At 32.6% G+C, this 57671-nt stretch carries 53 protein-coding genes and 1 tRNA gene (2 of these 54 cut by a window edge); 32 read left to right on the top strand and 22 right to left on the bottom strand.

Annotation, left to right across the window (positions count from 1 at the left end; translation table 11 throughout):
- On the top strand, positions 1–72 hold the 3' portion of the coding sequence (prmA, locus tag ABD935_RS16175; protein ID WP_345193872.1) for a 50S ribosomal protein L11 methyltransferase. The gene continues 765 nt to the left of window position 1, outside the view; the window shows 72 of its 837 coding nt (coding positions 766–837); the start codon falls outside the window, past its left edge; its stop codon occupies positions 70–72.
- Between the two features lie 64 nt (positions 73–136).
- Positions 137–412: an ATP-dependent Clp protease adaptor ClpS gene (locus tag ABD935_RS16170; RefSeq protein WP_345193869.1), complete on the top strand. Its 276-nt coding sequence runs from the start codon at positions 137–139 to the stop codon at positions 410–412.
- 307 nt (positions 413–719) lie between these two features.
- Here the strand turns inward: ABD935_RS16170 and ABD935_RS16165 are convergent, their stop codons facing one another.
- The gene (locus ABD935_RS16165; RefSeq protein WP_345193867.1) at positions 720–1787 is read right to left on the bottom strand and encodes a DUF3810 domain-containing protein; all 1068 of its coding nucleotides are present in this window, start codon (positions 1785–1787) and stop codon (positions 720–722) included.
- Between the two features lie 332 nt (positions 1788–2119).
- Here ABD935_RS16165 and ABD935_RS16160 point away from each other — a divergent pair, with 332 nt between their 5' ends.
- Entirely contained in the window at positions 2120–3580 is a 1461-nt protein-coding gene (locus tag ABD935_RS16160; RefSeq protein ID WP_345193865.1) for an aminoacyl-histidine dipeptidase, read from the top strand.
- A 191-nt stretch (positions 3581–3771) separates the two neighbouring features.
- On the opposite strand, the gene yidD is transcribed toward ABD935_RS16160, so the two are convergent.
- The 6 genes from yidD to ABD935_RS16130 all read right to left on the bottom strand — a co-directional run bounded on the left by yidD (position 3772) and on the right by ABD935_RS16130 (position 9740).
- Entirely contained in the window at positions 3772–3993 is a 222-nt protein-coding gene (gene yidD, locus ABD935_RS16155; protein WP_345193863.1) for a membrane protein insertion efficiency factor YidD, read from the bottom strand.
- 185 nt (positions 3994–4178) lie between these two features.
- Positions 4179–5660 carry a cysteine--tRNA ligase gene (gene cysS, locus ABD935_RS16150; RefSeq protein ID WP_345193861.1) on the bottom strand — a complete coding sequence of 494 codons (1482 nt, stop codon included), beginning with the start codon at positions 5658–5660 and terminating at the stop codon, positions 4179–4181.
- Between the two features lie 42 nt (positions 5661–5702).
- A complete protein-coding gene (locus ABD935_RS16145) occupies positions 5703–6065 on the bottom strand; it encodes a four helix bundle protein (protein ID WP_345193859.1) in 363 nt (120 codons plus the stop codon).
- Between the two features lie 87 nt (positions 6066–6152).
- The gene (gene folE / locus ABD935_RS16140; RefSeq protein WP_345193857.1) at positions 6153–6830 is read right to left on the bottom strand and encodes a GTP cyclohydrolase I FolE; all 678 of its coding nucleotides are present in this window, start codon (positions 6828–6830) and stop codon (positions 6153–6155) included.
- Between the two features lie 183 nt (positions 6831–7013).
- Complete coding sequence (locus ABD935_RS16135; protein ID WP_345193855.1) at positions 7014–8564, bottom strand: OmpP1/FadL family transporter; 1551 nt, start codon at positions 8562–8564, stop codon at positions 7014–7016.
- Positions 8565–8597: 33 nt separating this feature from the next.
- Entirely contained in the window at positions 8598–9740 is a 1143-nt protein-coding gene (locus ABD935_RS16130; protein WP_345193853.1) for a hypothetical protein, read from the bottom strand.
- A gap of 99 nt (positions 9741–9839) precedes the next feature.
- Between ABD935_RS16130 and proS the strand changes: the two genes are divergently transcribed.
- The 4 genes from proS to ABD935_RS16110 all read left to right on the top strand — a co-directional run bounded on the left by proS (position 9840) and on the right by ABD935_RS16110 (position 12365).
- Complete coding sequence (gene proS, locus ABD935_RS16125; protein ID WP_345193851.1) at positions 9840–11318, top strand: proline--tRNA ligase; 1479 nt, start codon at positions 9840–9842, stop codon at positions 11316–11318.
- Positions 11319–11465: 147 nt separating this feature from the next.
- A tRNA-Glu gene (locus ABD935_RS16120) sits at positions 11466–11537 on the top strand.
- A 28-nt stretch (positions 11538–11565) separates the two neighbouring features.
- Positions 11566–11817, top strand: coding sequence for a 30S ribosomal protein S20 (rpsT, locus tag ABD935_RS16115; protein ID WP_345193849.1), 252 nt, complete (start codon positions 11566–11568; stop codon positions 11815–11817).
- Positions 11818–12002: 185 nt separating this feature from the next.
- Complete coding sequence (locus ABD935_RS16110; protein ID WP_345193847.1) at positions 12003–12365, top strand: hypothetical protein; 363 nt, start codon at positions 12003–12005, stop codon at positions 12363–12365.
- A gap of 218 nt (positions 12366–12583) precedes the next feature.
- Here ABD935_RS16110 and ABD935_RS16105 read toward each other — a convergent pair whose 3' ends face one another.
- Positions 12584–12775 (bottom strand): methyltransferase domain-containing protein, encoded by a 192-nt coding sequence (locus tag ABD935_RS16105; RefSeq protein ID WP_345193845.1) that lies wholly within the window; start codon positions 12773–12775, stop codon positions 12584–12586.
- 101 nt (positions 12776–12876) lie between these two features.
- Complete coding sequence (locus ABD935_RS16100) at positions 12877–13113, bottom strand: hypothetical protein (RefSeq protein ID WP_345193843.1); 237 nt, start codon at positions 13111–13113, stop codon at positions 12877–12879.
- Positions 13114–13272: 159 nt separating this feature from the next.
- Here ABD935_RS16100 and ABD935_RS16095 point away from each other — a divergent pair, with 159 nt between their 5' ends.
- From ABD935_RS16095 to ABD935_RS16075, 5 genes are all read left to right on the top strand, one after another.
- On the top strand, positions 13273–15228 hold the full coding sequence (locus ABD935_RS16095) for a peptidylprolyl isomerase (RefSeq protein WP_345193841.1): 1956 nt from the start codon (positions 13273–13275) through the stop codon (positions 15226–15228).
- Positions 15229–16083: a peptidyl-prolyl cis-trans isomerase gene (locus tag ABD935_RS16090; RefSeq protein WP_345193839.1), complete on the top strand. Its 855-nt coding sequence runs from the start codon at positions 15229–15231 to the stop codon at positions 16081–16083.
- On the top strand, positions 16046–17509 hold the full coding sequence (locus ABD935_RS16085; RefSeq protein WP_425550228.1) for a peptidylprolyl isomerase: 1464 nt from the start codon (positions 16046–16048) through the stop codon (positions 17507–17509). The genes ABD935_RS16090 and ABD935_RS16085 overlap by 38 nt, the downstream gene beginning before the upstream one ends.
- Before the next feature lie 4 nt (positions 17510–17513).
- A complete protein-coding gene (locus tag ABD935_RS16080; protein WP_345193835.1) occupies positions 17514–18467 on the top strand; it encodes an AAA family ATPase in 954 nt (317 codons plus the stop codon).
- Between the two features lie 277 nt (positions 18468–18744).
- A complete protein-coding gene (locus ABD935_RS16075) occupies positions 18745–19533 on the top strand; it encodes an endonuclease/exonuclease/phosphatase family protein (protein WP_345193833.1) in 789 nt (262 codons plus the stop codon).
- Positions 19534–19550: 17 nt separating this feature from the next.
- Here the strand turns inward: ABD935_RS16075 and ABD935_RS16070 are convergent, their stop codons facing one another.
- From ABD935_RS16070 to ABD935_RS16060, 3 genes are all read right to left on the bottom strand, one after another.
- A complete protein-coding gene (locus ABD935_RS16070) occupies positions 19551–19892 on the bottom strand; it encodes a P-II family nitrogen regulator (protein ID WP_345193832.1) in 342 nt (113 codons plus the stop codon).
- Between the two features lie 35 nt (positions 19893–19927).
- Complete coding sequence (locus ABD935_RS16065) at positions 19928–21181, bottom strand: ammonium transporter (protein WP_345193830.1); 1254 nt, start codon at positions 21179–21181, stop codon at positions 19928–19930.
- A gap of 279 nt (positions 21182–21460) precedes the next feature.
- On the bottom strand, positions 21461–22723 hold the full coding sequence (locus tag ABD935_RS16060; RefSeq protein WP_345193828.1) for a carboxypeptidase-like regulatory domain-containing protein: 1263 nt from the start codon (positions 22721–22723) through the stop codon (positions 21461–21463).
- 495 nt (positions 22724–23218) lie between these two features.
- On the opposite strand from ABD935_RS16060, the gene ABD935_RS16055 reads away from it, so the two are divergent.
- From ABD935_RS16055 to ABD935_RS16010, 10 genes are all read left to right on the top strand, one after another.
- A complete protein-coding gene (locus ABD935_RS16055; RefSeq protein WP_345193826.1) occupies positions 23219–23863 on the top strand; it encodes an outer membrane beta-barrel protein in 645 nt (214 codons plus the stop codon).
- A 144-nt stretch (positions 23864–24007) separates the two neighbouring features.
- Positions 24008–24541 (top strand): T9SS type A sorting domain-containing protein, encoded by a 534-nt coding sequence (locus ABD935_RS16050; RefSeq protein WP_345193823.1) that lies wholly within the window; start codon positions 24008–24010, stop codon positions 24539–24541.
- 51 nt (positions 24542–24592) lie between these two features.
- A complete protein-coding gene (locus tag ABD935_RS16045; protein WP_345193821.1) occupies positions 24593–26794 on the top strand; it encodes a hypothetical protein in 2202 nt (733 codons plus the stop codon).
- A gap of 27 nt (positions 26795–26821) precedes the next feature.
- Positions 26822–32554, top strand: a complete 5733-nt coding sequence (locus tag ABD935_RS16040; RefSeq protein ID WP_345193819.1) for a T9SS type A sorting domain-containing protein — start codon at positions 26822–26824, stop codon at positions 32552–32554.
- The gene (locus ABD935_RS16035) at positions 32551–33258 is read left to right on the top strand and encodes a hypothetical protein (RefSeq protein WP_345193817.1); all 708 of its coding nucleotides are present in this window, start codon (positions 32551–32553) and stop codon (positions 33256–33258) included. Before ABD935_RS16040 ends, ABD935_RS16035 begins: the two co-directional genes overlap by 4 nt.
- Before the next feature lie 89 nt (positions 33259–33347).
- Positions 33348–34949 (top strand): bacillithiol biosynthesis cysteine-adding enzyme BshC, encoded by a 1602-nt coding sequence (bshC, locus tag ABD935_RS16030; RefSeq protein ID WP_345193815.1) that lies wholly within the window; start codon positions 33348–33350, stop codon positions 34947–34949.
- A gap of 327 nt (positions 34950–35276) precedes the next feature.
- Positions 35277–36812 carry a glutamine-hydrolyzing GMP synthase gene (gene guaA, locus ABD935_RS16025; protein WP_345193813.1) on the top strand — a complete coding sequence of 512 codons (1536 nt, stop codon included), beginning with the start codon at positions 35277–35279 and terminating at the stop codon, positions 36810–36812.
- Between the two features lie 353 nt (positions 36813–37165).
- A complete protein-coding gene (locus tag ABD935_RS16020; protein WP_345193811.1) occupies positions 37166–39103 on the top strand; it encodes a PBP1 and LysM peptidoglycan-binding domain-containing protein in 1938 nt (645 codons plus the stop codon).
- Positions 39104–39212: 109 nt separating this feature from the next.
- Positions 39213–39755, top strand: a complete 543-nt coding sequence (locus ABD935_RS16015) for a DUF922 domain-containing protein (protein ID WP_345193808.1) — start codon at positions 39213–39215, stop codon at positions 39753–39755.
- Positions 39756–39758: 3 nt separating this feature from the next.
- Entirely contained in the window at positions 39759–39989 is a 231-nt protein-coding gene (locus ABD935_RS16010; RefSeq protein ID WP_298556188.1) for a DUF3820 family protein, read from the top strand.
- Between the two features lie 490 nt (positions 39990–40479).
- Here the strand turns inward: ABD935_RS16010 and ABD935_RS16005 are convergent, their stop codons facing one another.
- The 3 genes from ABD935_RS16005 to ABD935_RS15995 are packed head-to-tail and all read right to left on the bottom strand — an operon-like array spanning position 40480 to position 43092.
- Positions 40480–41355 carry a sterol desaturase family protein gene (locus tag ABD935_RS16005; RefSeq protein WP_345193803.1) on the bottom strand — a complete coding sequence of 292 codons (876 nt, stop codon included), beginning with the start codon at positions 41353–41355 and terminating at the stop codon, positions 40480–40482.
- Between the two features lie 39 nt (positions 41356–41394).
- Positions 41395–41871 carry a monoheme cytochrome C gene (locus ABD935_RS16000; RefSeq protein WP_345193801.1) on the bottom strand — a complete coding sequence of 159 codons (477 nt, stop codon included), beginning with the start codon at positions 41869–41871 and terminating at the stop codon, positions 41395–41397.
- Positions 41872–43092 (bottom strand): sulfite oxidase, encoded by a 1221-nt coding sequence (locus ABD935_RS15995; RefSeq protein ID WP_345193800.1) that lies wholly within the window; start codon positions 43090–43092, stop codon positions 41872–41874.
- A gap of 128 nt (positions 43093–43220) precedes the next feature.
- On the opposite strand from ABD935_RS15995, the gene ABD935_RS15990 reads away from it, so the two are divergent.
- Positions 43221–43913, top strand: coding sequence for a hypothetical protein (locus ABD935_RS15990; protein WP_345193798.1), 693 nt, complete (start codon positions 43221–43223; stop codon positions 43911–43913).
- Between the two features lie 190 nt (positions 43914–44103).
- On the opposite strand, the gene ABD935_RS15985 is transcribed toward ABD935_RS15990, so the two are convergent.
- Both ABD935_RS15985 and ABD935_RS15980 read right to left on the bottom strand, forming a co-directional pair.
- A complete protein-coding gene (locus tag ABD935_RS15985) occupies positions 44104–45705 on the bottom strand; it encodes a phospholipase D-like domain-containing protein (RefSeq protein WP_345193795.1) in 1602 nt (533 codons plus the stop codon).
- Positions 45706–45984: 279 nt separating this feature from the next.
- Positions 45985–46425, bottom strand: a complete 441-nt coding sequence (locus tag ABD935_RS15980; protein WP_345193793.1) for a hypothetical protein — start codon at positions 46423–46425, stop codon at positions 45985–45987.
- 100 nt (positions 46426–46525) lie between these two features.
- Here ABD935_RS15980 and ABD935_RS15975 point away from each other — a divergent pair, with 100 nt between their 5' ends.
- The 4 genes from ABD935_RS15975 to ABD935_RS15960 all read left to right on the top strand — a co-directional run bounded on the left by ABD935_RS15975 (position 46526) and on the right by ABD935_RS15960 (position 49071).
- The gene (locus tag ABD935_RS15975; protein WP_345193915.1) at positions 46526–47458 is read left to right on the top strand and encodes a peptidylprolyl isomerase; all 933 of its coding nucleotides are present in this window, start codon (positions 46526–46528) and stop codon (positions 47456–47458) included.
- 138 nt (positions 47459–47596) lie between these two features.
- Complete coding sequence (locus ABD935_RS15970) at positions 47597–48019, top strand: hypothetical protein (protein WP_345193791.1); 423 nt, start codon at positions 47597–47599, stop codon at positions 48017–48019.
- 20 nt (positions 48020–48039) lie between these two features.
- Positions 48040–48585, top strand: a complete 546-nt coding sequence (locus ABD935_RS15965; protein WP_345193788.1) for a YfiT family bacillithiol transferase — start codon at positions 48040–48042, stop codon at positions 48583–48585.
- Positions 48586–49071: a GNAT family N-acetyltransferase gene (locus tag ABD935_RS15960; RefSeq protein WP_345193786.1), complete on the top strand. Its 486-nt coding sequence runs from the start codon at positions 48586–48588 to the stop codon at positions 49069–49071.
- On the opposite strand, the gene ABD935_RS15955 is transcribed toward ABD935_RS15960, so the two are convergent.
- Positions 49068–49625 carry a thioredoxin family protein gene (locus tag ABD935_RS15955; RefSeq protein WP_345193784.1) on the bottom strand — a complete coding sequence of 186 codons (558 nt, stop codon included), beginning with the start codon at positions 49623–49625 and terminating at the stop codon, positions 49068–49070. The genes ABD935_RS15960 and ABD935_RS15955 overlap by 4 nt on opposite strands.
- A gap of 47 nt (positions 49626–49672) precedes the next feature.
- Here ABD935_RS15955 and ABD935_RS15950 point away from each other — a divergent pair, with 47 nt between their 5' ends.
- Positions 49673–50008 (top strand): tRNA-binding protein, encoded by a 336-nt coding sequence (locus tag ABD935_RS15950; RefSeq protein ID WP_345193782.1) that lies wholly within the window; start codon positions 49673–49675, stop codon positions 50006–50008.
- Between the two features lie 78 nt (positions 50009–50086).
- Here the strand turns inward: ABD935_RS15950 and ABD935_RS15945 are convergent, their stop codons facing one another.
- Together ABD935_RS15945 and ABD935_RS15940 are read right to left on the bottom strand one after the other, a co-directional pair.
- Positions 50087–50470 carry a PUR family DNA/RNA-binding protein gene (locus ABD935_RS15945; protein WP_345193780.1) on the bottom strand — a complete coding sequence of 128 codons (384 nt, stop codon included), beginning with the start codon at positions 50468–50470 and terminating at the stop codon, positions 50087–50089.
- A gap of 156 nt (positions 50471–50626) precedes the next feature.
- Positions 50627–52384: an ABC transporter ATP-binding protein gene (locus ABD935_RS15940; RefSeq protein ID WP_345193778.1), complete on the bottom strand. Its 1758-nt coding sequence runs from the start codon at positions 52382–52384 to the stop codon at positions 50627–50629.
- Between the two features lie 207 nt (positions 52385–52591).
- Between ABD935_RS15940 and nusB the strand changes: the two genes are divergently transcribed.
- The 3 genes from nusB (at position 52592) to yajC (ending at position 54433) form a co-directional block, all read left to right on the top strand.
- Positions 52592–53536, top strand: a complete 945-nt coding sequence (gene nusB, locus ABD935_RS15935; protein ID WP_345193776.1) for a transcription antitermination factor NusB — start codon at positions 52592–52594, stop codon at positions 53534–53536.
- Between the two features lie 102 nt (positions 53537–53638).
- Positions 53639–54127, top strand: a complete 489-nt coding sequence (locus ABD935_RS15930; protein ID WP_345193774.1) for a DUF1573 domain-containing protein — start codon at positions 53639–53641, stop codon at positions 54125–54127.
- 12 nt (positions 54128–54139) lie between these two features.
- Positions 54140–54433, top strand: a complete 294-nt coding sequence (yajC, locus tag ABD935_RS15925; RefSeq protein WP_345193772.1) for a preprotein translocase subunit YajC — start codon at positions 54140–54142, stop codon at positions 54431–54433.
- A 434-nt stretch (positions 54434–54867) separates the two neighbouring features.
- On the opposite strand, the gene pepT is transcribed toward yajC, so the two are convergent.
- Positions 54868–56106, bottom strand: a complete 1239-nt coding sequence (gene pepT, locus ABD935_RS15920; protein WP_345193770.1) for a peptidase T — start codon at positions 56104–56106, stop codon at positions 54868–54870.
- A gap of 230 nt (positions 56107–56336) precedes the next feature.
- Between pepT and ABD935_RS15915 the strand changes: the two genes are divergently transcribed.
- A complete protein-coding gene (locus ABD935_RS15915; protein WP_345193768.1) occupies positions 56337–57368 on the top strand; it encodes a quinone-dependent dihydroorotate dehydrogenase in 1032 nt (343 codons plus the stop codon).
- 192 nt (positions 57369–57560) lie between these two features.
- Here the strand turns inward: ABD935_RS15915 and ABD935_RS15910 are convergent, their stop codons facing one another.
- Positions 57561–57671, bottom strand: partial view of a T9SS-dependent choice-of-anchor J family protein gene (locus tag ABD935_RS15910; RefSeq protein WP_345193765.1) — the 3' end only. 1752 nt of this gene lie beyond the right edge of the window; only the last 111 of its 1863 coding nucleotides appear in the window; the start codon falls outside the window, past its right edge; the stop codon is at positions 57561–57563.

Raw genomic sequence — 57671 nt, 5'->3', positions numbered from 1 at the left:
GAAAAACATATGTTAAAATTTGAAGAAAAATTAGAAAGAAACAATTGGGTGTCGTTAAAATTTTTAAATTAGTACATTAATTAATTTATTAAACAACAACTTTCCCTTAAGGGAAATGTCTGTAAGACAATAATATATGAGTACAAGAGAAAAAACATCCGAAGAATTATTACTTCAAGAAGAAGTTTCAACTCAAAACGAAATTGTTTTGCACAACGATGATGTCAACACCTTCGACCACGTTATAGAAACACTCATTTATGCTTGCGACCATACAGCAGAACAAGCAGAGCAATGTGCTATGCTAGTACATTATAAAGGAAAGTGTACCGTAAAAACAGGTCTTTATGACGATTTAAAGCCACGTTGTTCTATGCTTCTCGAAGCGGGGTTAAGTGCAGAAATTGTTTAGTAACAGTCTCAGTGGAGGTCTCGTCACAGATTAATTTTGTTTAGCAAGAGTAAGCTTTGCGCCTTTGCGTCTTTGCGCGACAAAAAAGTTAACAGTCGCAGTCTCAGTATTCAGTTGTTCACGTTGAAGATTAAGATGTTTAGTTTCATATGAAAACACGCTGCGTATTTTAGCGAAATAAACATTAACTTTTCAGTATTCGCTTTGCGTGAAAATCTACGTAAACTTCCGTTCAGAAATACCAATTAACAATTAGTAATTATTCGGTAAATTCGTGTCAACTTTTTAAGAGGTAATTTTAGTATAATCAAAAACCCTCAGCTTCAAAATAATTAACCAATAACGCTACCACATAGTTATAGCTTTGCATCCCCTTATCTTGTTTGTTCGCCTTTAAAAAGTTATTGTAAAAACCTTTAAATAAAGGTTCGGTTGGATTTTGGTGAACATCCCAAAAATCCCGAACTTCTCTGTAGTTTTTTAAAATCCCTTTATTTACCGTTTCAACCATAGTATCATATAGTGCCTCATCACGTCTGTAAATTTCATTTAAACAAAAACGCAATCCAAAGGTGTAGCCAGAGTATTTAAAATAAATATTATCATGGTTCGTCGTAGCCAAAAAACCAATAAAATTAGCTTCATTTTCAGCAGCATACCCTAATTGATGCGCAATTTCATGGCAGGTTGTAGTAGGGAATTTATAGACGGGAATCAAACCATTAACTTGTCCTTCATTTGTTAAAGGATTCAAATAGCCACTATATCCCATATACGTGAGCGGGTAACTTAATAACGATTTTTTTATACTTTTCGGATGATAATCTAAATGCTTAAAAATCAATTTTAAATTCTCGTAACCCATAGGAGCCATATCAAGAATTTCAGATTTGCTGAATGGTAAATCCACTTTAACAGTATCATTTTTTGATAATTCAGCATGTAATTTATTCGATTTTTTAATCAACTTTTCTGTTACTTTTACCAATTGCTCAGTGGTGTATTCATTCTTAATATTTAAACTTTTATGCAACGGTAATCTATGATAGTTCATGCCCCACAAGAAATGAAATGCAAAATAAAAAATCGCAAAAGTAGCTAGTACATCAATCCCCCAATTTTTGGTATCCTTTCGTAAGCGTTTTCTATTTAGGTAAAACCATCTCACCACATAAATAATAGCTAATACATATACCAAATCACCAAATGAAAACGGTAACCATCCTAATATAAACCTAGAGATTTTCGAAATATATTGGTATAGACCATTGCTATAATATTGCTCTACAAATTCGGGGAAATTCGAAAGCAACTTAACTACAAAATATTGTGGAATTAAGCTTAAAGCTATGAGTAGTTTTTTGTTTTTCAGCATAAACCAAAAGTAATAAAAATTTGTACCCTATGGTAGTTGCATTTTTAATAAGGTTTCTTCCTGCTTTCCGTTATATCTTTTTAAAAGGTCATTGCGAGGAGTGAGCGACGTGGCAATCTGTCAATATTTTGTTCTTACCTAAATCTAAGTTAGTCTTTTTTAAAAAGGATGCCACTTCAATCAGGAGTAGCTGCCAAAGTCTGTATCAATTTGCTCAAAAAAAATCATTAAGACGATTGTCTTGAGGTATCATTTTAAATTGTCATTCCCGTGAAGACGGGAATCTAAAACACAAATTCTTTATTATCTTAGCATCTGTAAAAAACGCTAATATGAACTCAGAAATAAGACAACTACAACCGCAAGCCCTTTGGAATAAGTTTGCCGATTTAAATGCCGTACCTCGTCCATCAAAAAAAGAAGAACGTGTTATTGCTTTTATGAAAGATTTTGGTAATAAACTAGGCTTAGAGACTATTGAGGATGAAGTAGGAAACGTCATTATTAAAAAGCCAGCAACTCCGGGAATGGAAAACAGAACCACCGTAGTTATGCAATCGCATTTAGATATGGTACATCAAAAAAATGGCGATACAGATTTCGATTTCGACACCCAAGGTATTGAGATGTATGTTAAAGGCGATTGGGTAAAAGCTAAAGGAACAACCCTTGGAGCAGATAATGGTTTGGGCGTTGCAACAATTATGGCCATTTTAGAAAGTACAGATATTCCACATCCAGCAATTGAAGCCTTATTTACCATAGATGAAGAAACAGGAATGACAGGCGCCATGGGCTTAAAAGGCGGATTGCTTTCTGGTGGTATTTTGTTGAATTTAGATACTGAAGAAGACGATGAAATAGGAGTAGGCTGCGCAGGGGGTGTTGATGTTACCGCAACAAGAACTTACACTGAGGAAGAAACACCAGAATTTAAAATAGGGTATAAAATTTCGGTAAAAGGATTGCAAGGCGGACACTCAGGCATGCAAATTCACGAAGGTTTGGGTAATGCCAATAAAATTTTGAACCGTGTGTTGTTTGATGGTTTTGAAAACTTCGGATTGCGAATTTCTGAAATAGATGGTGGCAGTTTGCGCAATGCTATTCCAAGAGAAAGTAATGCTATTGTGGCTATTGATGCTGTTCATGAAGATGCTTTTTTATTAGAAATGGCATTAATGTCTAATGCAATAAAAAAGGAACTTAAAACCATGGAGCCCGATTTAGAAATTAGTGTTTCTAAAATAGATACACCTAATAAAATTATGGATTTAGGAGTTCAAGAAGGGTTAACAAGAGCAATTTATGCAGCTTGGAACGGTGTGTACCGAATGAGCGCCGATATTCCAGATTTGGTAGAAACCTCAAACAATATTGCTAGAGTTATTATAAAAGATGGCAATATCAAAATAGCTTGTTTAACGCGTTCTTCAGTAGAGAGTGCAAAAATGGATTTGGCTAATACGTTGCGTGCCGCCTTTGAATTAACTGGTTGTGAGGTTGAATGTTCAGGAGATTATCCTGGATGGACACCCAATATGAATTCAGCCATTTTAAAAGTCATGACCAAACTTTACGAAGATTTAAACGGCGAAAAACCACATGTAGCTGCTTGTCATGCTGGATTAGAATGTGGTATTCTTGGACAAAATTACCCAGACATGGATATGATTAGTTTTGGTCCAAACATTAAAGGTGCGCACTCTCCGGATGAACGTGCTCAAATTTCTTCTGTTCAAAAATATTGGACCTTTGTATTGGAGATTTTGAAGGCGATACCTAATAAATAATGTATTTTGTCGATATTATTTGCATTTCGTAGATATTTTTATATATATTTGTTAACAACCAAAAATAAAATGTTAAAAGCATTTTTTGAGTGAAACATAAAGTAAGCACCCAAATCAGCCTCTAAAAAGAAACATTCAAAAAATTGCTTTTTTTTAAGTTTTTAGTTGTAATAAAGGTTGTATAATAAACTTTAGGGCACAGGATCATAACCAGAACCACCCCAGGGATGACAACTAAAAATCCGCTTTATAGCAAACCATCCACCTTTAAATAATCCGTGCTTTTGTAATGCTTCTTTAGAGTAGTGTGAACAAGTAGGCTGAAATCTACAAGTTGCAGGTGTTAGTGGTGATATAAGTGTTTGGTACACTTTTATCAAAAACAAAAACGGTGCTATGAGTAGTTTTTTCATGTGTCATTCCTGCGCAGGCAGGAATCTGTTTTAAGTTACGTTGTCAGATTGAGCAGAGTCGAAATCTAGGTATGCAATAGGGATAAAATAGTTCTCGACTGCGCTCGAACCGACAAAGGTATTTATTAGTCGAAATATACCAATCAGCTTTACAACAAGCGACTTAACGACGAACAGCAATCCAACTAATTTACAGAAAACGTAGTTCTGTCCTTACCGTCTTTCAGTTGAATGCCAACTGCTGCCAATTCATCTCGAATTTTATCAGATAATGCAAAATCTTTATTTGTTCTGGCGTCTTGTCTTAGTCTAATTAAAATATCAACAGCTCCTGAAAGTTTATCGGCTCCAGATTCACTTTTGGTTGTGTTTTTAAGACCTAAAACATCATAAACAAAATTGCTAATGGTATCTTTTAGTAAGTTTAGATCTTCAGAAGTCAAGGTTTCAGAACCTTCTTTAACTTGATTGATATATTTTGCTGCTTCAAATAAATGGGCAATCAAAATTGGTGAATTAAAATCGTCGTTCATCGCATCATAACATTTCTGTTTCCATGCCGCAATATCTATTGAAGACTTTGAAGACGCTTTTAAATCATCTAATAGATTCACAGCATCCATTAATCTATGGAAGCCTTTTTCGCTAGCTAATAAACCGTCATCTGTTAAATCTAATACACTTCGGTAAGACGACATGGCATTAAAAAATCGAATAACACTTGGACTATAGGCTTTACTAAAGAATTTATTGTTTCCAGATAATAATTCATCAGGATTAATCGTGTTCCCTGTTGTTTTAGACATACGTTGTCCGTTTAGCTCTAACATGTTAGCGTGCATCCAATAATTAACAGGGCTTTTCCCTTTGGCAGCTTCATTTTGAGCAATTTCACATTCGTGATGCGGAAATTTTAAATCCATACCACCACCATGAATATCAAACTGTTCTCCTAAATACTTGGTGCTCATTGCTGTACATTCTAAATGCCAGCCAGGAAACCCATCGCTCCAAGGTGAAGGCCAACGCATAATGTGTTGTGGTTCAGCTTTTTTCCAAAGGGCGAAATCTTGCGGATTCTTTTTGTCGCTTTGTCCATCTAATTCACGCGTATTATGAATTAAATCTTCGAGCTTACGTTTGCTTAATTTACCGTACTCATGAGTTTCATTGAATTTATGAACATCAAAATATACAGAGCCATTAACTTCATACCCGAAACCGTTATCAATAATAGTATTTATCAATTCAATTTGCTCAATAATATGACCTGTTGCGGTCGGCTCAATACTTGGTGGTAAAAAGTTTAACGTGTTTAGTATATTATGAAAATCTACGGTGTAACGTTGAACAACTTCCATAGGTTCAATTTGCTCTAAACGCGCTTTTTTAGTGATTTTATCTTCACCAGTATCCGCATCATTTTCTAAATGACCAGCATCCGTAATATTTCTAACATATCTTACTTTGTAGCCTAAATGCTTTAAATACCTAAAAATAACATCAAAAGACATAAAGGTTCTCACATTGCCTAAATGCACATTGCTATAAACTGTTGGTCCACAAACATACATGCCTATATGACCTTCGTTTATAGGTTTAAATGTTTCTTTTTTGCCAGTAAGTGAGTTGTATAGTTTTATCTGTTGTTCTTTGTAAAGCGGCATTACTACTAGTTGTTAAGTCGTTAGTTGTTGAGTCGATTAAGCTTACGTTTTAAGAAAATGATTTCTTAAAGCATTGATCTTATTAGTGATTGATTCAACTTCAAATCTAATGTTTTTATAGTTTTCTTCGGAAATAAATTCTAGTTCTTTTGAAATTATAGTTTGATTTAATAATTCTAAAGCAGAACTATAAGCCATAGTCATAAAATTTGCTTTGTCTTTGTTTGTCAATCTTGCTGTACCTTCAGCTATATTTGAAGATAAAGAAACTGAACATCGTCTCATTTGTGAAATTAATCCGAATTTTTCTTCTTTAGGAAATAAGCTTGTTGTTTTGTAAGTTTTAACTGCCAATTGAATAGCTTCTTTCCAAACCTCTAACTTTTCAAACGAATATACATGCATATTTTTTATCGTTTAGTTGTTTGTCGTTTTAGTAGTAAAGCTGATTATTTGAAACAACTTTACAGCTTCACAACTTAACAACAAACATTAGAATTTAGTATCTAATTTTATGTAATCTAAAAATTCTCTTCGAGTTGCTTCTTCTTTAAATTTCCCACCAAATTCTGAAGTTACCGTACTGCTTTCAATATCTCTAATACCCCTAGAATTAACACATAAATGTTTAGCATCAATAACGCAAGCCACATCTTTAGTGTTTAAAACGTCTTGAAGTTCCTTAACCACTTGGATAGTTAAACGCTCTTGTACTTGTGGTCGTTTAGCAAAATAATCAACAATACGATTCATTTTGGATAAACCAACAACTGTTCCGTTAGAAATATAAGCAATATGTGCTTTCCCAACTATTGGTAATAAATGATGCTCGCAAGTTGAATAGACGGTAATGTTTTTTTCAACTAGCATTTCACCATACTTATATTTGTTTTCAAAAGTAGAAGCGTTTGGCTTTTTCTTAGGGTCTAAACCACCAAAAATCTCTTTAACAAACATTTTTGCTACACGATTGGGTGTGCCATTTAAACTATCGTCAGTTAAATCTAAACCTAGGGTTTCCATGATATGACGTACATCATCTTTAATGATGTCTATTTTTTCTTCACTAGAAAGTCTAAATGCGTCGTTTCTTAATGGCGTGTTAGACGATGTTCCTATGTGATCATCACCCAAGGATTCGAATTCTTCTATGTTTTTCTCAATTTTCATTATAAAAAGAAATCTTATTTTTAGTTTGCAAAGATAAGTAAAACACATTTGTTATGTTTTATCTTAACAAACAATTAATGGTAGTATGTCTGTCTTTGTTTTGTAGGTATAATTACAATTAAATAAAAAAAAGCCTGAACTAAAATAGAAGTCCAGGCTTTTCAGATATATTCTTATTTATTTTTAAATATTAAAACTTAAAGATAATGTGATGTTAGAATTTGTTCTGTCTATTGTTGCAGTATCAGTTAGTCCTACGTTATATAACGGTGTTGCGAATGAACGTTCGGATTGGTCATAAGTAAGATCTAGTTTTGTGTTTCCAAAGTTAAAGCCAAGACCTAATGAGTAGCCATTTAAATCGCCAACTGTAACGCCATCGGTATAAGGGCTTTCTTCAAAACGGTAACCGCCTCTAAAGCTAAATTGTTTGTGTTTGTATTCGCCACCAATTCGGTATGTTGATGCATCGGTTAATACATCGCCAATGCTATTGTTCAAACCTGTAAAGTCCGATTCTGGTTTAAGTTTGGTATTGCCATAATTTTTTTTTGAGTAATCAAAACTAATTAAACCTTGTTTAGCAAATACATAGGCTAAGCTCCCTGTTATTTTTGCTGGTGTTTGGAGTTTGTATTGTGGATAAATATTAACTATATCTGCTATAAAACCAATATCAGAATCTGCTTCATTAGAATTAATATATTGGGTGGTTTCTTCTTCTATGGTGTACCAAGTTGGCGAATCGTAAGTTAAACCTACTCTAAATTCCGGGCTTAATTTCATGATACCTCCTAATTGAAAAGAAAATCCGGTACCTGTTGTAGATAAGGTGTTATCAAAATCAATTTCAGTTATCAAACCACCGTTTGAATTATCTTCAAGTAAAGATGTAGAACGCTGGTAGTCTATAAAATGTGAGTTTAGATTCAATCCTAAATATAGGTTGTCTTCATATTGTGTGGCAACATTAAATGTGATTTTTCCATTGTATCCTGTTGAAGCATATAGATAGTCATGATTGAAGTTTCCACCTACCACATTGTTAGTAGCGTTATAAGCTGTATTGTTGTCATCATCTAAATTTGGGTCAAGAATGAATGCTTGATAGCCTAAAAAAGCTTGCTGATGCCTAAAACCAAAATCGTTTCCAATATCTGCATACGCATCTTCAATAAACTCGTCACCAAATAAAGAAATATCACCTAGGCGAACACCGTCTGCATATTGATAGAAATAATTAGCAATAGAATTTATAGGAACTAATTCATTATCATTATTATCAACAATTACGAAATCATTATTGTTTACTCCCACAGCATTCCAATTACCATTATAATTGTTAGTTCTATCATATGCAATAGCTAAAGTGAATTTTTTCCAAGGCGAATTAGAATTGCGATTTGCAAACACAAAAGCGGCACCACCTTGATTGATATCAAAAGTAGATTCATTAGAATTATTGGCGTTACCAAAATAGATTGCTGTATGATCTACATCTACATTTGACCCCGTGAAAGAGGCGTGGCTTCTACTAAAAACAGCAGAACCTGCTGGGTTTGCACTAACGGCACTCATATCGCCCCCTAGTGCTCCAAAAGCACCACTTAGCGCTCTAAAACGAGCCGTTCCTTGAATTTCACTTTGTGAATACCTTAGTGCATCACTAATGTCTTGTGCGTAAACGGTAGACATAGATAGTAAACCTATGAATAGTATCTTTAACTTTTTCATATTGAATGTTTTTCTCTTTAATAAATAATTAGATTAACGTCTTCTTCCTCCACTTGAAGAACCTGAACTGCTTCTACTACTGCTACTTGATGATCTTGATGTCGAGCTAGAACTTGAGCCAGAACTAGAACTTCTGCTTGGTGAGTAGCTTGGGCTACTTGAAGAAGAAGATCTTCTGTAAGTTGTATTCCCAGAACTTGAACTGCTTCTTGTTGGTTGTCTGTAAACCGTACTTGAGCTTCTTCTAGCTGTAGAAGAGGAAGCCCGAGATGTAGAATTTGTAGATGGGGTTCTTGTTACGCCGCTTGTTGCTCGCCTAACTGTGCTTGTATTACGTGTTCCGTTTGTATTGTAACTACTTCTATTTGTTGTAGCAGTAGTTGCAGGGTTTGTGCTTACACTACTTCTTCTAGAGGTATTATATTTAGATGTTGTTGTTCTGTTTTGTGTACTTACAGAACTACGTCTGCTTGTGTTACTGTTAAGACTTCTAGAATTACTGGCTAAATAGCTACCTCTTCTGCTTGCGCTGTATGACGCATTTCTTCCACCGTAATATCTGCTGTTTCCATAAAACCCTCTGTTGTTGTAGTAGCCTCTATTGTAAAATCGATTGTAACCCCAGCCCGTGTTAAAAGCCCAGCCGGCATAAAAACCACCGCCATAAAAAGGAGGCGCCCAAAATGGGTCATAAAATCCGCCATAACCCCAACGATTCCATCTGTTACCATAAAATCCATTATAACCCCAGTTGTTCCACCCAAAACCAAATCCAGTATTCCATCCCCAATTGTTCCATCCGTTGTCAATATAGTTTATAGTTACGCTATTGCTATTTTGACCCCAGCCAGCATAACCTTGGTAGTTGTTAGCTAAGGTGTCATTTTCAACATAATTAGGGCCTTCATAAGTATCTATATCTGTAAAAATAGCATCATCAGCATTATAGCTCTCAGATTCTATAGATTTTGTTTTAAAATAGTTTTTGTAGTAATTGCTATTTGATTCGTTTGGCACTTCAACAACTGCTTCTTGGTTCTGTATTACGGTGTTACCGTAAATACCGTCACTGTCCACACCAACGTATTGATAAGAACCACACGAAACTAAGCCAAATAGTAACCCAAGTAAGGCTATAAATGGAACTTTTCCTTTTAAGTAGTTGTTAAATTGCATATCTCTATAATTTTATTGTTGAACATCACAAAAATAGTTAGTTTTGCGGAACTATTTTTCTATTTAATATAGGTACAATATTTATGCCAAAACAAACATATGAGCAAAAAACTTACTAGTAGAGCAGAGGATTATTCAAAATGGTATAACGAATTGGTTGTCAAAGCAGACCTAGCTGAGAATTCGGCGGTTAGGGGTTGTATGGTAATCAAGCCTTATGGTTACGCTATTTGGGAGAAAATGCAGGCAGAATTAGATAAAATGTTTAAAGAAACTGGGCATCAAAACGCCTATTTTCCATTATTCGTACCTAAAAGTTTGTTTGAGGCTGAAGAAAAAAATGCTGAAGGTTTTGCCAAAGAATGTGCTATTGTAACACATTATAGATTACAAAATGACCCTGATAAACCAGGGAAGTTAAGAGTAGACCCTGAAGCTAAGTTAGAGGAAGAACTTATTGTAAGACCAACTAGTGAAGCTATTATATGGAATACGTTTAGAGGATGGGTGCAATCATACAGAGATTTACCGCTTTTAATTAACCAATGGGCTAATGTAGTGCGTTGGGAAATGCGTACCCGTTTGTTTTTGCGAACTGCCGAGTTTTTATGGCAAGAGGGGCATACCGCTCATGAAACTAAACAAGAAGCGATTACTGAAGCCGAATTAATGAATAATGTCTATGCTACTTTTGTTGAAAAATTTATGGCTATTCCAGTTATTCAGGGATTAAAGACGGAAAGCGAACGATTTGCTGGAGCGGATGAAACCTATTGTATTGAAGCCTTAATGCAAGACGGGAAAGCGCTACAAGCAGGGACGTCTCACTTTTTAGGTCAGAACTTTGCAAAAGCTTTTGATGTGAAATTTGCAAATAAAGAAGGCAAGCAAGATTATGTTTGGGCAACTTCTTGGGGCGTTTCTACACGTTTGATGGGTGCATTGATTATGACCCATAGCGATGACCATGGATTAGTATTACCTCCAAGTTTAGCGCCAAATCAAGTGGTTATTGTTCCTATTTATAAAAGTGAAGAAGATTTAAATGCTATAACCGAAGTCGCTAATGGTATTTTAAGCGATCTACGAGGAAAAAACATTACGGTTAAGTATGATAATAGAACCACACGCAGACCAGGTGCTAAATTTGCCCAGCACGAATTACAAGGTGTGCCTTTGAGAATAGCCATTGGAACAAGAGATTTAGCCAATGGAACGGTTGAAATTGCAAGACGTGATACTTTAACTAAAGAGGTTGTTGCAATTGATGGTTTAAATGATAAGATAGAAGGGTTATTGGCAGAAATTCAAGAATCTTTATTTAATAAAGCTTTAGATTTTAGAAACGGTCATATTACTGAAGTGGATACGTTTGATGAATTTAAAACAGTTTTAGAAACTAAAACAGGCTTCATTTCAGCACATTGGGATGGCACAAATGAAACCGAAGATAAGATTAAAGAGTTGACTAAAGCTACTATTAGATGTATTCCTCTAGAAGGAGAAGTAAAAGAAGGTGTTTGTGTGTACACGGGAAACCCTTCAAAACGTAGAGTATTGTTCGCAAAAGCGTACTAAGATAAATTTTTTTAAAAAAATATTATCTAGTACTTGCAACATTTAAAAATAGTTGTATTTTTGCATCCGCAATGGAAACGTTGTATGTTATTTGAAAGGTATTGTAAGTTTAAATTATTATTTAAATTTGCGCATTGAAAAACAAATGGCCCGTTCGTCTATCGGCTAGGACGCATGGTTTTCATCCATGTAAGAGGGGTTCGATTCCCCTACGGGCTACAATTAAAAAAATAAGAAAAAAAACAAAATGGCAAATCACAAGTCAGCATTAAAGAGAATTAGAAGTAACGAAGCAAAACGCTTAACTAACAAATATCAGCATAAAACGACTCGTAATGCAATCAAGAAATTACGTGAGTTAACTGATAAGAAAGAAGCTGAAACTATGTTTCCTTCAGTAGTATCTATGTTAGATAGATTAGCTAAGAAAAATGTTATACACGCTAACAAAGCAGCTAATCTTAAATCTGGTTTAGCAAAATTCGTTGCAGCACTTTAATACAATTTAAAGTTTAAGATATTTGAAAGCTTCTCAGAAATGAGAGGCTTTTTTTTTGTAGATTTTTTTAATTTGAATAAAGAAAAAATATCCTTTTATTTTATAGTAATTTCAATTAATAATTGATATTAAAAATATAAATTTGCAATTATCAGTAAATTACTTAACCCTTTAATATAACCCTTTTGGAAAATCAAAAAGCAATTAAATTAATCGATAAAATTATTAAGAATCTTGATAAAACAGGCATCAATACAGATGTGCTAATCGATGACATTAAGGAATTAAGAACTTATGCTTTAGAAGCACAAATTCCTTTAGTAGTAAAGGTCCTTAGGCTAGCTTATGAGCATATTGAAGAAAATAAGTCATTTCTTATTCCTATTCTTGATGATGAACCTATAGAAGAGGATGGTGCTATTGAAGCTAATGAAGGTAGTTCTCCTGTAGAAAGTCTTAAGTATCTGATAGCGCTTATAAAGAATCTTAATAACAAAGGAAATGTTGCTGATTTAAAAGGGTATAGAGATCTTTTGAATAGCTTTTAGTTATAAAAAATAAAAGTGGCATATTGAGTCCTTCGACTTTAGTTTATCTTGAGTACTTCAGCTAAGCTCAGAATAAACTTAAGTTGAAATGCTATTAAAACTAAGTTTTTCAATGTCTTCGACTGTCATCTGGCTAACATTCAACATCCCATCTGCTTTTGTCATGTATTTATAAGTAAATTATGGTTTTTTTTTGAAATTGGCCTCATAAAATTCAATCAGAATGATTTGCCTTCTTTTTTCCGACAACTAACTAAATAATCACCTAAATCGTTTTTATCAATTTTTGGGTTTTTAAGTTTCGCTTTTTCCAGCATTTTATTTGAAGGGTCAATTCCTATAAAATGAAAGCCTACTTTTTGAAGGGCGTTGGTGTAATTTCCTGTACCGCAATCAATATCTAAATACAAACCATCTGTTTTTCAGGTTTACGTTTTAAAGAATACGTTCAGCAATTAAATTAATCAGCTTTGCGCGTTTCAATCAAAAAAGTTTAAATGAGTTCTATGTGTTATTCTGTATAAACTTGCCCTCTATGTGGTTTTAAAGCATCTCTAACGGGTTTCATTTCGTTGTCGTTCACAACTAAAAAGGCTATGGAGTGCATATCAATTAAATTTTCAACACCGGTAATATTAATAGTCAAGTGTTCTGAAGCTATGTATTCTTTTAAATGAATTTCATGATGTTGTGCTATTTTATTAGCATCTGGTCCATGAAAGTCCCAGATTAATTTTAGTTTTCGCATGTCTTTTTAATGAGTGTTCTGATTAAAAAATATTGTAAATATATACTCAAATGTAATCATAAATAGTATAATATTTACTTTCTTTAATCGTTTGTAAAACAACTTGTATTATAGGTTTATATTATTATTTTTGTAATCGCTCAATTAATTATTTATTCCATGAAATTAAAATATTTTTTCACTTTATTTTTCACTTTATTACTAGTGTATGTCAATGCGCAATCAGAAAATAAAGCCATACTTTTTAGTGTTGATGGCGCCCCTGTTTATACATCTGAATTTATAAGAGTATATAATAAGAATCTAGATTTGGTTCAAGATGAATCTCAAAAAGATGTTGATGAATACTTAAAATTATTTACCAGTTATAAGTTAAAGTTAAAAGAAGCTAAAGCCTTAGGTCTACATAAAAAACCAACTTACTTAAGAGAGTTGTCTAATTACAAAAAACAACTTGCTAAAAGCTTTATAACAGATAGTAAAGTTACTGATGCTTTAGTTGAAGAAGCTTATGATAGACTATCCTATGATGTAAAGGCAAACCATATTTTAATAAAAATCTCAGAAAACGCAAGCCCTGAAGATACGCTCGTAGCTTACAATAATATAATGAAATTACGTGATAGAGCTTTAAGTGAAGGCTTTGAAAAAGTTAGAAAAGAAGTACACAATGGACAAACTATTTACGGCGAAGAATTAGGTTATTTTACAGGTTTTAAAATGGTTTATAAATTTGAAACAGCTGCTTTCAATACAGATATCGGAGCTGTTTCCCTTCCTTTTAGAACCCGTTTTGGGTATCATATCGTTAATGTTCTAGACAAGCGGAAATCTAGAGGAGAACGTACTGTAGCGCATATTATGGTAATGAATAAAGAAAAGGATTCATTAGCTGAAAAACCAGAAGATAGAATTCAAGACATAAATAAAAAGTTAAGTCAAGGCGAAGATTTTAAATACTTGGCAAAACAATTTTCAGACGATAAAAATTCAGCGCCAAAAGGAGGTATGTTACCACCTATTTCTAGTGGGCAATTAAATGTACCTGAGTTTGAGACTGTAACTTTTGGTTTAGAAAATATTGGAGATGTATCAGAACCTTTTAAAACAAATTTTGGTTGGCATATTGTAAAGCTATACGGGAAAAAGCCCATACCTGAGTTTAAAGCTATGGAACCAGAATTAGTAGAAAAAGTAAAACGCGATGATAGGTCTAAATTGATTGACCAGGCTTTAGTTGATAAGCTTAAAAAACGTTATAATGTTGGTAATGAGTTGCCAGGAATGGATTATTTTGTATCTGTATTTAATAATGATTATTTTAAAAGAACCTGGAAACTCCCAGAAGATTTTAAAGCAGATCAGCCTTTAATCAAAATAGGGAAAAAGCAATTTTCATATAGGGATTTTGGAGATTACTTGCAGAAGACTCAACGTACCGCAACTCAAAAGGGAGCATATGAATCTATAATTTCAAAAAAATATGAATCCTTCTTAAAAGAAAATTTAATTAAGTATCAAGAGGATCATTTGGAAGAAGAAAATGAAGAATTTGCATATATAGTTAGTGAATATCGAGATGGTTTGTTGTTATTTGAATTGATGGAAACAACCATTTGGAATGCTGCAAAAACAGATTCTATTGGTATTCAAGAGTATTATAGCAACCATAAAAATAATTATATATTGCCAGAAAGAATTGATGCTGTAGTCGCTTCATCAACAAAACAAAAAACACTTAAAAAAGTGTCTAAATTGTTAGATGAAGGTATGGATTTAGATCAAATAAAATCACTTGTTAATAGCAATGATGAAATAGAGGTTATCTTTACTTCAGATGTCATGGATACTAAACACCAAGCACTTCCTGAAAAGTTCGATTTTAAGAAAGGGATTTCTAAAATATACAAGCATAATAATGCTTATGTGTTGGTACAGGTTAAAGACATATTGCCAGAAACTCAAAAAACATTAGAGGAAGCTAAAGGAACGGTTATTAGCGATTATCAAACTTATAAAGAAGCCAATTGGATTAAAGAATTAGGTGCGAAGTATAAAATAGTCATTAACCAAGAGGTTTTAGAAAATGTAAAATCTCAGCTTAAAAAACAATAAGTGCGCGTTAAAATCATCATCATATTATTATTGTCAGTATTGGTGTTATCCTGTGATTTATTAAAAAAATCTAAGGAAGAAACCCCAATAGCTAGAGTTAATGAAACCTATTTGTACTATGATGAGATTAAAGATTTAGTGTCTGAAGGCACGCCAAAGGCCGATAGCACATTAATTGTACAAAATTTCATTAACCGATGGGCTACACAACAATTGTTTGTAGATGGTGCCATGCTAAATTTAAGCGAAAAAAAACAAGAGGCTTTTAATAAATTAGTTGTTCAATATAAAAACGATTTATATAGTAAAGCTTATATCGAAGCATTGGTTAAGCGTAATATTAACACATTAGTCAACACTCAAGAAGCCGAGATTTATTACAACAATAATAAAGAAGTTTTCAAGTTAAACGAAGAGTTGCTCAAATTTCGTTACATTCACGTAGACGAAAATATCATTGATTTTAAGACTATCAAAGAAAAGTTTAAGCGTTACAATCCTCAAGATAAAAAGCTTCTAGATTCCATATCCATTCAGTTTAAATCTTACTCATTGAATGATTCTATTTGGATAAAATTAAGTCATGTTATAAAGAAAATTCCGGTGGTTACTCCAGAAAATAAAAACCAACTGTTAAAAAAATCTAATTTTGTACAACTCAAAGATTCATTAGGAGTATATTTGATGCAAATTAGCGATGTTTTAGTTAGAAATGACACGGCGCCGTTAGAATATGTTAAGCCAACTATAGATCAAATAGTGATTAACAAACGCAAGCTTGAACTGATTAGAGAATTAGAAAAAGATATTACAAAAGATGCCATTAAAAATAAACAATTTGAAATTTACGATTAACTTGAAACATACATTGCTTTTATGTGTAGCATTGATAACTGTAAATGTTACCTCTGCACAAGAAATTATTGAAGACGAAGTAAAAGAGGTCGTTGAAAAAGTCGTTAAAAAAGTAGATACAACCCTTGCTAAAAATGCTAAAAAAATTGACGGGGTTGCTGCAGTAGTTGGGGATTATATTATTTTGGATTCCGATATAGACAAGGCCTTTTTGCAATTACAGGCTCAAGGTGTTAACACCGACGACATTGAAAAGTGTGAATTGTTCGGTAAATTATTAGAAGATAAATTATACGCACACCATGCTGTCCAAGATAGTATTCCTGTTTCAGATGCAGAAATAAGAAAGAATGTAGACTACCAAGTTCAACAATTTTTACAGCAAACCAATGGTTCCATGGAAAAGCTTTTGGAGTTTTATAAAAAAGAAGATGAAAAGAGTTTTAGAGATGAAATGTTTGAGATTAATAAAGCCAATCAATTAGCGGCTAAAATGCAATCTAAAATTGTTGAAGAAATAGAAATAACTCCAGAAGAGGTAAGAGCGTTTTTCAATAAAATACCAGAAGATGAAAGACCTACTTTTGGAACAGAACTTAAGGTCGCTCAGATTGTTGCAGAACCAAAAGTGTCAGAAAAAGAAAAACAAAGGGTTATTGATCGGTTAAAACAATTTAAAGCTGATATTATTGAGAACGGCGCTAGTTTTCGTTCAAAAGCGGTATTGTATTCCGATGATCCAGGATCTGCAAGCAAAGGTGGTAAATATACTTTAAATAGAAAGCAACCACGAATGGTTAAAGAGTTTAGGCAGGTAGCTTTTGCTTTACAAGAAGGCGAAATATCGGAACCTTTTGAATCCGACTTTGGATACCATATTATTACTCTAGAAAAAATAAGAGGGCAGGAGTATGATGTCGCTCATATTTTATTAATACCAGAAGTATCCAGTGAAGCTGTTAAAGAAGCTAAAGAGCGTTTAGAAAAGACTAGAAAACGTATTGTAGATGGCGATATTTCGTTTGCTGATGCGGCCAGAGAAATTAGTGATGAAAAGGAAACGAAAAATGATGGAGGTCAATTAATAAACCCAACCACACAAGATTATAATTTTGAATTAACCAGAATGGATCCTGAACTATATGCTCAAATTCAAAACCTAAAAGATGATGAGCTGAGTTTGGTGTTAAGAGAAGAAGACCGTAACCGTAAAGTTAAATTTAAAATATTAAAGGTTACTGATAGGGTTGATGAGCATGAAGCAGATTATGCTCGCGACTATTTGAAAATAAAAGAGCTTGCATTAGAAGAAAAAAAGATAGATGCTATTGAAAAGTGGCAAAAAGAAAAAATATTAGATACCTATATAAAAATTAGTGGAGAAAATAGATCCTGCGAATTTTCTGGTAACTGGTTAAAAATATAAATATATGTCTGATGTAGCTGCTATTGAAAAATTCGTAAAGCAATTTAAGGAGTTAAAGACTGAAGTAGCCAAAGTTATTATTGGGCAGGATGACGTTGTAAGCCAGATATTGATTTCTATTTTTTCAGGAGGGCATTCATTATTGATCGGTGTTCCTGGTTTAGCAAAAACCTTAATGGTTAATACAATTGCACAAGCTTTAGGATTAGATTTTAAACGTATCCAGTTTACACCAGATTTAATGCCTAGTGATATTTTAGGAAGTGAAATTCTAGATGAAGACCGTCATTTTAAGTTTATTAAGGGGCCTATTTTTGCTAATATTATTTTAGCAGATGAAATAAATAGAACACCACCAAAAACACAAGCAGCTTTATTAGAGGCTATGCAGGAACGTGCAGTTACTGTGGCTGGACATCATTACAAATTAGATTTACCTTATTTTGTTTTAGCAACCCAAAACCCTATAGAGCAAGAAGGGACATATCCTTTGCCAGAAGCGCAATTAGACCGGTTTATGTTTGCAATTAATCTAGATTACCCTTCATTTGAAGAAGAAGTACAGGTTGTTAAATCAACAACTAGCGATATGCAAGCTAAGGTGAGAGCTTTGTTTTCTGCACAACAAATAGTTGATTTCCAGCATTTAATACGCCGTATCCCTGTGGCAGATAACGTTATTGAATATGCGGTTTCAATGGTTGGAAAAACAAGGCCTAATTCTCAAACAGCTCCACATATAGTAAACACTTATTTAGATTGGGGAGCAGGCCCAAGAGCATCTCAAAATTTGATTTTAGCTTCCAAAACACATGCTGCCATTAATGGCAAGTTTTCTCCTGATATAGAAAATGTGCAAGCGGTGGCACATAGTATTTTAAGACATAGAATTATAAAAAACTACAAGGCTGAAGCTGAAGGTGTTTCAGAAGGACAAATTATTAAAAGTTTGTTTTAATATTTTGTCACGTTCAAGAAGATTTAAAATAATCACAAAAAAGTTAGGTCTTGCTTTAACTATGTTGCCAAGTGCTCTTTTAATATTTGGTTATCTTGCTGTTTTTCTAGTAGACAATCTTATCTCATTTTTTTTTACTCTTATTATCCCCGCACTTTTAGTTTTAAATTTAATTTTTGGGGTTTATTGGTTATTTAGAAAAAATAGATTTTTCCTTTTTCCTTTAATAGGAGTAATTACATACTGTTTTTGTTTCGATTCATTTTTGAAATTTAATTTGCGCGGGTATTCAGATTTGGATAAAACTTCATCAAAATTTGATACGCTATCTATTTTATCGTATAATACAAATGGGTTTAAACATGACAAAGATGAGAACGATTACGATGATAGTAAACGCGATACAGATGACCCGATAATAAACTTTATAAACAACAGAAATCCAGATGTTTTTTGTATTCAAGAGTTTTCTGCTATTAAATACAAGTATTTTAGCAATTATCCGTATTGGTTTAAAACTAACATATTTACTCAGAATAAATCTGTAATGGCAATATTTTCGAAATATCCTATTATAGATAAGGGGTACATAGATTTTCCCAACTCGTCCAATGGTGCTATGTACGTTGATTTAACTTTTAATAAAGACATTATACGAATTTATAATTTACACTTGGAGTCCTATAAGATGAATGCTATTAATCAATTGAATAATCCTAATAGTTATTCAACATTAATTACTAGAATTTCTAAAGCTGAAAAAATAAGAAAAGAACAAGTTCTTATAATTAAGAAGCATATTGACAAATTTAAAGGCAAAGTCATTATTAGTGGAGATTTTAATAGTACTCAATTTTCATCGACATATAACATATTAAAAGACTCAAGAAAAGATTCTTTTATTGAAGCAGGTTCTGGGTTTGGAAAAACATACGGGCTTTTTAAATATCCTTTCAGGTTAGATTATATATTAGTTGATGAGAGTTTTGACGTTATATCACACCAAAATTTTGATTTAAAATTATCTGACCATGAACCCATACTTACAAGATTAGTTGTAAAGTAAGCTTACTAAATTTAAAATTACTTAATAGCTTCACCACCTCTAGTTCGAGTTCTTATTCTTATAGCTTCTTCAACATTGTAAATAAAGATCTTGCCATCTCCAGGAGTTCCTTCCGAGCTATTGTCCAAAATTGTGTCGATACATTTCTCTAGGTTATCATCGCTTACAATACACATAATCATAATTCGTGTTTTCATAATCATTGATAGTTCGGTGCCACGGTAACGTTCAGAGTAGGTTTTTTGTAACCCTGTTCCTTTTACAGGTACAACGGTTAAACATGGGATACCAGCTTCTTTTAATCCACGTTGTACTGCTTTTAATTTTGAGGGTCTTATGATAGCTTCTACTTTTTTCATCTTTTGTGATTTTTTAATTTTTAGTCAATAGTTGTTTATTCAAAAGTGGTATAAGCTTCAACACCAAAAGAAACAGCATCAATACCAGCAGATTCTTCAGAACGATTTACGCGGATACCAATAGTTTTTTTCATGATTTTCATTATGATAAATGTAACAACAAAAGAAAAAGATCCAATAACAAATACGCCAATGGCCTGTGTAGCTAATAAATCGGTGCCACCACCAAAGAATAAGCCGTTTTCAGATGCAAATAACCCGACAGCTATTGTTCCAAATAAACCATTAACACCATGAACAGCAATTGCTCCAACAGGGTCGTCAATTCGTTTTTTATCAATAAAAAGCACTGCCATATCTACTAAAACGCCAGCAATCAATCCTATTATTATAGCTGAACCAGAATCTACAACATTACAGCCAGCAGTTACCGCTACTAAACCTGCTAATACACCATTTATAGTCATGGTAATATCAATTTGTCCGTATCTGAAGTATGTGTAAAATATAGTTGAAACTCCTCCAGCAGCAGAAGCTAAAAATGTATTGGTAGCAATGGTTCCAATTAATTCCCAATTACCTACGGCTCCAAGTGTTGATCCTGGATTAAACCCAAACCAACCAAACCATAATATAAAACCACCAACAGCGGCAAGTGGTAAATTATGCCCAGGAATAGCTACGGGGTCACCATTTTGGTCATATTTCCCTAAACGAGGTCCTAGAACTATTGCTGCTGCTAAAGCTGCAAATCCTCCCATAGCATGAACTGCGGCAGAGCCTGCAAAATCGTTAAAACCTCTTAATGCTAACCATCCATTAGGATTCCAAACCCAATTTGCAGCCAACGGATACATGATTGCGCAAAAAATAATAACATAAAGTGCATATGCCCAAACCTTCATTCTTTCGGCAACAGCACCAGAAACTATGGATATTGCTGCAATAGCAAAACCAAGTTGGATAAACCAGAATAATTTATTGGAAACGGTTAGTCCTAATCCTAAATCACCGTCGGTAATTCCAGTATCAAAAGCAAACCAGCCGTTAGAGGCACCATAGGCAATTCCAAAACCTACTGCATAAAATGCAAGACCGCCAAAAGTGATATCTATAAATACTTTAGCTATAATACTCATGGCATTTTTTGAACGGACAAAGCCAGCTTCTAGTAATGCAAATCCACCTTCCATTAAAAAAATAATAGCGGCACATATTGAAACCCAAACGGTATCAATTGCTGAAATTAACTCGGTTTGTTCTATGGCAACGGCTGCGATTTCTTGCATGGAATAGTGGTTTGTGTTAGTTTAATAAAAGTTAAGAGTTTTTTGTTAAAAGCGTACAATATATGAAATTAGGATAGTTTCATTTTAGAGATATGACTAAAAAGCACTGCTGTTTTTTAATAATGTAGAATTTTAATTGATTTCGCTTATTGATTAAAAATAATTTAATAAAAACACCGATACAGTTTAAAAAAACTATATCGGTGTTATGAACCCATCTTGACTTTTAGGTTAAAAACTAAAAGTCAAGAAGTGTTGTTGTATAAAAATAAATTGTGTTTAAGTCCGTTTTAACTGCTTTTGTATTTTTTTAATAGCAGATTCAATAGATTTTTCAGGTTCGATAATATTGTATGCACCCCAAAATCTTGGGTCTGAAAAACCAGATGCTTTTTCACTTAAAATAGTTGTAGGACGAATGAGCTGACTTCTAACTTTTGCAAGTTTAGTATCGTGAACTTCCCAATCGGTTACGGCCATTTCACTACTTAGTGTATAAACGCTATTAAAAAGTTTTCCTTTCCAATTTACTTTAAAGGTTAATGAAATATTACTGTAAGCATAATGCCATTTTCCGTCTTTGGTTCTATAATTTACCCTATAGTTGGCCTGAGTAGGGTACACATCAACTTTTCTAGGTTTTTTACGGACGTACATTTGGCTTGAAAGCTCTCGGTTAGAAACATTTAAACTGTAAACAGCGCTTGTAAGGGCTAAAGTTTCAGCATCAATATAAAGTTTTCCATAGTATAAAGGGGTTTTTATATCTTCTTTTTGTTTGAAATTAACTACATAAATTGGTTTTTTGTTTATTTGTGTAGAAGCGTCAAAACTAAATTGATATAAAGGAATATCTTCTTCAGTAAAAATAAATTCTGGGTATTTAATTATATCGGTATATAGATTGCTAAAAGGTCCGCCTTGGAGTTTTAATGCCAAAGTGTCTAGTTTTGTGTAATCTGTGTTTTTACGTGCTTTGATAAGTTCAATATGGTCCCTTCTGAGATTGTTATAAGGTTGTTTATGTATTTTAACAACAGCCTCAGATAGAGAAGCATTTCTTCTTCTTTTTTTAATGGTTTCTCTGTAAAAAGCAGTCATTATGGTGTTCTTATTATTGTAAATAGAACTTTTCTTCCCTAAAGTTTTAATAACTAAGTCTTTTGGATCTAGTGCATTTACGGTTATACTAATTTCTTTTAATTCAGTGTAATCATTCGATAAAGCTATTTTTATAGGATTTTTTATTGAAGAAATTTTAATCTCCTTTTTTTCATACCCTAAATGAGATATTGTTAAGATACCATCTGAAAATCTTTCAGGTATTTTGATAAGAAACTCGCCATCGCTATTGGTTACCGTACTAATGTTAGAATCTTTTATAACGATGTCGGTGAAGATTAAAGGGTCTTTTGTATTAGCGTCAATTACTTTTCCTTCAAGTTCTTTGAAAGCCTCTGAGGTTTGTGCGCTAATAATACTGCTACACATAAAAAAGAGAGCAGTTGTAAATATGAAAGTGAAATGGGCTATTTTTTTCATGGTTTTAATATTAATAATTTTTAATTGTCATTAATTTACAAAATATTCGGTTAATTATCTAATTGTCAAGTTGTTGTTTGTGTTATATTTGTGTTAAATTATTACTTTCTGATGAATAGAATAGTTAAACTTTTGGAGTCTGTTAGACGTATTCTGTTTAGTAAACAACAAAAAAAGGTGTTGAAATAGTTTACGATTTAATGGACAAAAGGTGGACATTATCATATTTATTTTTTTTATAGAAGATATATCAATACATTGGTCTAACCTTAATCAATAAAATTGATATTAACCAACTCATTATTTTAATTGCGATGCTATACGTGTTTCTGTTAAGTAACTACATAAAGATAAAGAAACAATCTTTTGCAATAAGTCATTCTTCACATTTTGTATCCGATAACATAGCAACTTATTTTACACCTGTAAATCGTCATCAGGTTGTTGTTAATTCAATTTAATTCATTTAAAATCAAAAATTATTTCATATCAATTATGAGGAGAAAATTACTTTTATGTCTTGTTTTTTTAATCAGTATTTCAAGTTATAGCCAACAATTGTACATGGAGTATGGATCTACGGTTTCAGCTTTTGATTATGAAAACTCACAAGGTCAACCTTTAGATAATTTATTGTCAAAATCTAAATCCTATTTCGGTATGGGATATAGACATGTTATTAATAATCAAAAAACATTGTTTCTGGTTGGAGGCATTTCATATAATAATTATGGTGCTATAGGAAGCGAAAATAGTGTAGATAATTTTTTTGAGTGGGATGTTAGTTATTTAGGCATTAAGGCAGGATTAGATATTCGTTTATTTCAGTTAAGAAATCTTTCGTTTTTCGCAAAAGGATCTATTGCTTCTGAATTTATGGTTAGAGGTAATCAAACTATAAATAATGATGTATTTAATTTGGTAGGCGAAGAAGAATTTAACAATAATATTTTATTTCTGCGAGCTGGTGTTGGTTTACAATATCCAATTTCAAATAGTACAGCAATTTATGCAGGCTATTCTTATGGGAAATCTGTTTTAATTAGTAGTGGAGAAAATGCTGAAAAATTAACTTTAGGTGCGCATCAATTTGGAATAGGGTTTATTATTAACTTGCCAAATTGTTATTGCGACTTTTAAAGCAGAACCTCAAAGAGCCTGTGTTTTATAATAAAATTTATAGGTGGACAAATCATGGACACTCTATTTTAAACGTAATTGTTTTTATAAATTAGTTCCTATTATAAGTAAGTATTAAAAAATAATCTATACAAGATTAAATAAATGAAGTTAAATTTATACATCGCATTTTTATTCTGTTTTGTACTTTCAGTACAGGCACAGGATACAACCGCTAAGTTAGAGGGCGCTAAATCTTACTCCATAAAACGATCTAACTTGGGAGTAGGAGGTTCTTCTAACACGGTTACTACCAAAAGCGGAACATATTCTGTAAGCCATAGTATTGGGCAATCTAGCGTCATTGGTACGCATTATAAAAACGGGTATTATTTAAGACAAGGTTACCAACAACCATTAAATAAGATTAAAGTCGTCGAGGAATTTAGTAATAATGATTTATTAGCAAATATTTATCCAAACCCTTTTGAACAATTTATTTCTATTTCTTTTAATGAAGACATAGTCGACGATATTTCTATTCTAGTTTTTGATGTCAATGGAAAGTTGGTGTATTCTCGAAAATTTCAACCCTCCCAAAAAATTCAATTAAACCTAGAGGGTATTTCCAACGGAAATTATATTCTAAAAGCGTCATCTAAAGCCAAATCATTCAACGCTAAACTGATAAAAAAATAAAGCACCTATAATTCAAAATTAAAAGAAAACCAGTATTTATAAAAACCCATTATGAAACACATACTAGCCTTAGGATTGTTCCTTTTTTTTGCCATAAAATCATTTGCCCAAACTGATGGTATAACGTACCAAGCTGTTATTATTGGTCCTGATATTTTGGAATTACCTGGTATAGATTCTGAAGGTAATATTCTTCCCGTTACTACGGTGGCAATACGATTTACCATTTTCGATTCAGGTAACCAAGTAGAATTCCAAGAAGTGCAAATAACAAATACCGATGAATTTGGTAGAATTAACCTTATAATAGGAGCTGTTGAGCATGACGATTTTGAAGCCATTAGTTGGGATGGTACGCCAAAAGATTTAAAAGTTGAAATAGACTTTGAAGGCGGTAGTAATTTTGTAGATATGAGTAGAGAGATACTTACGTTTGTGCCTTATGCATACCATAGAAATATTACTGCAACTGGAACTTTAGACGTGGACGGTGATACGTTTTTAAATAGAGAGCTCACAGTAAATGGGCCAACAAATTTATATAGTACACTTACTGTATATGAAGGAAATGAAACCAATTTGTCTGGCGATTTAACGGTCGATGGAGCAACCAATCTTAATAGTACTTTGGATGTAAATAATAAAAGTACAACAAATTTAACAGGTGCTTTAAATGTTGGTACTGCAAGCGGAACAGATGATGTTGATGCGCCTACGGTACTTAACGGAACATTAAATGTTGTTGGAAAAACGACGGTTACCGATTTTGAAGCTACTGGTCAATCAACTTTTAATGAGTTAACAGCTAATACTTTAGAGGTTATTACATCTTCTGATTTGTTAGGAGATACTACAATGAATGGTGTGGTTTCTATTGAATCTGATGAACAAGTTAAAATAAATGTTGGATTAACTGCTGCCGGTAGTGGTATAGACAATCATCCAGTATTAATAGAAGGTGGCACTCAAGGATTGGCCATTAGAGTTAGTGGAGGAAGAAATAATAATACTAATTTTATTACTTTTTTTGATACCACTAGGACAGAATCTTGGGGTAGGATAGAAGGGGAATTACCTTCTGAATTTGGAAACAATGCGGATTATGATTTTGATCAGCGCTCTTTAGATTATGATATAGCTGATGGTGTTTTGGATGTTGCTTTTGCAACCTATGATTTGGTGGCTTCTTTTGCCGAAATAGGGATTGCAAGTACATCTTCTACTGGATGTGTAGGTTTTGGTGCTTGTGTTACAGGCCCTATACCATCATGGATTGTTGGTAGTATAGCACAATCTGTCGCTGCAGGAATTCAGTTAGCTACGACCATTGTTGCCGCTGGTGTTTCTATTAATAATAAGGTTGTGTATGATGATAATAAAATAACCTATCAAGGGGTAACTTATGCCTCTGGAGCTGGTGATTATGCTGAATATTTGTTAAGGGAAAAGGCCAGTGAACATATTACTTACGGCGATATTGTAGGAGTGAAAGGTGGTAAGATTTCAAAAAACACCTTAGACGCTGAAAAGATTATGGTGGTATCTTTTAAACCTATTGTACTTGGCGCTCAACCTCAATATGATAACGAACACCTTTATGAAAAAGTAGCTTTTATGGGGCAAGTGCCAGTAAAAGTTATCGGAAAAGTGAATATTGGTGATTATATTATTCCTTGTGGTTTAAATAACGGGATGGGTATTGCCATTAATCCTGCTTCGGTAAGTAGTAAGAATATCAATAATATTCTTGGTGTTGCTTGGTCTGAGGCAGAAAAAAGAGATCATGTAGATATGGTGATGGTTGCAGTAGGCTTAAATATTAATAACACGCATTTAGTTGTTCAAAGTTTAGAAAATGAAGTATTAAAACAGGCAAGTGAGATTAATGAGTTAAGAGATAAAATTTCTGAGATTTTTGAAAAATTAGATCAGTTTGCACCGGGCTCATTAAAAGGGAAGGTGTTACATAAGGATGCTCATGATTCTGATGATGAAGATTCAAAGCATGAAGTCAATCAATATTTGGATGATTATACATATTACCAAATAACCGATGAAGACATCCAAAAAGGTATTGCTTTAGCTGAAGTACAAATGAGGGATAATGGAATTGATTTAGAGAATAATGAAGTTTGGAAAAAAATTAAGAATGACCCATCATTTAAGTCTAATTTGATTGGTAATATCAAGAATCAATATTCAAAACAAATCCATCATCATAAAAAAATTGATGGAGTTATAAAGGGTAATTAAAAACAAAGTTTTTATAGCGTAACTATTATGAAAAAACATTTTTTAGTTTCTTTTTTAACCTTATTGTTTGCTTCTACTATATTGTATTCGCAAACAAATATTCCTGATGATAATTTTGAAGCTTACTTAGAAACACATGATATAGATGGAAATGAAGTTCTGCTAGGTGACGCTAATAGTTTGGGAGACGGTACAATAAATAACAATAGTGTACCCAAAGGAAAAATTGCTAATGTTATTAACCTAAATATTAGTAACAGAAGTATTTCTGAGCTTACAGGTATTGCTGATTTTACAAGTTTAGAAACTCTAATTTGTAGTAATAATAAATTAACAATTCTCGATGTTTCCACAAACGTTAATTTAAAATCCTTGTTATGTGGCGTCAATCAATTAACAGATTTAGATTTAAGGCAACTTTCCAATTTAGAAGTATTAGATTGCTCAGGGAATCAGTTAGTGGCATTGCTGCTACAGGAAAGTAACTCGGCTTTTAATCCTGCGTTATCTCGACTTACTTGCTCAAATAATCAATTAAGTACTATTGATGTTGGTCAGAATGTTGATCTAGTGTCCTTAACCATTTCAAATAATCAATTTGATGGCGAGTTAGTTGTGAGCAATAATATAAATCTTGAAAGTTTATTTTGTGCTTCAAACCAAATTACAATATTGAATGTATCATCAAACACCAATTTAAAAACCCTTGATGCTTCTAATAATTTGATTTCAACATTAGACTTGAGTACTATAAATGCAGTTGACTGCCCCAATCCACAAACAGTCCCAACTACTATTTGTCAAGGTGCAGCATCTATCAATGTGTCTAGAAATCAATTAACATCGTTAGTTGTAAATAATGGTTTTAATAATTTGATTTCAACATTCAATTCTGAGGATAACCCCGATTTGTTTTGCATTCAGGTTGATAGCGGATTTACTCCTCCAGAAACAGGTTCTAATGATTGGAAAAAAGATGATTGGACGTATTATAGCGACACCACTTGTACCGATATATTTACTTATGTTCCAGATGATAATTTCGAGGATTATCTTGAAACAAATGGTCTTGGCGATGACATAGCAAATAACAATTTTGTATTAACGGCCAGAATTAATAATCTATCAACACTTAATGTTTCAGGTAATACTATAGACAATCTAACAGGTATCGAAGACTTTAAGGATTTGGAAATTTTGGATTGCAGTGATAACAGATTAAATACTTTAAATGTATCTAGCAATGGTAATTTGACCAATATCAATTGTTCTAATAATATTTTACCAAGTTTAGATTTAAGCGCCAATACACCACTTTTAGTTTTAAATTGCTCGGCTCAAATGCCTTTTGTTGATACACAGGATGCTAGTAATAACTATACTTTTGATACATTAAATGTGACTTCAAATACGGTATTAACAATTCTTAATTGTTCAAATAATGCATTAGCTCAGTTAGATATAAGTAATAATGTACAATTAAGCGATTTGAACTGTTCTACAAACCAGATAGAAGCATTAAATGTGACTTCAAATACGCTTTTAACCAGTCTTTTGTGTAATAACAATAATTTGTTCACATTAAATATGAAAAACGGACAAAATCCAAACCTCATAAATTTAGATGCACAGAATAATTCAGATTTAGCATGTATAGAAACGGATACAGGAATTGTGCCAGGTGGCGTAACTTGGGCAAAAGATGCCACAGCTGCTTATAATGTTAATTGTGGAACTTATGTGCCAGACGATAATTTTGAACAAGCATTGATTGATTTGGGTATAGACACTGTTGGTGCATTAGATAATTTTGTGTTAACATCCGATATTAATACGCTCATTTCTTTAGATGTTTCAAGTGAAGATATTTCAGATTTAACAGGCATTGAAGCTTTTATAGCATTACAAGACTTTAATTGTTCTAGCAATGCGTTGACTAGTTTGAATTTAAATAGTAACACGGCCTTAACCGATCTTAATTGTTCCAACAATCAAATTGAAAATTTAGATGTCACTTTAAATACACTTCTTACAAGTTTAGCCTGTGATAATAATGCACTATTCAAATTAAATATTAAAAACGGAACTAATAACACATTGGCTACTTTTAATGCAACAAATAATGCAAGTCTATTTTGTATTAATGTTGATGATGCAATTATAGGAAGTATTTCTGGTAGTTGGCAAAAAGATGGTATAGCTTCTTATAACGGAGATTGTGATGGTTCGCGTTTCACAGCAATTCCAGATAATTTCTTTGAGCAAGCACTTATTGATTTAGGTCTAGATTCTGGGCCTTTGGATAATCAAGTACTTACAGCAAATATTGAGCATGTTTTAAGTTTGGTCATTAATGATAAGAAAATCCAAGACCTGAGCGGTATCAAAGGCTTCTCGTTATTAAAAGAATTAGATTGTAGCGGGAACAGTTTAAACACGCTAGATGTAAGCGGTATAGTTAATTTAGAGGAACTAAATTGTAATTCAAATTACTTATTAACCAATGACACAGCAGATACAAATGGATTACTTGATATTACAGGAACAGTAAGTTTGAAAAAACTATTCTGTGCAAGTAACAACATGAGTAAGTTAGATATGTCTGCTAATCTTAATTTAGAAGTGTTGGATTGTGCCAATAATAATTTGGATGTGCTAGATATTGCATCTAATAGCCTACTAAAAACACTGAATTGTTCCAATAATAATTTAGCAAGTCTAAATATAAGCAGCAACCTTGTTTTAGAAGAAGTAAACTGTAACAATAATAAAATATTAAGTTTAACAGGATATGCTGTAAATAATAGTACACTAAAAGAATTGAGTTGTAATAGTAATGATTTATCAACTTTATTAGTTAATCGATATTTGGCATTAACAACGTTAAACTGTAGGTCTAATAAATTAAGTCAGCTAATTGTAACGTCTAATACTGCTTTAGAAACTTTAGATTTTAGTGATAATATGATTGCTGATATATCGCTAGCAAGTAACATTAATTTAGTTTCAGTTTTAGCCTCTCAAAATGAATTAACCCAACTCGATTTAAATGCGAACACAGGTTTAGAACGATTAAATTGTGATAACAATCAAATAACTCAATTAGTTGTTGATACAGCACCACTACTTAAATATTTTTCTGCTAATAGTAATCAATTAACAGATTTAGACTTAAGCGTAAATGGCAATTTAATTGAAATACAGGCAAGCTCAAATATGTTGTCAAGTTTAAGTTTGTCTGCTAATTTAAACACATTAAAAACCTTTAATTGTAATAATAATCAATTAACTGGCAATATTGATTTAAGTGCGATGGGAACAACTCCGTGTCCAGCACCAGACCCAAATAATCCACAAGGTTTTTGCCCTGATAGCATTTCAATTAACGTGTCAAACAATCAACTGGATTTTGTAAATATTCAAAATGGAATAAATAATGAAATTCAAAATTTTAATGCCATTAATAATCCTGACATCACTTGTATTCAGGTTGATGATGAAAATAATATAGGCGAAAGTTGGTTAAAAGATGCCACTGCTCAATACAGTATAGATTGCCGTTTTGGTGAAACTTTTGTTCCTGATGATAATTTTGAACAGGCCTTAATAACTTTAGGTTATGACACAGGTGCATTAGATGATTATGTACCAACAGCAAGCATAAACACGCTTACTGCTTTAGACATTAATGGAAAAAGTATTTCAGATTTAACTGGAATAGAAGATTTTGATGACTTGCAGAATTTGAATTGCTCAAACAATACATTGAGCGTTATAGATTTAAGTAAGAATATAAATTTAACAGAAATCAATTGTTCAGATAATACGTTTTCAGATTTGGATTTTAGCAATAATATAGCGCTAACAACGATTAATTGTTCAAATAACACATTAAGTAGTTTGGATTTAACGGCTAACCCCAATATTACAAATCTAAACATTGCTAATAATGTATTTATAGAATTCACATCATTTAGTATACCAACACTTGCGGTATTTAATTGTGATTCAAATCAATTAGTTGAACTTGATTTTACAGCAAATGCGTCATTAATAAACCTGAGTTGTCAATCTAATGTATTAGAAATATTAAATCTTAAAAATACCCAAAACCCAAGTCTAACTAACTTAAACGCTCAGGATAATTCAAGCTTAACATGTATAGAGACCGATACTGGTGCCGTGCCTGGAGGAGTTACTTGGTTAAAAGATGCTACTGCTCAATATGAAATAAATTGCCATTACGGACAAACTTACGTGCCAGATGATGCTTTTGAAACTGCGCTTGCTATTCTAGGTTATGACTCCGGACCATTAGACGATTATGTTGTAACGGCTAATATTGAAACTATTTCATTTTTAGATATAAGTAATAAAGGCATTATAGACTTAACAGGTATTGAAGCGTTTATAAGTTTGACGAATTTGAATTTTTCGGAAAACACCATTACCAATATTGATTTAAGCGATAATATACTTTTAGATAATTTGGATGCTTCAAATAATACGCTTGCAGCTATAGATTTGTCGTTTGCACCTAATTTAAGAGTAGTAAATCTATCAAATAATGTATTGGCTCAACTAAATTTAGATGCTAATATAAACGTCATCAATTTGAATGTTGCTAGTAATAGCTTGACAAGTTTAAATGTAGGTTTGTTGGTTAATTTAGAAATACTCAATTGCTCAATAAATCAATTGGGAAGTTTGGATATGACATTAAACCCAAACTTAAAAGAATTGTATTGTCAGACGAATCTATTCATTCAAGATAAATTGAATATTCAAAATGGAGCAAATCAAAATCTTGTAATATTTAGTGCTATTAATAACCCAGATTTAAGATGTATTCTTGTAGATGATCCATTTACAGTCATATCGAATACAAACGGAAGTTATGATGATTGGTATAAAGATGCTACAGCAAATTACCAAACTATTTGTGCTGATGCGGATAACGATGGTATATCTAATGCAGAAGACCAATGTCCGAACACCTCTTTTGGTAGTACAGTAGATTTATTTGGATGCCCAATTTTAAGTTTGCCTAACAACAATTTTACGATTCAAATAACCAGCGAGACGTGTTTAAACAATAACAATGGTAAAATTAACATCGCAACATTAGAGTATTATAATTACACAGCCACTTTAACCAAAGACAATTTTTCCAAAGCCTATAAATTTACAAATGATATAGACATACTTAATCTTCTTGCAGGAACTTATAAAATGTGTATAACTATTGAAGAATGGCCTAATTACATGAATTGTTATGATGTTGTAATTAGTCAACCAGAACCACTTAGTGTGTCAACAAATAAAAGTACTGATGGTAAAAAAGTATCTATAAAAATGTCTGGTAGCTCAAGCTATAATGTGGATTTTAATGGCTTAACATTTTCTACTAACGATTCAAATATCACGCTAAATTTACAAGAAGGAGCCAATGCCATAAAAGTTAGCACAGATATAGAATGTCAAGGTGTTCATGAAGAACGTATTTTGGTTTCTGATAAAGTGATTGTTTATCCAAATCCATTTCAAGATAAAATCAATATGTATTTGGGTGAAAATGATACTGAAAAAGTTGTGGTAAATATGTATTCTTATTTAGGGCAATTGGTGTATTCTAAAACCTTAACTAACCAAAAATCTGGTAAGATAAGTTTAGATACAAATAACCTAGCTTTGGGTATTTATACCATATCCATTCAAACAAACACATCGTTATCAACATTTAAAATTATAAAAAAATGAGACAGACATTATGCATTATTTGTTTAGCTTTTTTGATTTTTGGATGTAGTAAATCTTCTGATGATAATATTGAAGTAGGTGAGAACCCAACAGATATAGGAAATGAAGGAACAGATTTAGGAGTAGAATTATTTTTCCCACAAGAAAATATGCTGTGTAATGAGGGTACAAACTTAACACCATACGAAAGCACCGTATTTTTTGAATGGCAGGCCAATAAATCGGGGAATTATAAAATAGTCATTGAAAATTTATCAACAGGAGCTATCATTGAGCGCGAAACTACAGAAGATATAATTCCAATTGTTATTCAACGTGCAACAGCGTACTCTTGGTATGTTCAAACCAAATCAGGAGGGAAAACAGAACAAAGTGCGACTTGGCAATTTTATAATGCTGGACCTGGAGTACAATCTTATGCGCCATTTCCAGCGGTAATTAATGCGCCTAATATGGCACAATCTATAACAGCCACAACTGCTGTTACTTTACAATGGACAGGGAATGATGTTGATGATGATATTGCTGGATATGATGTTTACTTCGGCACGAATTCTACACCAAGTCTTTTTGCAGGCGATATTAGTGCTACTGAGTCTAATGTTCCAGTAACATCCGGAACTATTTATTATTGGAAAATAATAACTAAAGACAGTTTAGGCAATGCTTCGGATTCGGGTATCTTTCAATTTAGGGTATTATAATACGACTTAATTTAAAAAAACTCTTAACGTAATTTTTAGATTTCTAAAAATAGAATAGCTGTATATTTACATCATTATTTAAATGAAATATGCAGAAAAACAATATCCCTTTTCATAAAACAGGTTATTTTTCATCATTAATTTGTGATTATTTAGATGAAAAATCAGAATTAGGGCAGTTTTACAATCGTTTTCCTGAATTAGAAAATTTCAAAGCTCAAATAGAAGAAAAACGTTTTTCAGTTCGAGCGGATTCAAGAGCTATTTTAAATAATGTTTTAAAGAATCAATATCAAAATATTGAAACTTCAGAATTAACATTTCAAAACATTGAAAGTTTACAATCTGAAAATACATTTACAATCACAACAGGGCATCAACTTAACTTATTCACGGGGCCACTTTATTTTTTATATAAAATTGTATCGACAATCAATCTTTCAAATGAATTAAAAACCAAATACCCGGATTATAATTTTGTTCCTGTGTATTGGATGGCAACCGAGGATCATGATTTTGAGGAAATAAATTATTTCAATTTTAAAGGGAAAAAAATCAGATGGCATAGAGATTCCAAAGGGGCGGTAGGTGAGTTAAATACGGATGGGTTAGAAGCTGTGTTTAATGTTTTATCGGAAGAACTTGGGCAAAGTAAAAATGCTGCCATTTTAAAGACGCTATTTAAAAAAGCATATTTAAACCATGATAATTTAGCAGATGCCACACGATTTTTAGCAAATGAATTATTTGCAGAAAACGGATTAGTAATAGTAGATGCTAACGATGCGGATTTAAAAAGGCAATTTATTCCAATTATTGAAGACGAGTTGATAAACCAAACATCATTCGAAGCAGTTTCAAAAACAACTAAACAACTTAACGATCTATCAACAAACTATAAAGCGCAAGTTAATCCAAGAGAAATAAATATATTCTATTTAAAAGAAAATTTAAGAGAGCGCATTGTTTTTGAAGATGGTGTTTATAAAGTTTTAAATGCAGAAATCGTTTGGAGTAAGGATGACATATTAAAAGAAGTCTCTGAACATCCTGAGCGGTTTTCTCCAAACGTTATCATGCGCCCATTGTATCAAGAAGTTATTTTGCCTAATCTTTGTTATATAGGTGGTGGTGGGGAATTGGCATATTGGTTCCAGCTAAAATATTATTTCAATACAGTAGAGGTGCCATTTCCAATATTATTACTGCGTAATTCGGTTTTAATTCAAACTGAAAACCAAAATAAGAAACTTAAAAACCTAAATATTTCTATAGAAGATATTTTTTTAAAGCATGATGCCTTTATCAATAAAAAAGTTAGAGAAATATCTAATATTGATATTGATTTCACCGAACAAAAACATCATTTAATAAAACAGTTTCAAGAATTATACAAACTGGCAGAACAAACCGATAAGTCATTTTTAGGCGCTGTAAAAGCGCAAGAGGTAAAACAATTAAAAGGGTTGGATAATTTAGAAAAACGCCTTCTAAAATCTCAAAAAAAGAAGTTGTCAGATCATGTATTGAGAATGACAGATATTAAAAATGAATTATTTCCTGACCAAAGCTTGCAAGAAAGAAACACCAATTTTTCAGAGTTTTACCTAGAATATGGTGAGTCACTTATTCCCAATCTTATTAAAAACTTAGAACCATTAAAAGGCGACTTTTTAATAGTAACACTTTAATAAATAATGCATAAAATTGATATTGAATTAGTTGAAATGACTTTGGATGCCATGAAATATGCTATAGATAGATTGTCTTCAATACAAACTAAAATAGATAAGCTATACGTGTGGAAAAAATAAAACGTTAGTTCGCAAACTATAACAGATAAGGGTATATATGCTTTTAGTTCGGCGATGTTTTTGAAACCGTTTTACGTTTCTGTTTTATTAATCCTGATACGACTGAAAAGAATATAGAACTGATTTTAGATGTTATGGTTAAAAAATAATGAAAAAAGAATGATTCCTAATTCGTCAATATAAAATCAATTCCTATTTTTGCGCATGCAACATGACAAGGTATTAATTTTAGACTTCGGATCGCAATACACACAACTTATTGCCCGTAGAGTTAGAGAGCTCAATGTATATTCCGAAATACATCCATTCAATAAAATTCCAACTAACATAGAAGAATACAAAGCTGTAATTCTTTCTGGTAGCCCGTTTTCGGTAAGAGGAGAGGGGGCTTTACATCCAGATTTATCTGAAATAAGAGGTAAAAAACCTATGCTTGCCGTTTGTTACGGCGCACAGTATTTGGCACACTTTTCCGGTGGTAAAGTAGCACCTTCAAGTACGCGTGAGTACGGTCGTGCTAATTTATCTCATATTAAAAGTAACGAACCATTTTTAGCTCACATTCATACAGGGAGTCAGGTTTGGATGAGCCATAGTGATACAATTAAAGAGTTACCAACTAATGGGGTGTTAATTGCAAGCACCCACGATGTTACTAATGCGGCTTATAGAATTGATGGCGAGGAAACCTATGCCATTCAATTTCATCCAGAAGTGTATCATACAACAGATGGAAAGCAATTACTAGAAAATTTTTTAGTTGATATAGCAGGATTACATCAAGATTGGACGCCAGATTCTTTTGTTGAAGAAACCGTTGAAGCCATTCAGGAGAAAGTGGGGAATGACAAGGTTGTACTTGGACTTTCTGGCGGTGTAGATTCTACGGTAGCGGCTGTATTGTTGAATAAGGCCATTGGCAAAAACCTGTATTGCATTTTTGTGAATAATGGTTTGCTTCGTAAAAATGAATTTGAAAGTGTCTTAAATCAATATGAAGGTATGGGGCTTAACGTAAAAGGCGTTGATGCTTCCAAAAGATTTTTAGATGCTTTAGCTGGGATAGAAGATCCAGAGAAAAAGCGAAAAGCCATAGGCAATTCATTTATCGAGGTTTTTGATGACGAAGCGCACAAACTAGAAGATGTAAAATGGCTGGCTCAAGGTACTATTTATCCCGATGTTATTGAAAGTGTTTCTGCAACAGGAGGGCCTTCTGCCACTATAAAAAGTCATCATAACGTTGGCGGATTGCCAGATTTTATGAAACTTAAAATTGTAGAGCCACTTCGTGCAATTTTTAAAGATGAAGTAAGACGCGTAGGTGCTACTTTAGGTATAGATCCAGAATTGTTAGGACGTCATCCATTTCCTGGTCCAGGATTGGGAATTAGAATTTTAGGAGATATTACTGCTGAAAAAGTACGTATTCTTCAAGAAGTAGACGCCATCTTTATCAACGGTTTAAAAGAATGGAAGTTGTATGATAAAGTTTGGCAAGCTGGGGCGATGTTATTGCCTGTTAACAGTGTAGGCGTAATGGGCGATGAGCGTACTTACGAAAAATGTGTCGCTTTAAGAGCTGTAGAAAGTACCGATGGAATGACCGCAGATTGGGTGAATTTACCTTATGAGTTCTTGCAAAAAACATCAAACGATATAATAAACAAAGTAAAAGGCGTTAACAGAGTAGTTTACGATATAAGTTCGAAACCACCAGCAACGATAGAGTGGGAATGATTTAGTTTTGAAGCTTGAAGCTTGAAGCTTTAAGTTATAAAAGTAAATAGGTCGAATTTATATTGAGTATTTGACATGAACTACCAAACTAGTTCCCCTCCTTGGAGGGGTTAGGGGTGGGTTAAGATCAACAGTGGCGCGTTAGGGATTGAAGTGGAAAGCCCACAGGGAGGTACGACCGAGGACTTGTAGCGGATAGCCCGACCCTTGGGTAACGCCCAAATAGTTTTTTGGCATACTATATGCTAATGTTAAAAAAGAAAGGAACAGTTTTCGTCCTTCAGCACAAAAACTAACGTATATAATTTAGTTAATTACGTTTTATTATATTTATTTCGGCAGATAACAACAATATGAATAGATTTTTATTAGTACTGGTTTTTGTTTTAGCATTTGGTTTTTCTTCTGTTAGTGCACAAAATTTCAGCACACATCAGGTCAAAAAAGGCGAAACTATTGAAAGCATTGCTAAGCGTTATTTTGTAACGCCTTTTGATATTTATAATTTAAATCCAGATGCTAGAAAAGTGTTGAAACCTAATACGGTTTTAATCATTCCCATTTCCAAAGCAAAAAAGCCAAAAATAACTGTTGTTAAAGAATTGCAGGGTTTTAAAGAACACAAAACAAAGCGTAAAGAAACCCTATATAGTTTGTCGAAAAAGTATAATGTTTCGGAAGATGATATTAAGAAATATAACAAATCCTTATACGCTAATCCTTTACGCAAAGGCGACCGACTCCAAATACCGAGATTTAAAATCACAGAAGTTGTAGAGGAGGCAAACCAAACACAGGAGTACACCGTGCTACCTAAAGAAGGGAAATGGCGTATTGCTTATAAATTTGGAATTACTGTAAAAGAATTAGAGGTATTAAACCCAGAAATGACAGAGGTACTAAAAGAAGGCCAAGTTATTAAAGTGCCAAATCTTGATGCCGGTGAAGTTAAGGAAGTTGATGATAAATATAGTTATTATAAGGTCTTGCCTAAAGAAGGCTTTTACCGTTTAAAACTAAAATTAGGTTTAGAGCAATCTCAATTAGAAGATTTAAATCCAGGTCTAGAAGCCAGTGGTTTAAAAGAAGGGATGATTTTAAAAATCCCATATTCTAATTTAACTAATGGTATTATTCAAGCAGATTTTGAGCATATTAATCTAGTGGATAGCATTTCAGATTTTAAAACTAAACACATTGCTGTAATGCTGCCTTTTAGAATGGATCGTGTAGATTTTGATTCTATAATTGATGTTAAACGAAGTCTTAAAAGAGATCCTTATTTAAAAGCGTCGTTAGATTTTTATTCGGGTGTTTTAATGGCTTTAGATTCTTTAAAAACATTGGGAGTTTCTTTGAAAGTTGATGTTTATGATACTAAATATGAAGTCAGTGAAGTATCAAGAATCATAAAAGAGAATGATTTTGAAAATGTAGATGCTGTTATTGGCCCGTTAACACCAACTAGTTTCCATAAAGCAGCTTCAGAATTAAGAGTTTATAACACACCTGTTATTTCGCCTATTGGTACCAATTTAAAATTATACGATAATGTATTTCAGTCGAGACCATCAGATGAATTATTGAAAAGTAAAATTGTAAATTTTGTACGTGCAGATACTTTAGCTACTAATATCATTATTATTTCCGATACAAAGACGGTGGCAGTTGCCAATGATATTAAACGAGAATTTAATCATGCACAGCAAGTCTTCTCTAGAAAAAGTGAAAAGACGGGTGAAGATGAGTTTTTTGTTACTAAAGAAGATATAGAAAATGCTCTAAAATCAGGTAAAAATGTGGTGTTTTTGGAAACTAAAAACGAAGGTTTTGCGTCTAATGTCACAAGTGTTTTGGCTTCGTTAATTCAAAAAGAGAATAAAGAGTTAGAGGAAGAAGAAATAGAAATTGTATTGGTTACAACAAATGTAAATTCAGCGTTTGAAGGCGATCAAATAAACAATACGCATTTATCAAATTTGAAATTTCACTTTGCTACAGGTTCGAAAACATATAACGAAAACGATAATAATGCATTCGTAAACAAGTATGATAAACTTTATAATATTACGCCTAGTAAAAGGGCAGTTAAGGGTTTTGATTTAACCATGGATGTGGTGTTGCGTTTAGTGTCTTCAGAAGATTTATATAAGTCTGTTACAAATGCACCACTAACGGAATATGTTGAAAATAAATTCGCATACAAAAAGAAACTCTTTGGCGGGTATTTTAACGATACTGTTTATCTTGTAAAATATGATGATTTAACTATTGTTGAGGTAAACCAATAAGTATATCTGCTTCACGTTAATGATCTAATGTGTCATTGCAAGCAAGCATGATGTGGCAATCTCTTTATTAAGTGTTCAGAGGTTTTATTAAAACTTGATAGCAAATTCCGTGATAAAATTTTTTCTTGTAATATGTTGTCTTTTAAGCGTTCAAAAAGAAGAACCTGTTTTGTCTTGGGATGACTCCTATAAATTATCTTGGACAGATTTTAAAGCAAAACCGAATACTAAAGCAAATGCCGTAGCTATAACAGCATCTGGAATTACTTTTGGATTTTCTATTACAAAAACAGACGATAATAAAGTAGTAGGTTTTACATCTGATGTGCATGCTCATTTTTACCCAGAACAATCATGGTACAAAAAAGAACGCGTAGACAGCCATATTTTAGGACATGAACAATTGCATTTTGATATCACTGAATTATACGCTCGTAAGTTTAGGCAACGTATAAGTGATCTTAAAACATCAAATAGTATTAGAAAGGAATTGAAAGCCGTTCATAACGCTATTCTTAAAGAATTGTCTCAGATCCAAGGCCAATACGATAAGGAAACCAATTATTCAATACATTCTGAATCTCAAACAAAATGGCAAACCTATATTGCTGTAGAGCTTGATAAACTTTCAAAATTCAAATCTGTAGATTAACCTATGTTGCCAGATAAACAATTCTTAATAGATTTAGCGCATACCAAGATGCCTTTTGGTAAATACAAAGACCGCTATTTAATAGATTTACCAGAATATTATGTGGTTTGGTATCATAACAAAGGCTTTCCAAAAGGGAAGTTGGGTACTATGCTCGAGCAAGTTTACGAACTTAAGCTAAATGGCTTGGAGGAATTGATTTGGAATATTAGGAAACAGTATCCGAAAAGATAAAATTTCATTTTCCGATTTTCAGCGATTGGGTCATTTTGGTCAGTGTTGAATTTTTCAAAATTTTTGAAATCCGCTTCCGATAGCTATTGGAAGCGGAATAATACCAATTACAACTTAAAATGAGATTAAAATAAAATGATTATTTTTTTCTTTATTTGATTTACAAAAAATAATGCATAGCCTTAGTTACGGTTTCTTTTTTTAATGAGAAAGAAAGGAAAAAAGGACGCTTTATTAAGCTTCTTTTAAGTTGTAATTGGTATAAATTCTAATGTTGGCTTAATTCAGCTTACAAATTTTAACAAGTCATCTTATACCAAATTAAACATATAATGTCGCATATAAATCGTTTCTTTTTGGCTTACTTTTTATTAAAAATTTTTACCGTAACAAAGGCTATGCTAAGAATTTTTAATTTCAATTAATCAAAAAATAATTCAATTTCTTATTACGACATTATATATTTAAATTGGTATTAAAACTCAAATAATCAACGCTGATTTTTTTTAAAACCGTAAAGGTTTTGGTGTATAAAATCTTTTGGAAATTTATCATCGCCTTTAAATCCAATCTCTATGGTACCGCTGTCTTCAGGAATGTAATTGGTTTTAAAAATATAATCCCAAAGGCTTAAGCTAATCCCGTAATTCACACCATATTTCCCTTTTGGTAACACATAAGCATGGTGATATAAATGCATGACAGGATTATTGAAAACATACTTTAATGGTCCCCAAGTAATTTTAATGTTAGCATGGTTAAAGTGCCCAATAGCAATGGTTATAAAGTGAATGATGTAAGCTTGGTCTGGCTCAAAACCACCAATTATCATAACACCAAAAGTTTTAAGGGGTTTATAAAAAATGTTTTCCATCCAGTGGAATCTTAAATGTGCAGCAAAGCCCATTTCCTTTACGCTATGGTGTACTTTATGAAACTTCCAGAGAAACCCATATTTGTGTAATAAAACGTGCGTAAACCATTGTACAAAGTCAAGAATAATGAAAAACACCAACAATTGCAGCCAAGGCGCCCATTTGGAGATGTCGAAAATCGCTAGGCTTTTTGCTGTAATATTAATTTCGCCAAAAAGCAATCCTAATATCTCGTAAACACCACTAATAACTATGGAGAACATGAAAAAATTAAAGAACATATAAAACGCATCCAACCAAAAGTCGCGTCTAAAAATGGATTGTTCTTTTCGCCACGGAAAGGCGATTTCTAAAAGCCATACAAAAAGTGAGATGGCTATAAGTCCCCAAAAATAATTGGTGTACCATGGTACTTCAAATATTATAGATTTCCATGTCCAATTTATTGTGCCTTGAAAGGCATTGATAAATGCGTCTAAATACTTTTCCATTTTAATTTGTGTTAAACTATTAGTAAAAATAATATGGTATTAATCCTCAAATTCATACCAATCGATATCTGTTAAAATCATTCGTCTTCCTTTAGCTATTGGCGGATAATTGGTGACTAAATAATTAACAATAACCTCTTGATTTCTGCCTAAATCCCAAAGGTTTTGTGTTTCTTGCATCCACTTTATTGTTGCATTCCAACGTTCGGCATTCATTCTGTTTTGTGTCACTAATTTTGAGGAATGACAATTGGTGCAATTATTTACAACGGTCATCAATCCTTCAGCATCAACCAAACCAGTTCTTACATGAATTCCATTTTCAATCCGATCTTCATCAACTTCAACAGGTTCTAATGTTACAGTTTTAGATTTCGACATAAAATCAAAGATGTCTGGATTAGCCATGTAATACATCAATCCACCTCCAGTAATTACAAACAAGACAAAAAGCAGCATCAAAAGGCGATACACTTTTCTAACTTGTGCTCTAAACACTTTCTCGTCATTACTCATTTATATAACTTTTACAGCTATTCTATGGCATGCATTATTTAAATACCCCTTTGGATTCCAACCGGGTAATAGCATAGGTTGGGCTATACCATTGGTATCTGTTGCTCTTGCCCAAACTTCATAGTAGCCAGATTTTGGAAAATCTACTGTGGCCGAAAAATGTTGCCAAGCTAAACGATTAACCGGTTTTTCAATAGGGCAAATGCTCCAAGTAGAACCAAAATCTATGGAATATTCCATTTTACCAACCTCTAATTCTCCTGCCCAAGCATGACCTCTAATATTTAAAGGCTTTCCATTTTTTATTATTGCCCCCGTTTTAGGGTAGGTTATTAATGATTTTACTGGCATAGACTCTATGATGCACATGTCTTCATCTTTCACTTTTTCTCCTGGAGCAACAGGTTCACAAGGGACTCTATAAGCAGTTCCAGTCATTTTTGTGCCATCATGTACTTTATTCCGAATACTAATTCTGTTGATCCACTTGCCAGAAACCGAAGCTGGCCAACCACCTGCAACCAAGCGTAAAGGATACCCATGAATTAGTGGTATATCGTCACCATTCATTTTAAAGGCTAAAAGCGTTTCGTCTTGCATGGCTTTAGACATGGGGCAACCTCTGGAAATGGGTTCCTTTTTAGGATCCATACTAAGGTGTTTATCTACGGCATGATACCCAATATAAACAGCATCACTTTTAATACCTGCATCTTCAAGTACATCACGTAAACGTACACCCGTCCATGAGGCACAATGTACGGCACCAATAGTCCATTGGTTTCCTTTTGCTGGTGGGTCAAATTCAGCACGACCATTGCCACCGCATTCTAAGGTTAATTGGTAGGTATGTTGCTCGAATTTAGATTTTAAATCGGACAATGTGTATGCTTTTTTGTTTTTAACCGACTCGCCATCAATCGTGAGTGTCCATGTTTTTGGGTCTATGCCTTCTGGTACCAATCCATTATTTCTGATGAACATACACGAATTAGGTGTCATCTTATCATCTAATAAATGTGCTTGTGCTTCAATATTCCATGGTTTATCATTTAGCACAACCATGTCTTTATGCTTGTTAAATAGTTTAAAAGGGTCAGGGTCTTGTAATGCTAAAGGAACATAACCATCGATCATTTGAGAGCCAAAAACAAGCTCTGTTCCTATAAGCGTGGCGAATGAACTTACTGCTGCTTTTTTTACGAAATCTCTTCTTTTCAAAATACTTAATTTATAGGTTTATAAATTAATTACACAAGTTACAGTTTCTGATTATCTTTTCTTGTAACCAATGTTACATTATAATTTTAGATATAATGCTAAATTGCATAATTACTTAAAACCACACAATGATGAATATCATGACAAAAGATTTCGAGACCAACTTTACAGGTTGGGCATTTATTGTAGCGGCATTGCTATTATGGTTTGGTTGGGCATTATCTCCTCATCATATTGGCGAATATATTGTAGCTTCAGATTTTGAAGCCATTGGTGAAAACGTTTGGACTTGGATTTGGATGTATCGTATTCATATTTTTGGTTGGGTTACCATGGGCATTGCTTTATTTGCTTTGGTGTCCGTAACGGCAAGGAAACCTTATCGTGTACTCATATTGCCAGGTGCTGGTATGTTGATTATAGGTACGTTTACCTTGGCGATTGCAAACGCTTATTTTTATAATTTTGGTGCTTGGGGCGTTGGTCAAACAGCAGGGAAGTCTGCCGTTGAAATCCAAACCTTTGTAAATGATATTTTGTACACAAACCAATATGTTACTTGTTTTATACGATTCGGTCGTGTCTTTTCTGGTGTTGGTTTGGTCTTGTTGGGCTATGGTTTGATTAAATGGCATATAGTAAGTAAGTGGTTGGGTTGGTTTACACTACTATTGGGTCTTGCTGCTATGGCTGTTGTTATGGGAATTCCTGATAATTATGAAATCTATAAACCACTATTTCATGTTAAAGTAATTTGGTTGGTGGCTACGGGTGTTGTAGTACTTGTTAAAGGAGTTCATTTGCCTAAATCTGTTGGATAGAGGTTTGTTGTTAAATAAATTTTTAAAATCTCAAATAAAATAGTAGACTTCTATTCCTGTATAGCTTAATAAGCTTTCGGAATTCAAATCTGTAGATAGTATCCTAAGTGAGTTTTTGATATTAAGGAATTTATTTACATTTTACTTGTTATATAAGCATGTTAGGGGCTGGCATTCTTCTACTTTTATTTTATTCATTATCAGGAAGAGGAAATCCAGCTTTGATTAACATTTCCTTTTTCCATAAATCTTTATCTTTCCAGGTTTTACTTCTATTTCTAATTGAGGCTATCCAACCTTTAATTGGCTTATAATATGCTTTTTCCTCCTTTGTTGGTTTTCTATTTCCTAATTTGTTTTTCCAATTCTCAAGCTCTCTCCAATTTTTTAACCCCTCTTCTATTGATTCACGATGTTTTTGCTTTTTGTACTCCCATTCAACACCATTTTCATACAGTAGTTTGCCTAACATTTTTTCTTTCTCAATACTCAATAAATCAGTTCTATTCTCTCTGTCTTGTTTTGTTTTAAATGACATTTGGTCGCTTAACCAATGTCCAATGTATGTTTTTTGTGATGGTACAGTTTTATAATTATTTTTCTTTGAGTAATAATTTTCTAGTTCTACATATGTATCTGACCATTTATCCTCTGTAGTTCTGAAACCTAAAGTAGAAACATTCCAAACAAAATTTATGGAATTCATTTTATCTTCTTCTTCTTTACTCCATTCGATACCATAATTTTTATTTCCCTTTCTTCTTTGTTTTTGTTGAGCACACCATAAACCAACTTCATAATATTCATTTGATTTATTCTTAAATTGAGGAACATAAGTATATTTTTTATCTGGGTCAACCTTGTTTTTATAATCTATAACTTTCTGGAAATCTTTATGCCATTTTATTAACTGTTTACGTTTCAGACCAATTCCATCAAAAGGAAAATCTATGTCTAATAATCTCTCGAAATATTCATAAGGTAATGAGTTTTCGCCTTGACCGTAAAGTGAGTGCATTTTCTGATACCATCTAAATAATTCGATATCTTGAGTGTGCTTACTGACTATTCCAGAAGGTCTTTCGTTTTGTTTATATATTATATATCTTTCTATTATCGTTTCAAACTTAATTTTGTCGTTTTCTGTGAATTTTTTCTCGTAATTATTTCCAGACTTATCATCATCGTCTTCATCATTATCTGTTTTTGGCTCATCGTTATAATTTGATAATAACTTTTTCTTAACTAACTCCTTTAATAGTTCTTCTGTAAGTAAATTAATATTTGGTGAAGAAAGGTCTATAAGACTTGAGTAATATTGTTTGATTTCGGTAAGCGTATTTAATCCTTTAGAACTAGTTTTAGATGAAAAGTCGAATTTAATTGAAGCTTCTAAATTTGTATTTAATGCTTGATAAGTAAGGTTTGATGATCCAATAATTATTCTAGAAAAATCAACACCTTCAAATATGAATAATTTTGGATGATAAATAGAACGCTTATTAAGTTCATCGTGATAGATGTAAGTTTCTATATTATGATTTAATAGAAATTTTAGTGCATCTTCTGAAGTAACATTGTTGTCAATTCCAATGTAAAAACGAATGTGTTCGTAATTTGATTTAGCTGTTCCAAGATTAGACTTTAATGAACTAACACCAGATAGTGTTGCAAAAGCAACAAAGCCATTAAATTTATTGTAGACTTTACTTTCAAAAGATTCAGCAAGTTGTTTTCTGACATTATTTTTATTTTCAGAATCAAGTCCGTTTCCTAAAAAAGTTGTTTTCATTTACTGTCGTTCGTTTTTGCTTGCACCTAACTCGTTATATAGTAACTTTTATTACCGATATCCCGTAAATAAGTGAGGATATAGTAACTTTTTTGTTACCGTTATCCCGTAAAGATAATTTTTTTTATAGTATTATCTAACAGACTTTTTTTGCTATAGTAATTTTTTTGAGGTAACAAGAGTGTAAAACTAATTTCAATCATTTGTTGTATTTAGTCATCACAATCTTCCGTGAAAGCGAGTGTCATCAGTTTCAAAAGATTATACTGAAGTAAGTAATTAACGATTAGTATTGAATAAAACCTCCTGTTTTTTGGCAGATAACTTTAAAGATTCAATAGACGCTTTGTCAAATTTAGAAACATCCTCTTTTTCAATCTGAAAATCTATCCTTGTAATAAATCTATTAGACACATTAGAGTGGTCGGATTCAAATTCATCTGTATCCGAATTTAAGATTAAATCAAACTCATTTCCTTGTATTGCGAGTTTTGCACCTTTCATGGTTTTAATTTTAAAACGGCCTACAATTATAGCAATTACATAAAAGTATCCTCCTAATTCGGAAGTTTTTGCAAACAGCACATTTTGTTCAGAAATAGCAAAAGGGTCTTCATCAATAGAGTTTATAATATCCTTGATGTAATTATCATCATGAGTTGGCTGTATGGCATGAGCATTCCCAAAAGCACCAAAGATTTTATCGAACTTAAATTTCATAAACAAAATAATTTTGGTAAAACTAGAATTATAATTATAAAGCACAAAACTATAATCATAAATGATTTCATATATTTGCACTTTCTTAAAAACCACAACAATGCAAGACGGATTATACGCAAAATTTAATACAACAAAAGGAGAAATCCTTGTTGCTTTAGAGTACAAAAAAACACCAGGAACAGTTGGGCACTTTGTAGCTTTAGCAGAAGGGAACTTAGAAAACAAGGTTAAACCTCAAGGAACACCATATTATAATGGTTTAAAGTTTCATAGGGTAATTCCAGATTTTATGATTCAAGGTGGTTGCCCACAAGGATCTGGTTCTGGGAATCCAGGGTATCAATTTGATGATGAGTTTCATCCAGATTTAAAGCATGATGGACCAGGGATTTTATCAATGGCAAATGCGGGACCAGGAACTAACGGAAGTCAGTTTTTTATAACCCATATTGAAACCAGTTGGTTAGATGGTAAGCACACCGTTTTTGGAAAAGTAGAACATGGGCAAGAAGTTGTTGATGCTACAGAACAAGGCGATATAATTGAAACTTTAGAAATTATTAGAGTAGGGGCAGATGCTGAGGCATTTAATCCTGTGGAATCATTTAGAACATTTGAAGGTTCTAGAGAAAAAAAACTAGCAGAAGCAAAAGCTAAAGCTGAAGCTGAGTTAGAAAAAATTGCTTCGGGTTTTAATAAAACAGATAGCGGATTGCGTTATCAAATTATTCAAGAAGGTCAAGGTGCTAAAGCAGAAAAAGGTAAAACCGTTTCTGTACATTATAAAGGGCAGTTATCTGACGGTACTGTTTTTGATTCTTCGTACAAACGCAATGAGCCTATCGATTTTCCTTTAGGTGTTGGTCAAGTTATTCCAGGATGGGATGAAGGTATTCAATTATTAAAAATTGGAGATAAAGCGCGTTTTGTAATACCAAGTCATTTAGGATATGGTAGTGCAGGAGCTGGAGGTGTTATACCACCGGATGCTACTTTAGTTTTCGATGTTGAGTTGATGGATGTGAAATAAAGTAAAAATTTTATATAAAAATATAAGACTGTCTGAAAAGGCAGTCTTTTTTTTGTTTCTAATTAACCAAATGGCTGATAATTATTTGGTTCATCGATTATATTCTTTACTATACTTTGTTAAATATATTTTTGCACTGTGATAAGTGTAAAACAAACAGATTTATATTCCGAAGTTCTTAAAGAGTTGAATTATTCTTTTGGAGATATCTTTATTTTTGACGGATTTATAGTTTCTGAAATTAATCAAGGTGTTAATTTTAGTTGGAACAATCATGCTAAACAGATTGTTGATGATGTGTCTTGTTTTTTAGGTACAGACGGAAGGGATCTGATATACATTTCGAACCGTATCAACCCTTATGCTGTTGTTGCTATGGATTGGTTGAAGTTTTTTAAAAACCATTACTACTTAAAAGGCTATTATGTGGTAAGTGATAATAAGTTCGGTATCATGAATTTAATGGTTGAAGAATTATTTTTTAGAAATAAAATAAAAAACTTTAACTCTATTTACTCCGCTGTAAATTGGACTAAAAAAGGGAGTGCCATTGTTGCCTAGTATTTTTTATCTTTGTTTTTATGACAGAGCAAGAACTACAAAACCTTAAATATCCTATTGGACAATTTGTTTGTCCAAACACTATTTCCAAACAACATATTGAAAGCTGGATCTCTATATTAGAGCATTTTCCAAACCGATTAGAAAACCTAGTTAATGGCTTAACAGATAGAAAATTGGACACTGTTTATAGACCAGGTGGTTGGACAATAAGGCAAGTGGTTCATCATGTTTCTGATAGTCATCATCATAGTTATACACGTTTTAAATGGGCATTAACTGAAGATAAACCAATTATTAAAGCCTATTATGAAGATCGTTGGGCAGAACTTATAGATTCTAAATTCGCTCCATTAGATATGTCTTTACACCATATTAAGGCTATCCATTTTAAATTGGTTTATTTATTAAAAACATTATCTGAGGATGATTTAAACAAAAGTTTTATTCATCCGGAAACTAATAGTGCCGTTTTGCTTAGTTATAATGTGGGGAATTATGCATGGCACAGCAACCATCATTATGCGCATATAGAAAATTTGATGAAGCGTAAAGGTTGGATTTAAATGATTAGACCCGTACATATAAATGATGCTCAAGCATTACTAGATATATATAACTATTATGTGTTGCATACTACAGTTACTTTTGATATTGAAGCACTATCACTTAAAGCATTTGAAGATAAATTAAACCATATTAATGCAGATTACCCTTTTATTATTTATGAGGAAAATAATGAGATATTAGGGTATGCATACGGTAGCAGATTTAGACCAAAACCGGCTTATGATTATGTGGTGGAATCTACCGTTTATGTAAAGCATAATTCGTACGGAAAGCGAATAGGTACTAAATTATATGCTGAATTATTAAGCTTGCTCAAAGAAACTAATCTGCATACCGTTTTGGGTGTGTTAACTATTCCTAATGAAGCCAGTATTAAACTTCATGAAAAATTTGGATTCGAGCAAGTGGCTAACTTAAAAGAAGTAGGCTTAAAATTTGGTAAATGGCAGAATGTTGGTATTTGGCAATTAAAATTAACCTAATATTTCCATTTAATATTACAGCCTATACTTGGCTTTTGAGTTTCTGTATTCTTTTTTCCTTCAATTAAACAATCTAAAGCATATCGCAAATCTTTTCCTGTAACTGGAAGTCCGTTTCCGGGTCTAGAATTATCAAGTTGACCTCTGTAAACAAGCTCCAGATTATTATCAAAAACGTAAAGATCAGGAGTACAAGCAGCATCATAAGCTTTTGCTATATTTTGCGTTTCATCATACAAATATGGAAATGGATAGTTTTCCTTTTTAGCATGAAGCTTCATTTTTTCTGGAGAATCTTGCGGATAATTAACAGCATCATTACTGGAAATAGCAATAAAATTAATTCCTTTTTCCGCGTAAGCGTTTGCTATATCAACTAACTCAGAATTCACATGAATTACAAAAGGGCAATGGTTGCATATAAACATGATTACTGTCCCTAAATTACCTTTTAACTCATTAAAATTTAATCGATTACCTGAAACCGTGTCAAAAAGTGAAAAATCTGGTGCTTTTGTTCCTATCGGAAGCATATTTGAAGGAGTGCGTGCCATAATAAAATGTTTTATTCAAAGTTCGTGATAATTTGTATTTTTAAAAAATGGATAAGACAATTATTTTTGACGACTTTACCAAAGTAGATCTACGCATTGGTACTATAATAGAAGTTAACGACTTCCCGGAAGCACGACATCCAGCCTATCAATTGATTATTGATTTTGGCGATTTAGGTGTTAAAAAATCGTCAGCTCAAATCACAACGCTCTATAAAAAGGAAGATTTACTTCAAAAACAGATTGTAGCGGTGGTTAATTTTCCAAAAAAACAAATAGCCAAGTTTAGTAGCACATGTTTGGTGTTAGGTGCTGTGAATAGCAAGGATGTTATATTGTTAAAACCTGAAAATAAAGTGAAAAATGGAAGTGTTGTGAGTTAAAGTTGCCATATGTTTAAGAATAAAAAAACCGTAATTAAAGAGATAACTACGGTTTGCATTATTTTGTTTGATGGCTATTTAAATATCATCAAAATTGATATCTGTAAAACTTCCCGGAGTTTTTAATTCGTCTTCTGTAACTCTAAGTGTTTCGTCATATTCTTTTTTAAAGTCTTTTTGATGACGTTCGCTAATCACTTCATCACCTTTTTCATTAATGATATAATCAGTCATTTCAGCTAAAATGTCTTTAAATTCAGAAAAGTCTTCTTTGTAAATATAAATTTTATGTTTTTTATAATGAAACGATCCATCGTCATTAGTGAATTTTTTACTTTCAGTAATTGTTAAGTAATAATCTTCAGCCTTAGTAGCTCTTACATCAAAAAAATAAGTGCGTCTTCCAGCTCTTAATACTTTCGAAAAAATTTCCTCTTTCTCCATCATACCATTATAGTTCATAATTGAATTGTAATTTGTTTTTATAATTCTATCAAAAATCTAAAAAAAAACTGATACTAACCAATAAATTATGAATTTTCTTTTTGTAAAGTTGGTTTTTGTTGCATTTAATTGAATAAAAAAACACTCTAAGTGGTTATTGTTTAAGAATGTATCTTACTTAGATGTTGTTTCACTCAGTTGTTTTAAGTAAAGATGTTTATAATAACCATCAATATTTATAAGCGTATCATGTGTGCCTTCTTGAACAATTTTACCGTTATCGAGTACAATGATTTTATCGGCATTTTTTGCTGAAGAAACCCTGTGGCTAACAATAATAGTGGTTTTTCCTTTCGATATTTTATCAAGATTCTTTAATATTTTTTCTTCAGTTTCGGTGTCAACAGCAGATAAACAATCATCAAATAATAATATTTTAGGCGATTTTATAATTGCTCTAGCAATGGAAATACGTTGTTTTTGCCCACCGGAGAGCGTAATACCACGTTCACCTAATTTGGTATCATAACCTTTGTTAAATTTGATAATGTTTTTGTGTACTTGGGCGTTTTTTGCAGCCTCTATAACGTCATCATCGGTAGCATCATGATTTCCAAACTTAATGTTGGTCTTAATAGTATCTGAAAACAAAAACGCATCTTGAGGTACATACCCAATACTGTTTCTTAAATCTGTTAAATTAAGTTGGTTGATTTCTGTGTCATTTATGATAATAGAACCTTCGTCAATATCGTAAAGCCTTCCTATTAAATCTAAAATAGTAGATTTTCCGGCTCCCGTTTTTCCTAAAATAGCCAATGTCTCACCTTCTTTGATGTGAAAACTAACGCCTTTTAATGCCTGAATATTAGTGTCATCATAAGTGAAAGAAACATTATTAAAGCTAATATCTCCTGTTATTTTGGTAGGTGAATTTACCATGTTTTTAATTTCGGGTTCGATTTTTAAAAATTCGTTTATTCGTTTTTGAGAGGCTTCAGCTTGTTGCACAATAGAGGTTACCCAACCCACGGTTGCTACAGGCCACGTTAGCATATTTACATAAATAATAAACTCTGCAATGGTACCTATACTTTCAATTTCACCATTTATATATTGCATCCCTCCAACGTAAATAACTAATAGATTGCTGGCGCCAATAAGTAAAATCATCATAGGGAAAAACCAAGCTTGTACTTTAACTAAACTTATTTGTTTGGCTTTACTTTCCGCGGCAAGCGATTTAAAATTTACAGAAGTTTGTGGTTCAATACCATAGGCTTTAATTACGGAAATACCACTAAAGGACTCTTGTGTAAATGTAGAAAGTTTAGATAGATATTCTTGAACTATCGTACTGCGCTTGTGTATTTCTTTACTTAATTTATATATGATAACCGATAAAATTGGCAATGGAACAATAGTATATAATGTCAATTTTGGCGATGCATTTACCATATAAATAATAACAATAACAAAAAGCGCAAGTGTATTGATACTATACATAAGTGCAGGCCCTGCGTACATACGTACCCTGCCAACATCTTCAGTAATACGGTTCATTAAATCGCCCGTTCTGTTCTTCTTATAAAAATTTAAGGATAGCTTTTGGTACTGCTCATAGATTTCGTTTTTTAAATCAAATTCTATATAACGCGACACATTTATAATAGCCTGCCTCATAAAAAAGGTAAGAACACCACCAATTATTGCAGCTCCTATAATATATAGAATAGCTTCTGCAAGTTCGCTTTCAAAAACATCTTGAGTAATTGCCCCTTTTGTGTATTTTTCAATAACAACAAAAATTTCTTTTACATATCTGGGTGTAAAAAGCAAAAATATTCTAGCAGCAATAGTAATTAGAGTACCAACTAAAAGGTGCGTCTTATATTTTAAAAAGTACTTATTTAAGTGCTGTAACTCTTTCATTTACTAAATTAGTGATAGAAGCGCAAATATAGGGATTATTGATAATTAAAGCTGTTGAAAATAATAAGCTAATTGTTAAATATAGCTTAAAACATCTTGTGATAATTAAATGAATAATACCATGTGTTTTTTTAAATATAGTGTTATTTTTGCGGCTCGAAAACCATGAATAAATTTCATATTTTTTAATTAAAGTTCTTTGTAATTATGCTAAACAGAAGACATATTCGCGTAAAAGTAATGCAAACTATGTATGCCTTTAAAGGAGGAGAGAGTGATGATTTTAGTAAGGATCAAAAGTTTTTATTGTTTAGTATAGATAATATGTACAACTTGTACTTGTTATTAATCTCGTTATTAATTGAAGTTCAAAAAAGAGCTGAAAACGATTTACAAAAGAAACAAAAAAAACACCTCGCTACTCAAGAAGATAAAGATCCAAACAGAAAGTTTATTAATAATCAATTATTAAAACTTTTAAAGGATAATCTTGAATTAAAAAACAGGTTAGAAACTTATAAAATTACAAACTGGGATTTAGATGGCGAGTATGTAGATATTATTTTTAAAGCCATAGTTTCTAGTGATTTGTATAAGGAGTATATGCAAACTAGAGTTTCGGATTTTAAAGAAGATAAAGATTTTATTGTTGATATTTTTAAAGATGTTATTGCACCAAACGATAAACTTTATGAATATATGGAAGATAAAAATCTAACCTGGTTAGATGATCTTCCTACAGTAAACACTACTATTTTAAAGCTATTGCGAAAAGTGAAAACAACATCACCTGAAAGCTTTTTTATCCCAAGGTTGTATAAAGATGCTGATGATAAACAATTTGCTATTGATTTATTTAAGAAGGCACTTTTAAATAAAACTGCGATTAATAAAGAAATAGAACTTAAAACCCAAAACTGGGACACAGATCGTATTGCAAACGTTGATTATGTGTTGTTGCAAATGGCTATTTGCGAATTGCAAAAATTTCCGTCAATTCCAGTAAAAGTAACTATTAATGAGTATTTAGAAATAGCAAAAGAATATTCTACACCAAAGAGTAGTATATTCATTAATGGTATTTTGGATAAGCTAGTTAAAGAATATGAAGCGTCTGGAACATTAAACAAAGTAGGACGCGGATTGATGTAATGTCTTAAAAATGTTTATTTTCTGTTAAGACAGTAACTAAAATTTTTAATCATTTAAATAATTACTATTTTTACGCACCAAATAATATTAAAAATAATTATCATGAAAAAAGTAATATTAGGATTAAGCACATTATGTTTAATTGCTTTTGCGTCTTGTAAAGAGAACGCTGCTAAAAAAATTGATGAAACTAATGTAGCTGCAGCTGCTGTTAGAGATGCAAGTTCATCTAAATTTCCTGTAATTGAGTTTGACAAGAAAGAACACGATTTTGGAGAAATTGAAGCTAAAACAGCCGTTTCAACAGTTTTTAAATATAAAAATACGGGTGATGCACCTTTAGTGATTACGGATATTAAAAGTTCATGTGGTTGTACAGTACCACAAGATTGGAGTAGAGAACCATTATTACCAGGAGGAGAAGGACAATTTTCTGTTAAGTTTAATGGTAGTGGCTCTAATAAAGTTTCAAAATCAATAACGGTTACTGCAAATACAGAAAAAGGTAGTGAAATTGTTAAAATTACGGCGTTTGTTAAACCAGACCCAAATAAAAAACCAGCTGTTAAACCAGTAGCAGCTAAAAACTAAATAATAGACATAATGGGAGAAGGAATAGGGCAATTTTTGCCATTTATTTTAATGTTTGTAGTCGTGTATTTCTTTATGATTGCACCGCAAATGAAACGTGCAAAAAAGGAAAAGAAATTTGCTGCAGATTTAAAACGTGGCGATAAAGTAGTTACTAAAAGCGGATTGCACGGTAAGGTTTTAGAACTAAACGATAAAGATGGTAGTTGTGTTATAGAAACGATGTCTGGAAAATTAAAGTACGAACGCTCAGCCATTTCTATGGAAATGAGTAGTAAGTTAAATACACCAGCAAAAGTTAAATAATATATACTTTTAAAATATTTTAAAAGCTTCCTTTTTGGAAGCTTTTTTTTTTAGCAGTTTTTGTATTTATCATGTAATACCAAATAAACTTCAAAATGATTTTTAAATGCCCTTAAGCCCAAAATGTTTTTACCGTTTAAATCGTAGGTGGGTGCAGACCATTTTAGAGCTTCGTTTAGTTCCGTAGAATTTATAATATTTCTAGGCACAGTAAGTGCTTCTCCAAAATGCGAGTTGGATTCTATATATTCTTCAACGGAGTAGACTTTTTTTATTTTTTATTTCAGGACGGGTCAAAGGTTCGTTTAATGCTAAGATATGGTTGCGTTTTAATACTGAAACAAGTTCACCACAGGTCAACTATATCGGACGTTAAACGAAGTTAGCTGAAATTTTCACAAAGTCAAGTTTACAGGTTCTAGACTTAAAACCACCTACTTCCTTTCCGCCGTTAATTCTGCAATCTTACAAATAACTTCAGTTGCTTTAATCATACTTTCAACAGGTACATACTCGTAGCGCCCATGAAAATTATGACCGCCAGCAAATATATTTGGGCAAGGTAAGCCCATGTAGCTTAATTGAGAGCCATCTGTACCACCACGAATGGCTTTAATATGCGGTTCGATGTTTAGTTGTTTCATGGCTTCTTCAGCAATATCAACAATATGCATTACGGGTTCTATTTTTTCTTTCATGTTGAAGTACTGGTCTTTAATTTCGGTTGTAATGACTTCCCTGCCGTATTGCGAATTAAGTTCGTTGGTCAGTTTTACCATCACTTCTTTTCTAGCTTCAAAATGACCTTTATCATGGTCGCGAATAATGTACTGTAAAACGGTTTCTTCTACGTCCCCTTTCGTGTCATGCAAATGGAAAAAACCTTGGTAACCTTCAGTGTGTTCTGGTGTTTCCATTCGGGGTAGCGAATTAATAAACTCTTGTGCAATGTACATGGAGTTTATCATTTTTCCTTTGGCATAACCTGGATGAACAATTTTTCCTTTTACTTTTACAACAGCTTCAGCTGCATTAAAATTTTCATATTCTAATTCGCCTACTTGACTGCCGTCCATGGTGTATGCCCAATCTGCTCCAAATTTTTCAACATCAAATTTGTGAGCACCTCTACCAATTTCTTCATCGGGCGTAAACCCAACTCGGATTTTACCGTGTTTAATTTCAGAATGATTGATCAGGTACTCCATGGCTGAAACGATTTCGCAAATACCAGCTTTGTCATCTGCACCCAAAAGGGTCGTGCCATCTGTGGTGATTAAAGTTTGACCTTTATAAAGCAGTAAATCATCAAAATAATCTGGCGATAGTATAATGTTTTCAGTTTCATTTAAAACAATGTCTTTTCCATCATAATTCTCAATAATTTGGGGTTTTACGTTGGCTCCTGTAAAATCTGGCGAGGTATCAAAATGCGAAATAAACCCTATTGTAGGAACATCATGGTCAACATTGCTCGGTAAAGTAGCCATAATGTATGCGTTTTCATCAATATCAACATCTTGCATGCCAATGCTTTTAAGTTCTTCAGCTAGTTTAGTTGCTAAATTCCATTGCTTTATTGTGCTAGGTGTGGTGTCTGATGTTGGGTCAGATTCTGTATCAATAGTTACGTAACTTAAAAAGCGTTTTATGATGTGTTGTTTTGATATCATTTAGATGGAATTTAGTATTATTCGCGTAAAATATATTCTGTTTTTAGAGATTCCCGATTTCATGGGAATGACAATTTCAACTGAAATCCCGATGCAAAGCCTCTAGGAATTCTTTTTTAATTAATAGCTATTTAATGGCTCTAATTTACGATTATTAATTTTTTTAGCTTTTGATTTTGTTGATTTTTTAGTTACACTATTTAGGCTTATTTTTGCATTAAATTACATTGATGTATAAATTACTACTTCGTCCTTTATTTTTTTCATTCGACCCCGAAAAAATTCATCATTTTACATTTTCATTAATAAAATTCACATCTAAAATTCCTGGATTCCCATCTATATTTAGAAGTTTATATACTATTGAAGATGTACGATTGGAGCGAAAATTATTCGGACTTACATTTAAAAATCCCGTAGGTCTGGCAGCCGGTTTTGATAAAAACGCGGTGCTGTACAATGAATTGGCAAATTTCGGGTTCGGTTTTATTGAAATTGGTACGGTAACACCTAAGGGGCAAGCAGGAAACCCTAAGAAAAGGCTTTTTAGGTTAAAAGACGACCAAGGTATTATTAACCGAATGGGCTTTAACAATGACGGCCTAGAGGCTGCCATTACACAACTTAAAAAGAATAAAGGAAAATTGATTATTGGCGGGAATATTGGGAAAAACACCAGTACAAAACCAGAAGGTTATACTAAAGATTATTTGGAGTGCTTTAATGCATTGCATCCGTATGTTGATTATTTTGTACTTAATGTAAGTTGCCCAAATGTGGGGAGTCATGCTAAATTAAATGATAAAGATTATTTAGAAGAACTTATTGGAGCGGTACAAAAAGCGAATAATACTTTTGAAAAACAAAAACCCATCTTATTAAAAATAGCGCCCGATTTAAACAATAATCAATTAGACGAGATTATTGAACTGGTTGCTAATACCAAATTAGATGGTGTTATTGCAAGTAATACCTCTACAGACCGGAGCGGTTTAAAAGCCTCAGACACTTTACTAGAAAGTATTGGAAATGGTGGTTTAAGCGGACAGCCCATAAAAGATAAAAGTACTCAGGTTGTAAAATACCTTTCAGATAAAAGTAATAAAGCATTTCCGATAATAGGAGTAGGGGGTATTCATTCTGCTAAAGATGCTTTAGAAAAAATTGATGCTGGCGCAGATTTAGTTCAAATTTATACAGGATTTATTTATGAAGGACCAAGTCTAATAAAACGTATTAATAAAGCCTTGCTTAAAAGGTAAATGTTGGTAAAATAAGCCACGAATTGCACTAATTAGCACGAATAAATGAGCAGCTATGTACATTTAAAATTCGGGAAACCTGCCAGCCGGTGGTAGGTTGGTTATTATCCAAAAATGATTACACCAATAGAATATCTAAAGATTTTTTAAATATTAGTGAATATTAGTGAGATTTGGAGCTAAAAATAAAGGCTATTTGATAATCTTTTTTAAGACTCTCGATTCACCATTTGTCAAAATAAGTAAATAAGTTCCCGAAGATAGATTACTTACGTCGATTGGCTGATTTGTTATTGTTCCTGA

Source organism: Algibacter agarivorans (assembly GCF_039543245.1).
GTDB lineage: Bacteria > Bacteroidota > Bacteroidia > Flavobacteriales > Flavobacteriaceae > Algibacter_G > Algibacter_G agarivorans.
This window is presented reverse-complemented; position numbering and strand designations above follow the sequence as displayed.

Coding starts and splice junctions, on each gene's coding strand:
- pepT (WP_345193770.1), bottom strand. CDS start 56,106: ATGATATCAAAACAACACATCATAAAACGCTTTTTAAGTTACGTAACT.
- bshC (WP_345193815.1), top strand. CDS start 33,348: ATGCAGAAAAACAATATCCCTTTTCATAAAACAGGTTATTTTTCATCA.
- yajC (WP_345193772.1), top strand. CDS start 54,140: ATGGGAGAAGGAATAGGGCAATTTTTGCCATTTATTTTAATGTTTGTA.
- ABD935_RS16050 (WP_345193823.1), top strand. CDS start 24,008: ATGAAGTTAAATTTATACATCGCATTTTTATTCTGTTTTGTACTTTCA.
- ABD935_RS15965 (WP_345193788.1), top strand. CDS start 48,040: ATGACAGAGCAAGAACTACAAAACCTTAAATATCCTATTGGACAATTT.
- ABD935_RS16100 (WP_345193843.1), bottom strand. CDS start 13,113: ATGCGAAAACTAAAATTAATCTGGGACTTTCATGGACCAGATGCTAAT.
- nusB (WP_345193776.1), top strand. CDS start 52,592: ATGCTAAACAGAAGACATATTCGCGTAAAAGTAATGCAAACTATGTAT.
- ABD935_RS16010 (WP_298556188.1), top strand. CDS start 39,759: ATGTTGCCAGATAAACAATTCTTAATAGATTTAGCGCATACCAAGATG.
- ABD935_RS16095 (WP_345193841.1), top strand. CDS start 13,273: ATGAAATTAAAATATTTTTTCACTTTATTTTTCACTTTATTACTAGTG.
- ABD935_RS16130 (WP_345193853.1), bottom strand. CDS start 9,740: ATGCAATTTAACAACTACTTAAAAGGAAAAGTTCCATTTATAGCCTTA.
- ABD935_RS16085 (WP_425550228.1), top strand. CDS start 16,046: ATGCCATTAAAAATAAACAATTTGAAATTTACGATTAACTTGAAACAT.
- ABD935_RS16165 (WP_345193867.1), bottom strand. CDS start 1,787: ATGCTGAAAAACAAAAAACTACTCATAGCTTTAAGCTTAATTCCACAA.
- ABD935_RS15930 (WP_345193774.1), top strand. CDS start 53,639: ATGAAAAAAGTAATATTAGGATTAAGCACATTATGTTTAATTGCTTTT.
- ABD935_RS16160 (WP_345193865.1), top strand. CDS start 2,120: ATGAACTCAGAAATAAGACAACTACAACCGCAAGCCCTTTGGAATAAG.
- rpsT (WP_345193849.1), top strand. CDS start 11,566: ATGGCAAATCACAAGTCAGCATTAAAGAGAATTAGAAGTAACGAAGCA.
- folE (WP_345193857.1), bottom strand. CDS start 6,830: ATGAAAATTGAGAAAAACATAGAAGAATTCGAATCCTTGGGTGATGAT.
- ABD935_RS16145 (WP_345193859.1), bottom strand. CDS start 6,065: ATGCATGTATATTCGTTTGAAAAGTTAGAGGTTTGGAAAGAAGCTATT.
- ABD935_RS15985 (WP_345193795.1), bottom strand. CDS start 45,705: ATGAAAACAACTTTTTTAGGAAACGGACTTGATTCTGAAAATAAAAAT.
- ABD935_RS15955 (WP_345193784.1), bottom strand. CDS start 49,625: ATGGCACGCACTCCTTCAAATATGCTTCCGATAGGAACAAAAGCACCA.
- ABD935_RS16040 (WP_345193819.1), top strand. CDS start 26,822: ATGAAAAAACATTTTTTAGTTTCTTTTTTAACCTTATTGTTTGCTTCT.
- ABD935_RS15950 (WP_345193782.1), top strand. CDS start 49,673: ATGGATAAGACAATTATTTTTGACGACTTTACCAAAGTAGATCTACGC.
- ABD935_RS16065 (WP_345193830.1), bottom strand. CDS start 21,181: ATGCAAGAAATCGCAGCCGTTGCCATAGAACAAACCGAGTTAATTTCA.
- ABD935_RS16055 (WP_345193826.1), top strand. CDS start 23,219: ATGAGGAGAAAATTACTTTTATGTCTTGTTTTTTTAATCAGTATTTCA.
- proS (WP_345193851.1), top strand. CDS start 9,840: ATGAGCAAAAAACTTACTAGTAGAGCAGAGGATTATTCAAAATGGTAT.
- ABD935_RS15980 (WP_345193793.1), bottom strand. CDS start 46,425: ATGAAATTTAAGTTCGATAAAATCTTTGGTGCTTTTGGGAATGCTCAT.
- ABD935_RS16070 (WP_345193832.1), bottom strand. CDS start 19,892: ATGAAAAAAGTAGAAGCTATCATAAGACCCTCAAAATTAAAAGCAGTA.
- ABD935_RS15975 (WP_345193915.1), top strand. CDS start 46,526: ATGCAAGACGGATTATACGCAAAATTTAATACAACAAAAGGAGAAATC.
- cysS (WP_345193861.1), bottom strand. CDS start 5,660: ATGCCGCTTTACAAAGAACAACAGATAAAACTATACAACTCACTTACT.
- ABD935_RS16000 (WP_345193801.1), bottom strand. CDS start 41,871: ATGAGTAATGACGAGAAAGTGTTTAGAGCACAAGTTAGAAAAGTGTAT.
- ABD935_RS16005 (WP_345193803.1), bottom strand. CDS start 41,355: ATGGAAAAGTATTTAGACGCATTTATCAATGCCTTTCAAGGCACAATA.
- ABD935_RS15990 (WP_345193798.1), top strand. CDS start 43,221: ATGATGAATATCATGACAAAAGATTTCGAGACCAACTTTACAGGTTGG.
- ABD935_RS15915 (WP_345193768.1), top strand. CDS start 56,337: ATGTATAAATTACTACTTCGTCCTTTATTTTTTTCATTCGACCCCGAA.
- ABD935_RS16135 (WP_345193855.1), bottom strand. CDS start 8,564: ATGAAAAAGTTAAAGATACTATTCATAGGTTTACTATCTATGTCTACC.
- guaA (WP_345193813.1), top strand. CDS start 35,277: ATGCAACATGACAAGGTATTAATTTTAGACTTCGGATCGCAATACACA.
- ABD935_RS16020 (WP_345193811.1), top strand. CDS start 37,166: ATGAATAGATTTTTATTAGTACTGGTTTTTGTTTTAGCATTTGGTTTT.
- ABD935_RS15940 (WP_345193778.1), bottom strand. CDS start 52,384: ATGAAAGAGTTACAGCACTTAAATAAGTACTTTTTAAAATATAAGACG.
- ABD935_RS15945 (WP_345193780.1), bottom strand. CDS start 50,470: ATGAACTATAATGGTATGATGGAGAAAGAGGAAATTTTTTCGAAAGTA.
- ABD935_RS16060 (WP_345193828.1), bottom strand. CDS start 22,723: ATGAAAAAAATAGCCCATTTCACTTTCATATTTACAACTGCTCTCTTT.
- yidD (WP_345193863.1), bottom strand. CDS start 3,993: ATGAAAAAACTACTCATAGCACCGTTTTTGTTTTTGATAAAAGTGTAC.
- ABD935_RS16035 (WP_345193817.1), top strand. CDS start 32,551: ATGAGACAGACATTATGCATTATTTGTTTAGCTTTTTTGATTTTTGGA.
- ABD935_RS16170 (WP_345193869.1), top strand. CDS start 137: ATGAGTACAAGAGAAAAAACATCCGAAGAATTATTACTTCAAGAAGAA.
- ABD935_RS15960 (WP_345193786.1), top strand. CDS start 48,586: ATGATTAGACCCGTACATATAAATGATGCTCAAGCATTACTAGATATA.
- ABD935_RS16080 (WP_345193835.1), top strand. CDS start 17,514: ATGTCTGATGTAGCTGCTATTGAAAAATTCGTAAAGCAATTTAAGGAG.
- ABD935_RS16045 (WP_345193821.1), top strand. CDS start 24,593: ATGAAACACATACTAGCCTTAGGATTGTTCCTTTTTTTTGCCATAAAA.